Genomic DNA, 57671 nt, shown 5'->3' on the forward strand with positions numbered 1-57671 from the left:
CATCCGCATACCGCGGACACGGGAATCCTGTTCCACCTCCCGGATTTTCAAAAAGACCTCGCCTTTTCCTTCCTGAATCCGGAGCAGCCCGGGATGGAAAAAACCCTGATCCGCCATGGAAAGCTGTGCTTCTTCTTTCCCTGATTTGTAGATAGAAAAGGCGAATTCGTACTCCCCGTCCGGAAGCTGGAAGCAGAGCCGGTCTCCCGGAATTTCAGTAACAGATTTCAGGGAAGCAAAGAAAATGGAAAGACGGTGCCGGGAATACAGTTTTTTTCGGGTGTCCGTCGAAAGCGCACAGACAGTCCGTCTGGCTTCCGCTTCTAACAGGTCACCCTGCAGAAAAATCTCCGACTGTAACCATTCTTTCATCTGGTCAACTTCCTGCCGGAGAGCACGGGCTGTCTTTTCGCCGTCAGGGGATAACATTGTTTTCCCAGGTTCCGCCACGTAGCCCATCTCAAAAAAGGCACCCAATGTCCGGCTGAACGTGGATTTGGCAACACCGCAGGCTTTTGCAGCCGCAGTTACGGACAGGGGATGAGTTTTCCTGTCATATAAAAACAGCAGATATTTGATTTTCTCTTCTGTAAGATTTTTGGCCATGCCGTCTCACCTCATTTGGTTAGCAATATCTAACCAAAACAGTAGCATTGAAACAACCGGATGTCAATTCTTTTTTGCCCGAAAGCAACATACTGTGGACTATGACATCATTACAAGCCGGGCCACAGCAATCGGATCATCCTCAGAGAAGCCCTGAGCACAGTATAAAATCGTGTGGACATAGTCTGCCTCCAAAGACAGTGCAAGTGCGATCTCTTCTACAGATTTTCCTTCTCCATAGACAGAAAGAACCTGTTGAACATCAGAAATGGTTCTGGCAAGCGCCGGATCCTGAGTCTCATCTGAACTAGCGGATGGAATTTCGTCTTCAGGGAGCATGAAATCTTCCAGTTTCAGCTCTTTATTCTCCTCGTTTTCCTTGTAATATTCTTCGGACAGCTCCCAGTCCGTCATATCAAATGAATTTTCTTTGTCAGCCATGGAAAAACCTCCTTTAAAAATAGGTGACTTTATTGTAATATGAACAACAGAAGAGTGCAAGGAAAAGAGGCGATACGATGAGGTATTACATTGCGGACTGCCACTTTTTCCATCGGGGACTGAATGAAAAGATGGACAAGAGAGGCTTTGCGGATGCGGAAGAGATGAATGAATATATGATCCAGAAATGGAACAAGAAAGTACGGCCGAAAGATGAAGTTGTCATTCTGGGAGATTTCTCCATGGAAAAAGGAGAACGGACTAATGAGATTCTGCGGAGACTTCACGGAAGGCTGTATCTGATCGAAGGAAATCACGATTATTATCTGAAGGATTCCGACTTTGAACGAGAACGTTTCGTATGGATCCGGCCTTACGCGGAGATGAAAGACAACAAACGGAAAGTTGTTCTCTGCCATTATCCGGTTTTCTGCTATCACGGACAGTACCGGAAAGATCAGGAAGGAAACGCGCGTACCTACATGATGTACGGCCATGTCCATGACAGCTTTGATGAAGTACTGGTATCCCGATTTGTCCGGGAAACTGGGGAGACAAAAAGGGTCAATATGTACACAAAAGAGGAGGAGACGATTCCGTGCAACATGCTGAACTGCTTCTGCATGTATTCCGACTACGAACCTCTCTCTCTGGACGAATGGATAGAACATAACAGAAACAGGAGGGCAAAACAGGGAGGCAGCGAGGAAACCGCACAAGGGGATGGCGCGCCGGAAAAAAGAATGGTATAGTAAATGAGGAAGACAACGAAAATCAAGCGATCAGAAAGCAGCAGACGGAGGAAAAAAACGATGCGCAAAGAAGCAGCTTTAAAGATGTGGTGGGAACTGTACGAAGCAGCCTGCCGGATAGAAGAATTGAAACCATGGGAGTACCTGACAAAGGATCAGTATGTCGTTATTCAGTTAAAAGATGAGAAAGAACCGATCTTTCTCCGTATCCTTGGAAACGGACAGGGAGAGGAAAAAGAGATCCAGATTTATCCTGGCTTCAAAGGATGGCAGGATCTGACCATGATTGCGGAATTGGGAACCGGACTGGAAGAATATCTTTCCGAAGATTATGCCATGTCGGACCGCCGCACTTTGATCTGCAGATATGGAAAGAAGTCAGACATGATGTATTCACAGCAGGAGATTTCAAAAGCACTGAATCTTCCGATGGCAAAAGAAGAGATGTGGCCGAATTTTATTTCCTACCGTTCCAGATACATTCCGTTTTCACCGGATCAGGACGAGGTGCTTATGATGACAGAAGCCATCCGAAACCTGTTCATGTGCATCCGGGCGCTGGAAGAAAAGAAGCTTCCAATGAAGTGGGAAGAAAATGAACGGCTCTGCCGGATTTTTAATGCCGAGACCGGACTCTGGAACATGTTCCCGGCAAAGATTCCGAAACAGACCCGGCCATACATGGGAATGCAGATTCAGAAAGAAGAATTAAAAGAAGAACTGAAAAATACTCCGGAAAAAGAGCAGAATGTTCAGATTGATTTTTACTATACTCATATCGCAGAAAGCGACGAAGAGGCGGGAAGACCGAGAAATCCATTTCTGTTCGTTGCGGCGGACGAAAAGACCGGAAAAATCATAACCCGGTATTTCCTCAAACCGGAGGAGACAGAGCTGTCTGTGGTATCCAATTTCCTCTTAAGCCATCTGAAACAGCAGGGAAGAATGAGAAAGATCACTTCCGGAAATCCGTGGATCATCAAGGCGCTGGAACAGATCTGCCAGGAGCTGGGGATTGAGACGGAATTAGGAAGAACGGAAGTGCTTGAGGAACTGATGAAGAAGATTGAAAACCGGATGTAGGAGATACAGATGAAAACATTTCAGATAAAATTGGCGGAAAAGAAAACAAAACCACCGGTATGGAAGCGGTGTATTGTGCCGGGAGGCATTACCTTTTCACAGCTTGCCGTGATTCTGGAGGCAATAGCGGAGACAGAAGTTTCAGAACAGTATGAATTTGAATTTTACCAGGCCGGAATTCAGTTAAGAGAGTGGAGAGAGGGCGAACAGGCAGTCAGAAGATATAATTTTGATTACTGGTGTTCTTCTGATACTTATATTGACGATCTCATGGGGAGGGAACCATGGTTTACATTCCGGACAGGAAAAGAAAAGGAATATCGTGTTACGATTGAAAAATGTGTCACGGACGAGAAACCATATCCATATATTCTAAAACAAAAAGAAAGTCCGGACAGCAGGACATGGATGGACGTGGAGAAAGCGAATCAGGAGCTTCGCGGACAGTTTCAGGTGACTTATGGAGATCCGGATTACCGGACATTTGACGAGTTGAAACAAGAGATGAAAACGGGTAGTTTCGGACTCAGGGGAGCAGAAAAACCTGTGAGCCGTACAGAACGCAATGAGAAATCCTCAGAGACAAAGCTGCGGGAGTTTGCGGATCTTTTGCAGAAGCATCTTGCAGAAAACAGGAATGCGCAGGAACGATATACACGAAATCCTGAGATGGCAGAAATTATGTCCTCCTGGACGAAAGAAGAACTTAAAAGTCTGGCAGAAGACCTGGAATTAAAAGGATATCATTCTTTAAAAAAGGATATTCTGGTCGGCAAAATCAAGGAAGAACTTTTGAAGCCGTCTGTGATGGAGAGACAGATGATGATGTTCAGTGATGAGGAAATTGCTGCATTTGAAAGCGTACTGAAAACAACGGGATATTACCCGGTCAGAAAAGATCTGGAATTGCTGGAGGGATTTTATAATCTGGCCTATGTGGGAATTTATAATGACAATTTCGCCGCAGTTCCGGATGAGGTAAAGAAAATATACAAAAAGGTTAATACACCAAAATTCCGGAAAAAGAGGAAGACAGAAATGCTGCGGGAAAAGTAAGAAGGGATAAAGAAGAGAAATAGAGGCGTATTGTACAGGTGGCACACCGAAGTCAATACGCCTTTTCTGCTTTATTTGATGACAAATGCGGCTGGAAACATCAGCACTTTTCTCAGGGTCATGCTATGTTCTTCTTTCTTATAAGAATAAGACACCGGAAACCAGACAGGTGTAGACATTCTACACAAATTTAGCGAAAAGAATGGAATAAGTCAGAAGGCTATTATATAATTTACCTTTAGGGAAAATGCTTTGGGATTGTGTCAGAAAATAACTCAGAAAAGGGGATTGTCATGAAAGTATTAGTGATACCAGATGTTCACCTGAAACCATATTTGTTTACTCAGGCGTCATCCATTCTGGAGAGCGGTGCTGCCGACCAGGCGGTCTGCCTGATGGATATTCCGGACGACTGGGGACAGGAACATCATATTGAACGATATGTAGAAACGTATGATGCTGCGATCGCATTTGCAAAGAAGTATCCGGACACACTCTGGGCCTATGGAAATCACGATCTGTGTTATATGTGGAACGAACGGGAAAGTGGATACAGTGTAGCGGCTGCCTGGACAGTAAGAGAAAAGCTGATGGAGCTAAGACGTGCACTGCCGGAAGGAAACGAGATCCGGTACATTCAGAAGATTGACCAGGTGCTGTTCTGCCATGGCGGCGTCCGGGACGAATTTGTAAAGGGAACGGTAGAAGCGGAAAAGTATGATGACGTGGACGAAGTGGTGCGCACGATCAATGAGTTTCACCACGACCTGATGTGGAATGATATCTCTCCGATCTGGTACAGACCGCAGTATTCCAGCTGGAAAATGTACGGGGAGGATCAGGTGCTTCAGGTGGTTGGGCACACTCCGGTAGAAGCGATCTACAGAAGAGGAAATGTGATATCGTGTGATGTCTTTTCCACATACCGGGACGGAAGCCCGATCGGATCCCGGGAATTTCCAATTATCGATACAAAGACATGGGAATTTCATGGAGTAAAACATTGACTGCACGCAGCGTGCAGGACTAATGTAGGAGCAGGACGAAAGTGTACCAGGTGTCTGGAAGTTCTGAACTCCCTGAACGGGCGGGGAAACAAAGGATAAAGGAGAGAGAAAAAGTGACAAATCTTATGAGAAAGATGAACGCAAAAAAAGTAACGGCAGTCATCGTACTGCTCGTAGTCATGATTTTGTCTATGACAGTCGTTTCAAAAGTGGCAGGTGATCCGGAAAATCATAGGAAGACGATCGAATCATTGGATGAAAAGAAGGAAGATGTTCTGAAACTGACAGCAACATCCGCAGCGGCATCGACAGCTCTCGCCGCCATTCCTGGTGATGCGACAACACCGGTGGCAAATAAGCTGGCGGATCTGACATCGTATTTTCTGATTATTTTGATGGTAGTCTTTCTGGAAAAATATCTGGTTACCCTGACCGGCTATGCCGCATTTACCATTTTGATTCCGATTGCATGCGTATTGCTTGCTGCCGGAATCTGTGCAAATAAGGCGGTGCTGAAAATGCTGGCAGCAAAAATCGCACTGTTTGCTGCCGTGATCTTTCTTGTGATTCCATTCAGCATGAAGGTCTCTTCTATTATAGAAGAGACGTATGAGGTGTCTATGGAAGCAACGGTGAAAGAGGCAGAAGATCTCACAGATGAAATCAATGAGAATACGGATTCCGAAGGAAATATCATCGAGAAAGCACTGTCAAAGATCAAGGATGGAGTAACCGGCCTGCTGGATAAAGGGGAACAACTCCTGAATCAGTTTATTGAGACGATTGCCGTCATGCTGGTAACATCCTGCCTGATTCCGATTCTCGTACTTGTCTTTATGCTCTGGTTCATAAAGATGCTGTTCGGAATCCAGATCAATGTGCCAAAAGATATGCCAAAACGGATCGCGTCAAAAGTCCCGGGACAGAAAAAAGTGGCTGCAAAACTGCAGGATAAAGCCGGTGTTCCAGAAGAGACAGACGGAAGGACGGATGTATAGTTATGAGGGAAGAGAAAAATTCGTTAATTACAGCAGAATATTATCCTAGAATAAGACGAGATGACATTATAAAAGACTGTAAGTATACATTGTCTTTAAGGAATTCGGAATCATATGGGACTGGATTTGCAATAGCAGCGGCATCAATTATAAAGGAAGTAACCGGGCCCCAAAACCAAGAAGGATTATATAGATGTGTATTCCCGGAAGGGGTTTCAGGAAATCTGGCAGCATTTAAAGACGGATCTGGCTTTTTGGGGACGATCATGGATGATCATGGTATTACAGGACAGGCAAGATGGATACCTGCAGAAGGACAATCCATTCAGTTCGCAATGGATCCAGTGACGATAGCGGTTGCGGTAGCAATAGCCGGGATTAATAAAAAATTAGATTCGATTCAGAAAGTACAAGAAGAAATTCTTCAGTTTCTACATCAGGACAAAGAATCTGAATTAGAAGGAGCGGTAAACTCCTTGTCCGATATTTTAGAGCAATACAAGTATAATAGTGCAAATGAATTATGGAAAGGCAGTCAATTGACGGTTGTTTCTGCAATTAAGGGAAAAGCAGAACATAATATCATTTTTTACAGAAAAGAGATTACCAAAGTATTGGAAAATCAGAAGCAGTTCTCTGGTGACCGGCAGATTGATAAGATTCAAAAAAAGCTAAATCACAATTTTAAATATTATCAGTTGGGGACTTATCTTTATGCATATGCGTCATTTCTGGAAGTCATGCTTGGAGGAAATTTTGAAAAAGAATTTCTCGAACATACGGAACAGAAGATGAAAGAGTATTCCTTACAGTACAGGTTTGATTACTCGGAGTGTTATGAACGGCTTGAAAGTGTTTCCAGATCATCTATACAAACAAAAATATTCGGAGGGATTGGAACAGCAGGTAGGACTGCCGGAGAAATGATATCTAAAATTCCCGTACTAAGCAAAGGACCTGTAGACGAGGCTTTGGTTGCGGCAGGAAGAAATTTGAAAAAAATCAGCGACAGTCATACAGATAAAGTAATGCAGGAATTTCGGAATAATCGGGAAGTTGGAATACAGCTGTTTATAGAAAGTCTGGATCGCATTAATACTCTGAGCAATCAGTCAGTAGAAATACTCTTCGATCAAAACGAATTGTTTATCTGTCAAAAATAGAATAAGGAAAAGCAAACGGACGTGTTGAGTGAAATCAATACGTCCATTTTTTTGGAAAAAGTTGCCTCACCGTAGTCAGTATGGTGGTTTGGTCCTAATCGCCACCTTGCGGAAAATGCATTCGCGAAAAAAACACGGCCTGTTTTGAGGAAGTGTTTTGCTGTCGATTTGCCATGTGAAAAGAAATGTTGACGGCACGCAACGTGCAATTTTAAGCTATAAAGGAGAGGTGGAACGATGAAAGAAATGACATTGAGGGAAGTGTGTGAAAGTGCAAATGTCTCAAGACGCGCTGTTCAGGGATACGAGAAAGCAGGACTGGTTTCCGCGTCAGGCAAGAATACATACGGATATCTTTTATATGATACAGATTCACAGGAACGGATCAAACGCATTAAACTGTATCAGGATTTGGGACTGAAAATAAAGGAGATCAAGGAAATCATTGATGCCCCGAATCCGGTACTGAAAAAGATTTTGGAAGAACGGATCGTAAAAATGGAGGAAGAAAAAGAGCGGATTGATGATCTGGTCGATAAAGTAAAACAATTGATTGCAACACTTTCGTAAACAAAACAGTTTTGACAGCAGATCCACTTCCCGTGGTGTTGAAATCTGAAATGATAAAGAGGGAAAAGGGAAAATTTAATGTGTTATCTGACGGCGGGTACAAGGATAATCGTGGAAATCCGGATTACGAAACCGTAGAATTTGATGACGATTCACAAATACCTTTAGGAGGTTTGGAATATGAAGGAGAAAGTAAAGATATTTACCATTTTTGCTATTATACTTAGCATGACAGGATGCCTTGCCGGATGTGGCAGCGGCGAAACAGCCAATAATCCCGGCAGCAGAGCCATAAAGAAGAAGATTAATATAAAGGATATTGCCTGGAATGTTGATGAAGGTATCGTTGGAGGTGAGCGCTATGTCCTTCTTAGCTACACGAACGATACGCAATGTACAATAACGAACTTTGAAATTATATTTAATGAAAAGGATGGTATCACCGAAGAAGAAAAATCAGACTTCTATTCAGATATTCAAAAGAAGTTTGAACTAAGCGATGAAGATATGGATGATCTCAAAAGCAGATCGATTTCAATGCACGCAGAAACAGACAGGGTTGTGAAACCAGGCGAATCCATTTCAAATGTAAATTGTTATTATTACGGCGGTTCTTTTTATCTGAAAGATATAAACCACTATAACTTGGTTGAGCCTGATATTGCTACCATTAAGTACTTGGAGGAGGATAAAATTTTTACGGTATATTATGATTACGGTTCAAAGAAATATTCTACCGAAGAAAAAACAGAGATAGCATATCAATGGTCACAAACAGATCTTGGCAGCAAAATTCCGAAACCGGATGTGAAAGTGGTAAAAAGCAGCATAGATGATGAAACGAGCTTTATGTTTGATGCATACGGCTTGACGTTAGAGCAATTTAATGCGTATGTCGACGAATGTAAAGAACTTGGATATACAGATGAGTCGAATAACTATGAAGGATCCTATACTGCTGATAATGCAGAAGGTTATAATGTCCATTTATATTACGATGAAAGGGATCATTCGATGAGTGTCACTATCAGTGCACCCAAAACAGAAAGCGAATAGTCTAAAATAAGTGAATCTATGAAATCGGGGCGGTGATGCGAAGTTATCATCGCCCTGATTAATTAAGTTATTTTATAAATATTATCTTGTTATAATTCTTAGCGGGGAGAGACAGATGATAAATTCTGGAAGCAAATTTTTAGAGAAATATTCAATGAAGGTTTGAAGATGGTTGATGCAAAACATGATATAATGAGTAAAACTGGTATTTGTGTCAAAAATATTCAATGAAATGGGGCGATAAAGGGAAATTAGGAGAGACGGCTATTTAGAGGCTCTAATTAACCGAATGCATAATCATCTGATTGAACTTGTGACAGGAATCAGAAGATCGGGGAAATCTTAGAAGTGTTATATTTTGCCGTATGAGGTTCGCCTTTTAAGTAAATTCGATATAATAAAATGTGAAATCACAAGTAGTTTCCGGAAGAGAAATCTCAGGTGATCATATTATTCGATATGCAAACAAAGAAACACAAAATAAATACATTATGTATTTATTTCGCACATAATCTGTGCTATATTAAACTCGAACAGGAGGAATCTGAGATGAAAGATATATATTTGACCCGTTATTCTGTTAAGGGAATTAAAACACTGGATCAGCTGATTTCATTGTCGTTTTACAAAAAAACGATTTCAAAGAATCCGAATACACAGGAATATAATATTAAGGGAATATATGGTATGAACGGTTCCGGCAAGTCCGGTATTATAACTTCTGTTGAGATATTAAGAAATCTGCTCATTGATCCTGGATATCTGAATAACCCAATTGCACAGAAAAATTTGGATGCAATTATTAATAAGGGAACAGAAGAGCTGTTTATAGAGGCTGAATATATGGTAAATTTGAAAGAGAGCCCCCTGCTTTTCCGATATAGCGTGACACTTACAAGAGATACCTCTGGAAAATATGCAGTCACTCACGAATGTTTATTCGGCAAAAAAGCAACTTCAAGAAATGATTCTATGGATATTGTTTATGAAGTGTCCGGCGGTGAAATTGTGTTTATTTCCGGAATAAATGAGCATAGTAAATTTTCAGCTGATATTCAGAGCAAAACTATGAATTTGCTGGAAACGGCTACTATGTGCGCTTTGTTTTATGAGAAATTTTTACTTTCGGCGATAAAAAATCAAGAGCACCATCAGGGCAATCTTTGGATTGGATTATGCCTGTTGTATTTCTTTGGCAAGGAATTACATGTATATTTAGATCAGTCTGATGATCATAGGAATTATGTTGCTCAGATTTCTTTGGAACATTATGATGACAGTGAAAAATATAAAAATGAAATCGATACAGTGTTGAGCCGTTTCCTTAAAATGAATAATGATTATCTCAATGTGCTTTCGGCTTCGGGCAACATCGTATCCAAACAAATGTATATTAATTTTGAAAAAGATGTCCATAAATTGTATGATTTTCTGCATATATTCAAATCAGACCTGCAGGGAATCGAGATTGACAAAAAGGAAAATCACAATCTCTGGGTTTGTGATTTAATTATGGAGTATTCGTCGTACAGGATTCATGCAGAATACGAAAGCACCGGTATAAAAAAACTGATTCGATTATTTGCTTATATAAAAGAAATGGTGGAAGGAGGAATCGTTTTTATTGACGAATTTGATTCCAACCTTCATGATGTTTATTTATGTGCGCTTCTGGAATATCTGATGGAATACGGGGAAGGGCAGCTATGTTTTACGACTCACAATGTAGGTCCGATGGATATTCTGAAACAGCGGAAAAAATCGATAGACTTTTTGTCTGAGAACCACCAGATTTATTCATGGAAAACAAATGGAAATTATTCGCCATCCAGGCTATATCGAAATGGAATGATCGAAGGTTCTCCATTTAATGTAGATTCCATTGACTTTATAGGTGTATTTGGTTCAGGTGGGGAGGACGAATAATGGGGCTTCAGCTGATTTTTGTTGTTGAAACAAACAAGAAATGTAATTCGGACTGGATATATATTAAGGACACGGTAGAACATTTTTATGAATAGATCGTACACAGGTGAAGTTTAGTCCTGTGTATATGGATGGGAAAGGAAAGTATAAAAGTCCGAAAAATCCAGAGTATGAGTTCATGGTTCAATGGTCGGAAAATACAAGAGCAGATCAACGGACAATTGAGGAGATTAATCGGTAGCTGAACCGGTATTATGGTTACATAGGTTTTAGATAACAGGATAAAAGAGGAGAATGAACAATGATTGCACCGAGAAAAATACGTTTTGAAGCAGGAAAAAGAAGAAATGAAAACTTTGCATTTCGTACTTATTTGAAATGCAATGCGGAGGAAGACAAATTGGATGAGCAATTTCAAAAATTGCATCAGGAGTTATTCAGAAATTATGACTGTAGCAGGTGCAGAAATTGCTGTAAGATGTATCGTGGCAGTATACCGAAAGAAGACCTGGAGCAGGACGCAGGAGTACTTGGGCTTACAAAGGAAGAACTCATAGAAAAATATCTGGAGAAAAGTGAAACGGAAGATGGATATGAAACAAAACATGTACCTTGTGATTTTCTGGATCAGAATGGGGACTGCAGATTAGGGAGTTGTAAACCGCAGAGTTGTAAAACTTTTCCCTATACAGATCAGCCGGAACGGCTTTACAGTTTGCTCAGCGTGTTAGACGTGATTGAAGTTTGCCCGGTGGCATTTGAGATTTTTGAAAGGTTGAAAAAAGAATATGGGTGGAAGTATCAGAGGTAGAAGTTTGCAGGAAAAGGGAAGAGTGGAATAGTATATGAGACTGTTTATAGCGATTCAATTATCAGAGGACATGAAAAGGGCTCTGACAGCCTGCATGAATGATTTGAAAAAACAGGGAGTGACCGGCAATTATGTACCGGCGCAGAACCTGCATCTGACATTGGCATTTATTGGAGAATATGATAAGCCGGAGCGGATAAAGGATGCTATAAACAGTATTCCGCTGCCCCGGCTTCGTCTGAAACTTTCCGAGAAAGGAAAGTTTGGAGATCTTCTGTGGGCGGGAATTCAGGAAAACCAGAAATTGAATACATATGTGAAGGACCTGCGGGCAGCCTTGAAAGAAGCAGGAATTCCTTATGCGCACGGCAAGTTTATCCCGCACATCACTCTGATCCGAAAGTCCGCATCGAAGAAGCCATATCAGGTGAATTTGCGAAAAGCGGAGATGAGCGTAGAGAGGGTATCGCTTATGAAGTCGGAAAGAAAGAATGGGAAGATGGTTTACCAGGAGATATAGGAGCGGTTTTGATCATAATACAAGAATGAAGTAGATGGCAAAAGAGTTTGTGGGTTGAGTTAATGCTGGCAAGTCCTTATGAATGATTACCTAAAAAATAGTATATGAATATTATATTGCCTTGCAGAAATGATAAAATAATGATAAGATTAAGATAATAAAAGATGGAAATTGCGATAAGAAAGGAGAGGTTACTATGATACAGATCAGACCTGTTTCGGATTTGCGAAATAAATTTCCTGAGATTGAAATGCTCGTCAATGAGGGGCAGCCGGTATATTTGACAAAAAATGGATATGGGGCAATGGTTGTGCTTAGTTTGGAGGAATATGCAAGTCTTGTAGACAATGTGGAGATGAAACTGGATGAGGCGGACAAAATGGCAGAAACTAAGGAAGAAAGACTAAGCCATGAGGATGTGTTCAGAAACGTTAGAGGTGCAATCCATGGCAAATAAAAAATACAGACTCCAATATCTTCCTTTATTTGAGCAGGATTTGGTGCAGACGGTGAGTTACATTACAAATGTGCTAAAAAATCCCGATGCAGCGGAAAAACTTGCGAATGATGTAGAAGCGGCAATATTGGAACGTTTGGATCATCCATTGATGTTTGAACCTTATCCCTCTGCAAAAAAGAGAAAATATCCATATTATCGGATTTATGTGCGGAATTATGTGATTTATTATGTGGTTATTGGAGATGTAATGGAAGTTCGGAGATTCCTTTATGGAGCCAGAGATACGGACAGATATTTGTAGAAATAACGAGGAAGTCTCTTTTATCCGAATGTATGAATGATGACGATTTTCTCTGCATACATTGTAAAAATAGTGAGTGTAGAGGAAATCTATGAAGGAATATATCGAGGAGAGGGCGGTAGAGATCGCACATTACATCATTGATCATAATGCAACAGTGAGGCAGACGGCAAAAGAGTTCGGAGTGAGTAAAAGTACCATACATAAAGATGTCACCGAGCGTCTGCGGCAGATCAATCCCCAGCTTGCCGGTGAAGCGAGAAAGGTACTGGATTTAAACAAATCTGAGCGCCATATCCGGGGAGGCATGGCAACGCGCGAAAAATATAAAGGAAAGCATATGTATTAAAAGAGAGCTGATGTTTTTGGCTAAATAGGGTCAAAGGCATTGGCTCTTTTATTTTTGCAAATAGACTTGTGGTGATGGACAAGAAGCCGGATGATAAGAGATGGAAGTTTTAGCGAGGTGAGAAAAAGTTACAATAAAGATAAAAGAATGGAATAGAAATGGTTTCGTAATTATCAATTTTATAATTTATAAGTAAATATATGAGAAAATTTCTCATATATTGTTTGCAAAAATGCAAAATGGAATATAATAGATGGTGAAAAGAAATATGAAATGGAGGAGGTAACTGTTATGCTATGCCAATTTACAGTCAAAAATTACAAGAGTATTCGAGATGAAGTAACATTCGACATGCAGGCTGCGGCTATTTCTGAACATGAAGATAGAATAATAAGAGATAAAGATGGAGAAATATTTTTGCCTGTTTTTGCAATATATGGCCCAAATGGCGGAGGAAAATCCAATGTATTGGAAGCGCTGCATACATTAGCAGTAAAAGTGCTTCGTCCTTTATATGCAACTGGAGACAATGAAGAACGTATTTTTCTTCAGAAAAAAATGATAATAGAACCATTTGCCTTTTCAGAGGAAACTAAAAGCGAGCCCACGGAATTTGAAATCTTTTTTCGCACAGAATTAGCAGAATATAGATATATACTGCATGTGAAAAGAGAGGTGGTTGTCTATGAAAGACTTGATCGGGTAAAAATGGATACAGGTAGACGGTCCGCTCTTTTTGAACGTGGCGAAGAAATTATGTTAAAAGGTGCGTTTGCGAAGTTAAAGATCAGTGATGAGCTGTCTGAAACACTTCCATTATTATCTTATCTTGGAATTACTTATAAAAAGAATGAGGTAGTAAAAGACGTTTTGGAATGGTTTGAATATGGAATCGATTTCTTGAACTATGGGAATCCAATGGAAGAACTTCGTATGGCAGTATCCAGTTCGGAAGCTGTAAAACACTTGATGTTGCAGATGATCCAGGAGATGGATTTAGATATTGTAGATTTTCGTGTAGTCAAGGATGAAAATGATAGAATTGATGTATATACAAAACATATGGTAGGAGACCGTGAAACGGAATTAAATTTGCTGGAAGAGTCCAGTGGAACAAAGAAATTATTCGGTTTGATGCCTTTTATTGCAGATAGTTTATTGTCAGGAACTACCTTGGTAATTGACGAATTAGATGCCAAGATACATCCGGTATTGTTACGCTATATTATTATGATGTTCAGTAATATGAGCATTAATAAAAAGAAGGCACAATTAATCTTTACCTCTCATGATTTATCCACAATGAATAGTGAGGTATTTCGCCGGGATGAAATATGGTTTGTGGCAAAAGGAAATTCTCAGAATTCCCAATTGTACTCCTTGGTAGAGTTTAAAAATGAAAAAGGTGAATCTGTCCGTAAAGACGCAAAATTTGATAAGCAGTATCTGGAAGGTAAATATGGTGCAGATCCGTATCTTAAGCGAATCATAGATTGGGGGAAGGTTAATGCCTAAAAAAGCCAGAACGGAATCTTGGAGAAAAAAGCGTCGCCAGGAGCACTTGGAAATGAAAATTTGTAAAAATACGAAAGGAGAAATGCAAGGTGTATGATATCTCTATTATAGGTGCTGCGATTATTGATATTCTTGCTGCACCGGTAAGTGAAACAGTATTTTCCACCGGCTCTTGTCCGATGGACACGATTCAGATGTCTTTTGGAGGGGATGCGCTGAATGAGGCGGTGATCCTCAGCAGACTGGGAAAAAAGGTACAGCTGATCACAAAGGTTGGTGAAGACGAAGCCGGAAAGCGGGTACTGAATTTTATGGAAGAGAACCGGCTTTCTGTGGAGAGTGTGAAAATACAGAAAGACCTGGCAACGGGTATCAATATCGTTCTGATCAACGAAAAAGGGGAACGGCATTTCCTGACGAATCCGCATGGAAGCTTAAGAAAGCTGGCATTTGAAGATATCAACGGCTGTCTCGATGATGCGGCTCCGATTGTAAGTTTTGCGGGGATGTTCGTTTCTCCGCTGCTGAACATCGCAAAAATGAAACAGTTATTTGCCAGAATCAAGGGGAAAGATCGATTTTTGGCGGTGGACATGACAAAGGCGAAAAACGGAGAAACGCTGGAGGATATTGAAGAACTTCTTCCTTATATAGACTGTATCTTTCCGAATGAAGAAGAAATCGCTTTATTGACGGGCGAGCGGGATCCTTTTAAAAACGCAAAGCGTCTGGTATCATGCGGAGTAAAGACAGCGGTTGTCAAATGCGGGGCCGACGGATGTGTTGTAGCGGACAGGCAGGGCGTCCGGGCAATCCCGGCGGTTCCTGTGAAGGTATGTCTGGATACGACCGGAGCGGGCGATTCGTTTGCGGCAGGCTTCCTTTGGGGAATTGCGAACGGATGGCAGATTGACGAGTGTGCGAGGTTTGCCTGCGCGGCCGCTTCCTGTACCGTGGAAGCCTACGGGGCAGCAGGAGGAATTCATTCGCTGGAAGATGTGAGGAGAAGAATGAGATAGAAAGTAACGCTCCGCGAGATGCGCACTCGCGCAAAGCAGAAATTTGTCGCTAAAGCGACCGCGCTCGGCGCGAGAGTTCCGCAAACGGAACTCTTTGTTATTTACCGGAACACCCACAGATCTTTGATCTGTCCGCTGATCTGATCGTAATCCCACAGCTTTTTGGAATTTTTCTGGCTGTTTGGATCATTGACCTTGATCTGTCCGTTTTGATACCCGGTCAGAACGATGAAATGTCCGGTCGTTGTGAAGTCTCCAGGGCCTACGACAGCGACAATCGGATTTCCTACTTCCAGGTTATCGATGATCCGTTGCTCATCCAGCGGGATCTCTGTGACATCAAATCCAAGGGATGCTCCGCCCTCGGAGAAGAGGGTCCAGTAGGAGCCGCTTCCGTCGGAGGCATAGCCGTGGGAGGAGGCAAAATCCGCCATCCAGGCAGGATTCATATTCGTATTTCCGGTGAGGTAAATGGCCACCATGGAAAGACAGGTTGGGCCGCAGCCGCTTAAACCGAAGAGATCTCCGGCGTACTGCTTATAACCCCAGCGCTGATCCCACTGCATGAGAAGCGGGACGGAAGACGTATTCAACGTGCTCAGATCGATGGCAGGTGTTTCATCCTTTTTCGCCGGATATTCAAAGACAAAGTCTTTGGTTTCTTTATTCCGGTCATACAGATCGATCAGTGACTGCGGATAGTCGCTGATGTCGTAGCCGTTGGCAGAAGCATACCGGCTGATTTCTTCCTCGGCGGAGCCGCCAAGGAGGGAAAGGATCCCGGACACCAGTCCGGAGTCTGCGCCGGCAGAACGGTTCAGTATATAGGAGGCGCAGGCACAAAGAGCCAGAATCATGCAGAGCATAGGAAGGACAAAGTGCAGCAGGTGCCTCCGGTGTTTCCTGCGATAACGGATTGGTTTTCTTGTTCTTGTATTCATGAGAGATCATTCCTTTCTGGTAAAGTACCCAAAGTTCACATGGAAAAAGCGTGTCGGAAAATCGGAAGCGGTTTCCCTGGCACGCTTTTACTATATCAGAATGGTCGATTTGATTTTCTCGGATTCATAGACGGAAATCTGTATTTTATCCCACGAAATTCTAACGATTTCCTGACGAATATGGAAGGTCGACCCGGAAGATCACACGGTTGTCGTGACTTTCGGCAAAAATCTGGCCGCCGTGCAGTTCTACAATCTCTTTTGCAATGGCAAGACCGAGGCCTGCTCCGCCGCTTCCGGAGCCTCTGGAAGAGTCCAGACGGAAGAACTGTTCAAAAATCCGCTCCAGTTTTTCCGGCGGAATGGTGCGGCCCTCGTTTTCTACGGTGAAAGTCAGAACGCCCATGTCGACGGAAAGCCGGACATCAATGACCGTGTCCGAAAAACTGTAGTTGACCGCATTTCGCAGCAGATTGTCAAAGACACGCTGCAGTTTGTCAGGATCACAGAGGAACTCCAGATTCTGTGGAGCGTGGAAAGAATATTCCAGGTTCTTTTCGGCAAACATCGGGGCAAACTCATAAAGGGTCTGCTCCAGCATCCGTGTCAGATTGATCCGGCTCAGATCCAGCGTCAGATGGGTCAGATTAAACCGGGTAATGTCGAAGAACTCATTGATCAGGTCCTCCAGCCGCTCCGCCTTTTCAAGAGCAACGCCCAGATATTTCTCCTGAAGTGCAGGGGAAATTTCCCTTTCATCATGAAGAAGCGTCAGATATCCGATCACGGAGGTGAGCGGCGTCTTCAGGTCATGAGCCAAATAGACGACCAGGTCGTTTTTTCGCTGTTCAGCCTCGTTGGCGGCCTTCCTGCTTTCGATGATATCAAGCCGTACCTCATTCATATGAAGGGCGGCTTCCCGCAGGTCATCGGACATAACGACAGGTTCCTCCTGATTTTTCCAGAGGCTGTCGGAGGCTGTCAGAAGCTCATCCAGATAGGCACAGGATTTAGAGAGATAACGGTATCCGAAAATAAGAGCGCCGATGAGCAGATATAAAATCATAAAGAGTTCGTGGAAACGCTCCAATGTGGATATCACGATATAAAAAGTCTCATACCCGTACCATATTCTCGTGTGATAATACCAGTATATAAGAAGGAACAGAAACCCGCCGATTCCTGCATAGAGCAGGCAGGAAAAAATAAAGCGGTATAAAAGTCTGCGGCGGAGCTGTTCGGAAAGTTGATTCGTTGTCTGTTTATTCAATTTGATACCCCACTCCCCATACAGTTTTAATGTATTTCGGCTTCCGGCCGGAGTCTTTCATCTTCTCACGGAGCCGGCCGATGTGAGCCATGACCGTATTGTTATTATCAAGAAATTTTTCTCCCCAGACCTGCTCGAAGAGTTCCTCAGAGGAAACGACACGACCTTTGTTTTCGCACAGATACCATAGGATGGAAAATTCGATCGGTGTCAGAGACAGCGGGCTGCCGTTTAAGGAACATTTGTGAGAATCCTTATCAATGCTTAATCCCCGGATGTCGATACAGGAATCGGCGGCTGCATCCAAGGAAGAATCCGCCGGCGCGGCTTTTGGATTGTAGCGCTCAAAGCGGCGGAGCTGGGTCTTGACCCTTGCCACCAGTTCCAGAGGATTGAACGGTTTTGTAATATAATCATCGGCTCCAATGGTGAGACCGAGAATCTTGTCAGTATCCTCTGTTCTTGCGGTCAGCATGATGACAGGATAAAAATGCTCCTTCCGGATCTCCTGACAGAGTTTGTAGCCGTCAATGTCGGGAAGCATGACATCCAGAATCGCAAGAGACAGTTCTTCTTTCCGGATACAGTCAAGCGCATCTTTTCCATTGTAACATTTCAGGACTTCCATCCCCTCATTGGAAAGATAGACTTCCACCAGATCGGCAATGGCCTGTTCGTCGTCCACAATCAGTATTTTCCTTTTCATAACATTCCATCTCCTGTTTTTTATACTGATAAAATCCTTGCACAGAAATAGAAAACTGTCAAGAAGAGAGAGAAAAAGAGGTGAGGAATATAGAAAAAGTAGACAAAAACCATGGTACGAAATTGTGAAAAGTTACGTAAATGAACAAAAAGGGACTCGAGTCCTTTTTTATATGTTAAATTCCGGTTAAGATGCAAGTAAAGACGAACGAAATGAGGACAAGCCGGTATTTTTTTTGTGTAAAAATGAGAACGGATGTCCATATTACAGGTAAGGGAAAGCGAGGTATGATTATGAATTATTCAGAAAACCCGAATAAACAATATCACATTCAGGTAGGAAAAGGAGATGTCGGACGTTATGTGATTCTTCCGGGGGATCCAAAACGGTGTGCAAAGATCGCAAAATATTTTGATGCTCCGGTTTTGATGGCAGACAACAGAGAATATGTGACTTATACCGGATATCTGGACGGTGTGAAGGTAAGCGTGACCTCTACAGGAATCGGCGGTCCGTCCGCATCGATCGCCATGGAAGAGCTGGTTATGTCCGGGGCGGATACCTTTATCCGGATCGGAACATGCGGAGGAATGCAGCTGGATGTAAAGAGCGGGGACGTGGTAATCGCAAACGGGGCGATCCGTATGGAAGGGACGACACGGGAATACGCACCGATCGAGTTTCCGGCTGTGGCGGACATCCATCTTACCAACGCACTGATGGAATCAGCAAGGGAAATGGGAGCGCCGTACCATGTCGGCATCGTTCAGTGTAAAGATTCCTTCTATGGACAACACTCTCCGGAGCGGATGCCGGTCAGCTATGAGCTTCTGAATAAATGGGAAGCATGGAAGCGGCTTGGTTGCCTGGCTTCCGAGATGGAATCGGCGGCCCTCTTTGTTGTAGCAAGCCACTTAAGAGTGCGGGCAGGATCCTGCTTCCTCGTTGTGGCAAACCAGGAACGGGAAAAGGAAGGACTGGAAAATCCGGTAGTCCATGATACCGATATGGCAGTCCGGGTAGCAGTGGGAGCAATCCGGAAACTGATTGAAGCGGACAAAAAGGCAGGAAAATAAAGGAGGGTGCACAGATGAGTGAAACACAGATTAAGGAACTGATTGAAACAGCCATTGCTCAACTTGCCTTCTCCTACACACCGTATTCCCATTTCAAAGTCGGGGCGGCTCTGCTTGCAAAAAACGGACAGATCTACACAGGATGCAATATAGAGAATGCTGCGTACACGCCGACGAACTGTGCCGAGCGGACAGCCGTTTTCAAGGCAGTCAGCGAAGGGATCCGGGAATTTGAAGCAATCTGTATTGTAGGCGGACCGGACGGAGAACTTTTGGATTATACACCACCTTGCGGAGTGTGCAGGCAGGTCATGATGGAATTCTGTCATCCGGACGAATTTCAGATTATCCTGGCAAAGGGAAAAGATGATTATCGGATTTATAAACTGAAAGATCTGATGCCTCAGGGATTTGGACTGGGCAATCTGGAAGAAAGGTAGGAGGAATATGAAACAGGCAAAACGGGTATTTGTAATTGTGATCGATTCTCTGGGAATCGGCGTCATGCCGGACGGGGAAAAGTTTGGAGATGTAGGAGTCAACACGCTCGGACACATTTCCGAATCAGTGGAGACCTTCCGGATTCCGGCGCTGCAAAAGCTTGGAATCGCAAATCTGACACAGCTTCGCCAGGTGCCGGCAGTAGAAAATCCACTTGGATACCAGGCGGCACTCCGGGAAAGAAGTAACGGAAAGGATACGATGACCGGACACTGGGAGATCATGGGAGTGGAGACGAAAAAGCCGTTCAAGACATTTACAGAACACGGATTTCCGAAGGAACTGATCGACGAACTGGAAAAACGGACCGGACACAAAGTGATTGGAAACAAGAGTGCCAGTGGAACGGAGATTATAGAGGAACTTGGAGAAGAAGAAATCGCAACCGGACATATGATTGTGTATACTTCAGCGGACTCGGTGCTTCAGATCTGTGGAAATGAAGAGACCTTTGATTTACAGGAACTGTACCGTTGCTGCGAAATTGCAAGAGAACTGACGATGAAAGAAGAGTGGAGAGTCGGAAGAGTCATTGCAAGACCGTATGTCGGAAAGAAACGGGGCGAGTTTGAACGGACGAGCAACCGTCATGACTATGCGTTGAAGCCTCCGGTAAAGACGGCGCTGAATGTACTTCAGGACAATGGTTTCGATGTGGTTTCCGTTGGAAAGATCAAGGACATTTTCGACGGAGAAGGCATTACGGAAGCATACAAATCCAAATCCTCCGTACACGGAATGGAGCAGACCATCGAGCTTGCAGACAAAGATTTCCGCGGACTCTGCTTTGTCAATCTGGTAGATTTCGACGCAAAGTGGGGACACAGAAGAGACCCGGAAGGGTATGCGAAAGAGCTGGAGATGTTTGATGAAAAATTAGCGGTTTTGCTGGAAAAGCTAAGAGAGGACGATCTTTTAATCATCACGGCGGACCATGGAAATGACCCGACTTACACAGGAACCGACCACACTCGGGAGAAAGTACCGTTCCTTGCGTATTCCAGATCCATGGAAGGAAACGGAATGCTGCCGGAACAGGATACCTTTGCGGTGATCGGCGCGACGATCCTGGACAATTTCGGGCTGTCCATGCCGGAGGAGACAATCGGAACTTCCCTGCTTTCCTGTTTAAAATAAACACCATTCTACAAAAAAAGGAGGAAAAGAAGACATGAAAAGAATGAAAAAGCTTGCCGCGTTGTTTCTGGTAATCTGCATGGCGGTTTCCGTGATCGGATGCGGACCTTCCAAGTCCAGCCAGGGTACCGGGAATTCTGATTACCGTGTGGCCATGATCACGGACAGCGGCGACATAACAGACCAGTCTTTTAACCAGACAACTTACGAAGCATGTCTTGAGTACTGTACGGATAACAACATTGACTTTACCTACAAAAAGCCGGACGGAGATACGGATTATGCCCGGATTGCCATGATTGATGTGGCGGTAGCGGAAGGCTACAACATCATCGTCATGCCGGGATACATTTTTGCTCCGGCGCTGGTAGAAGTTACTTACAAATATCCTGATGTCAAATTTATTGCGCTGGATATGACGGCAGGAGATATCATTGCGGCAGCAGTCGGAAGCAAATACTATGACAATCCGGACGCATATGAAGCAGCCGATTATTACAACACTGAAAACACATACTGCGCGGTGTATCAGGAAGAAATCCCTGGATATATGGCAGGGTACGCGGCTGTGAAGCTTGGTTACCGGAAACTCGGTTTCCTCGGCGGTCAGGCGGTACCGGCAGTTATGAGATACGGATTCGGTTATGTACAGGGAATCAATGATGCGGCAAAAGAACTTGGAATTACCGATCAGATTGAAGTTGAGTATGCGTACGGCGGACAGTTCTATGGTTCCACAGAGGTAACAGCGGCGATGGATACCTGGTACAGCCAGGGAACGGAGATCGTCTTTGCATGCGGCGGCGGTATCTTTACCTCTGCGGCAGAAGCTGCTTCAAAAGTGGGCGGAAAGATGATCGGCGTGGACAGCGACCAGTCCCCGATTATTGATGCGTACGGAGAAGGAATGACGGTAACATCCGCAATGAAAGGGCTGGGAGCAACCGTAAAGGCGATGCTGGATTCCATCATTGTGACAAATACCTGGGAAGAACATGTCGGAAAGATCGAAAATCTTGGACTTGTGTCAGGAACGGATATGGATGTCAATTACGTAGGGCTTCCGGAAGATACGACACAGTGGAACGAAAACTTTACCGTGGACGATTACCATGAACTGGTACGGAAAATCTATGACGGGGAAATTACTATTGATAATTCCACCGAAAAGATGCCGGAAGTATCTGTCAAGGTAAACGAAAGACAAGGATCGATCATGTAAAAGATACCGGAAGGAGGAAGCAAAAATGGGAGAATATGCAGTGGAAATGCTTCACATCACCAAGAGATTTCCTGGGATTGTGGCAAACGATGACATTACGCTTCAGTTGAAAAAAGGCGAGATCCACGCGCTCCTCGGGGAAAACGGAGCGGGGAAATCCACGTTGATGAGCGTGTTATTCGGACTGTATCAGGCGGAAGAAGGAGAAATCCGCAAAGACGGGAAAAAAGTAGAAATCAAAAATCCGAACGACGCCAACGCACTTGGAATCGGAATGGTGCACCAGCACTTCAAACTGGTGGAATGTTTTTCTGTGCTGGATAATATCATTCTCGGCGCAGAGCCGGTACAGGGCGGATTTCTGAAAAAGGATGACGCAAGGAAAAAGGTAATGGAACTGTCAAACCGGTATCATCTGCAGATTGATCCGGACGCCAAAGTGGAGAATATCACGGTCGGAATGCAGCAGAGAACGGAAATTTTAAAAATGCTGTACCGGGACAATGAGATTCTGATTTTTGATGAACCGACGGCAGTGCTGACCGTGCAGGAGATCGAGGAACTGATGCAGATCATGAAGGGACTTGCAAAGGAAGGAAAGAGTATCCTTTTCATTTCCCACAAGCTCAACGAGATCATGGAAGTTTCTGACCGCTGTACGGTTTTAAGAAAAGGAAAATACGTCGGAACTGTCGAAACAAAAGACACGACGCCGGAGAAGCTTTCCGCCATGATGGTAGGAAGAAATGTCTCCTTTAAAGTAGAGAAAAAACCGGCCGAGCCTGGCGACGTGGTGCTGGATGTGAAGGACATGACCGTTGCCGGACAGAATAAAAAGGATGCGGTGCAGGATGTCAGCTTCCAGGTACGTAAAGGCGAGATCGTCTGCATTACCGGAATCGACGGAAACGGCCAGACAGAACTTGTTTACGGACTTTCCGGTCTGGAGCCGTTAAAGAGCGGAAGCATCCATATGAACGGAAAAGATATTACAAAAGCATCTGTCAGGGAACGCTCCACTTCCGGAATGAGTCACATTCCGGAAGACCGGCATAAGCACGGACTGGTTCTGGATTATTCTCTGGAGGACAATCTGGTGCTGCAGCGCTACTTTGAACCGCAGTTTACAAGCAAGGCCGGACTGATGAAGCGAAAAGAAATCCGGGAATACTCGGACCGCCTGATCGAAGAGTACGATATCCGTTCCGGACAGGGATCCTCTACTATCGTACGTTCCATGTCGGGAGGAAATCAGCAGAAGGCGATCATTGCAAGAGAGATCGACAAGAATCCGGATCTTCTGATTGCAGTGCAGCCGACACGGGGAGTCGACATCGGAGCAATTGAATCGATTCACAGGCAGCTGATCGAGCAGCGGGATGCCGGAAAGGCAGTCCTTCTGGTCAGCCTGGAACTGGATGAAGTCATGGATGTGCCGGACCGGATTCTCGTCATGTATGAAGGAAGACTTGTCGGGGAATTCAAACCGGATGAAGTGACGGTGGAAGAACTTGGTCTTTATATGACCGGCGCCAAGAAACAGGAGGTGTAGCATATGAATACAAAAAATGAAAAGAAACGGTTCCTGGAGATCGGCGGCGTACAGACGGTCATAGCGTCTCTGATCTGTATTATCCTTGGCCTTCTGGTAGGTTATATTGTGCTGCTGTGCATCAATCCGGCCGGAGCCTGGGATGCGATGACATCTATTTTAAAGAACTTCCTGTATTTCCCGAGACCGGAAGTTGCACTGGAATATTTCGGAAGCACCCTTGCCAAAACGGCGCCGCTTCTGATGTGTACCCTGTCCATCCTTTTTGCCTACAAGGTAGGGCTCTTTAACATTGGAGCTTCCGGACAGTACGCGGTAGGAGCAGGACTTGCCCTTTACCTGGCGCTTGCGTATCAGATGCCTTGGTATGTCTGCATGATCGCAGCCATGATCGGCGGAGGACTGCTCGGAGGAATCGCCGGAATCTTAAAGGCATACTTAAATGTAAACGAAGTTATCGCCGGAATCATGCTCAACTGGATCAGCCTTTACAGCGTCAACATGCTTCTGACGAACGTCAAGGAATCCAGTACGACCTATACGATGGCGCTTAAGACAAACAGCCCGGACGCCCTGATTCCGAGTCTTGGCCTGGACAAGCTGTTTTCTGACAACCGGTATGTGACGATTGCCATTCCGCTTGCAGTCATCATCGCCATTCTCGTATGGGTAGTCATGAGCAAGACAAAACTTGGATACGAATTAAAAGCAACCGGACTGAATAAAAATGCTGCAAAATATGCAGGTATGAAAGAAAAGAGAAACATGATCCTTACCATGGTGATCGCAGGATGCCTCGCAGGTCTTGGAGCTGCATTCCTTTACTTAAGCGGAATCGAGCAGTGGTCCTGTGCACAGACGGCAGTCCCGGCTATGGGATTCAACGGAATCGCGGCAGCCTTCCTCGGAGGCCTGAACCCGATCGGAAGTATTTTCTCAGCATTTTTCATCCAGCACATTACAAGCGGCGGATCCTATGTGGACAAGATGGTATACTGTGCGCAGATCTCCGATCTGATCTCGGCAATCATCATTTACTTCTGCGGTTTTGTATTATTCTTTAAATACTGCATGAACAGAAAAGCAAAGAAATAGGGAAGGAGGAAGAACATATGGCACTCTTATTACAATATACATTGATCTATGCATCAGTACTGATGCTTGTGGCCCTTGGCGGATGCTTTTCTGAACGAAGCGGTGTGATCAACCTGGGGCTGGAAGGGACCATGGTCATCGGTGCCCTCGGCGGCGCCCTGGTGATGAAGTATATGGGAGATCTTCCGGCAGCGCTGATGATTCTGGCGGTTGTCCTTGGAAGTGTGATCTTTGGTATGATCTACTCCCTTCTGCTTGCAGTATCGGCCATCAACTTTAAGGCGGACCAGACACTGGTCGGAACAGCCATGAACCTTCTTGGAACAGCGGCGGCCACTGTCATTGTGAAGGCAATCAACATGGGAGAAAATGTAAACAATGTTTCCTCTTCCATTCAGTATATCGATCAGAGGAAAGCATTCTCGGCATTTAAAATCGGAAACTTTGAAGTAAGCTGGTTTATGATCCTGGCTGTCATCCTTCTGATCGTTGCGCACGTGGTTCTCTATAAAACCCGGTTTGGACTGAGACTGCGGGCGTGCGGCGAGCATCCGCAGGCAGCGGATTCCGTCGGAATCAACGTATACAAAATGCGTTATGCGGGCGTCCTGATTTCCGGATTCTTCGGAGGTCTGGGAGGAATCGTCTACATCACAGCAGGTGTCAGCGAATGGAAATTTGAAAACGGTGTGGCAGGATTCGGATTCCTTGCCCTTGCGGTTATGATCTTCGGACAGTGGGAGCCGAAGCTGATCGGACTGGCAGCGCTTCTGTTCGGTCTGTTCCGTGCACTGTCCAACGTGTACTCCGGATTCGACATTCTGGAAGCACTCAATATCCCAAGCGCCGTTTACAACATGCTTCCATACATTATTTCCCTTGTGGTGCTGGCCCTGTTCTCAAGGAACTCCAGAGCACCAAAAGCGGAAGGAATCCCTTACGATAAGGGACAACGATAACAGACGGAAATTCAGAGCAAGGAGAGCACAACATGGAACGATTTGCGATCAGAGGACAGATCTGCTATAGTGAAAATCAAAAGACAATCCGCACCATCGAGCATGGTTACGTTGTGTGCGAAGACGGAAAAAGCATCGGAGTATTTGAAACGCTTCCGGAAAAATGGAGCGGGATTCCCTGCCACGATTACGGCGACCGGCTGATCATTCCGGGACTGATTGACCTGCATGTCCATGCACCCCAGTACCCTTTCCGGGGACTGGGGATGGACCAGGAACTGATCGACTGGCTGAATACCCATACCTTCCCGGAAGAGGAAAAGTATCAGGATCCGGAATACGCAAAAAAGGCGTATACCATCTTTCTGGATGATCTGCTTCACAGCGCGACAACGAGGGCCTGCGTTTTTGGCACCTGCCATCCGGACGCTACACTCTGGCTCATGGAACAGATGGAGGTGGCAGGACTTGCGGGCTATGTAGGAAAGGTCAATATGGACCGGAACAGCCCGGAAGGTCTGTGTGAGGAAAGCGCCAAAGCATCCGCGGAAGCGACAGAGAACTGGATTCTGGCCGCAAAGAATCTTTCCAATGTCAGACCAATCCTGACGCCAAGATTTATTCCAACCTGTTCCGATGAATTGATGGAACTGCTCTCCGGGCTTCAGAAACAATACGATCTGCCGATGCAGTCCCATCTCTCGGAAAATTTAAGCGAAATCGACTGGGTCAAAGAACTGCAGCCAAAGGCGTCCTGCTACGGGGATGCCTACCGGATCCACGGTCTGTTTGGCGGAGACTGCCCGACCATCATGGCACACTGCGTGTACAGTGGGGAAGAGGAAATCCGGATGATGAAAGAGCAGGGCGTCTTCATCGCCCACTGTCCGGAATCCAATGCAAACCTCTCCTCCGGAATCGCACCGGCGAGGAAATACATGGAACTGGGGATGCAGATGGGACTTGGCACCGATGTGGCGGCCGGCTCCTCGATCTCTTTGTTCCGGGCGATGGCCATGGCCATCCAGTGTTCGAAGCTTCGATGGAGACTCATCGATCAAAGTCTGGCGCATCTGACTGTGGAAGAAGTCTTTTACCTGGCGACCAAAGGCGGCGGTGCTTTCTTTGGAAAGGCTGGAAGCCTGGAAGAAGGGTACGAGTTTGACGCGGTTGTGATCGACGACCGCAAGATCCGGCACGCCCGTCCGCTTTCCGTCCGGGAAAGGCTGGAGAGACTGATCTATCTGGACGGGGATGCCAGGGTGGAAGCAAAATATATCAAAGGGAAACAGGTAATCTGACAAAGCGGGCTTTTCGTGTGCCGCTGTACCAAAAGAGAACGGTAGGTGGGAAGGAATGGAAAACAAATATCTGGCAAAGATTCTGCCGTTTTTAAATGAAATTGAAGAGGACAGAAGAAAACAGTTTGAAGAGTATTTCCGGACAGTGCCCATGTGGCTGATGGACACCTTTGTGGTGGAAGAGCTGGAAAAAGGGACGGTTTTCGTACAGGAGGGAGAGCCTGCAGACATGATTTTCTTTATCGGGAAAGGTCTGATCAAAGCCACTGATTATCGGATTTACGGAATCAACTATGATTTTACTATGTTTGACAAGGTCTATGCATTCGGCGGAATGGAGGTCATCATCAATCTGGACAAGTACCAGACAACCCTCCAGACGGTGACAGAGTGTACCGTACTGAAAATACCGAAAGAAGGGTTCAAGAAATGGCTGGATTCGGATATAGTCGCTCTGCAGCAGGAGAGCCGGCTGATGGGCGAATATCTTCTGGAACAGGCCAGAGACAGCCGGATGCTTCTGTTTTTACAGGGAGCGGACCGGGTAGCCTTCCTTCTGATGAAACGGTACCGCAAATATGCCCAGGGCGGCGTCCTGAGGATGAAGGGCGACCGGCAGGAACTGTCGGATTTCACGGGACTCTGTGTGAAGACAATCAGCCGTTCCATCAAGAAATTCAAGGAAAACGGGATGATTACGACACAGGGAAGCAATATCATGATTAACTATGAACAATACCGCAGAATGGAGGAGATGATCTCCGGAATTCTGGCGGAGGACTTATAAAGGAGTGGATCAAAGATGGAAAAGAAATTACAGACCTGTCTTGCAAGTATTCGCGAAAAGACAGATTTCAAACCGGAAGTGGCATTGATTCTCGGAAGCGGACTGGGAGATTATGCAGACGGAATTCAGATTGAAACGACCGTGGATTACACCGAAATCGAGGGATTCCCGGTATCCACAGTAACAGGACATAAAGGACGCTTCGTCTTTGGATATGTAGGAGATGTGCCGGTTGTCATCATGCAGGGCCGGGTTCACTATTACGAAGGTTACCCGATGTCCGACGTGGTTCTTCCTACCCGCCTGATGGGCCTTCTGGGGGCGAAAAAGCTGCTCCTTACCAATGCGGCCGGCGGAATCAACGAAAACTTCCGCCCGGGCGATTTCATGATGCTGACCGACCACATTGCCACAGGCGTGCCAAGTCCGCTGATTGGACCGAATCTGGACGAACTGGGACCTCGATTCCCGGATATGAGCGAAGTATACAGCCACAGGATCCGGGACGTAATCCGGAATGCCGCATCCGAGTGCGGAATTGACCTGAAAGAGGGCGTGTACGTTCAGCTTACCGGACCAAATTATGAGACGCCGGCCGAAGTACGGATGTGCAAAATCTGGGGCGGAGACGCTGTCGGCATGAGCACGGCCTGCGAGGCAATGGCCGCACGCCATATGGGCATGGAGATCGGAGGAATCTCCTGCATCACCAACCTGGCAGCCGGTATCAGTAAGGAAAAACTGGATCACAAAGAAGTGCAGGAGACTGCAGACCGCGTTTCCAAAGACTTCAAACGACTGGTAACAAAGATTATCGAAACGATATAAAACGAATTTCGAGAAACGGAAGAAAGGTGTAACGATATGGATATCAAAACAATTCCAAAACTGGATCTGCACTGTCATCTGGACGGCTCTCTGACAAAAGCCATGATGGAACGGCATCTTGGGAAAACGATCCCGGAAGATGCCCTGACGGTCTCAGAAGACTGCACAAGCCTGACAGAATATCTGGAAAAATTTGATCTTCCGGTACAGTGCCTGCAGGACGAGGCAGGACTGGAGGACGGTGCGTATACCTTTGTAGAAGAGATCGCAAAGGAACATGTAGAATATATTGAAGTCCGGTTTGCTCCGATGCTTTCGGTTCACGAAAACTTAAGCTGCGCAAAGGTAATTGAGTCCGTGCGGAAAGGAATGGAGCGGGCGAAGGCCGATTTTCAGGTACAGTACGGGATCATCGTCTGTGCCATGAGAAATCACAGCCAGGAGCAGAACCTGTCCATGCTGAAATGTGCAAGAGAATATCTGGAACACGGTGTCTGTGCCCTGGATCTGGCAGGGGATGAATCCGCATTCCCGACCTCAGAGTTCCGTGACATCTTTGTGGAAGCCAAACGTCTGGGCATGCCGTTTACCATCCATTCCGGGGAAACCGGAAATCTGGAAAATGTCCGGGAAGCCTACGAACTGGGGGCCAGACGGATCGGACATGGCATCGCGCTTCGCAAGGATCCGGAGCTGATGAAAGCCTACGCAAAGGCCGGTATCGGTGTGGAGATGTGTCCGACCAGCAACTTTCAGACGAAGGCAGCAGCAGGATGGGAAGACTATCCGCTTCGCCAGTTTGTAGATGCAGGAATCAAGGTCAGCATCAACACAGACAACCGGACGGTCAGCGGAACAACCATGACAAAAGAGCTGACAAGAGTTTATGAGCAGTACGGTCAGGATGACGAACTGATTCTCACCCTGCTTCGCAATGCCACAGAGACGGCATTTGACCCGGAAATCAAAGAGACACTGGAAACGAAATGGAAAGGGATTTAAGATGGAAAAGAAAGAAATTTTGAAATATGTAGACCATACCCTGCTGACTCAGGGAGCAACCTGGGAGGAGATCCGCCAGATTCTGGATGACGCCATGAAATATGAGACGGCGTCCGCCTGCATCCCGGCGTCCTATGTAAAACAGGCAGCGGATTATGTGGAAGGGAAACTTCCGATCTGCACCGTGATCGGATTCCCGAACGGGTACAGCACAACGGCAGTCAAAGTATTTGAAACAAAAGATGCTATCGCAAACGGAGCTTCCGAGATCGACATGGTCATCAACATCGGCTGGCTAAAAGACAAAAAATACGAGGCGCTGGAAGACGAGATCCGCCAGATCCACGAGGCATGCGGTGGACGTATTCTGAAGGTAATCATCGAAACCTGTCTTCTGACCGAAGAAGAAAAGATCAAGATGTGCGAGATTGTCACAAAAGCAGGCGCAGAATACATCAAGACATCTACCGGATTTTCCACCGCAGGCGCAACATTTGCGGATGTGGAACTGATGCGGAAGCATGTTGGAGCAGACGTTAAAGTCAAAGCGGCAGGAGGCATTTCCTCTTTCGATGACGCGGACGAATTTATCCGCCTCGGAGCGGAGCGTCTTGGAACAAGCAGACTGGTGAAAATCATGAAAAACAGCCCGGACGCAGGAGCCGGATACTAGAAGGAGGAGACCGCGTGGATACCCATATGATTGTGGAGCTCATCGGGTATTTCGGCTCCGCCCTTGTACTGCTGTCCTTTCTAATGACCTCGGTGGTCAAGCTTAGGATCATCAACATGGCCGGCGGAGTGATCTGTACGATCTACTCTCTCGTGATCCATGCATACCCGACGGCAATCATGAATACCTGTCTCGTTTTGATCAATTTTTACTACCTGATGCGGATCTCGAAAACGGAGAGAGCCTACGATGTAATCGAAGGGAATCCGGAAGAATCCATGCTGCGTTATTTTGTGAAACGATATGCGGCGGACATTCAGAAATACTTTCCGGATTTTAACGCATCGTCCAAGACAATGGGAGGCTGCAACGCCGCCTACATCGTCTGCCATGACGACGCACCGGCAGGAATTCTGATCGGAAACCGGAGGCCGGACGGAGAGCTGGACGTAATTCTGGACTATTCCACCCCGGCATACCGGGACTGTTCGGTGGGGAAATATCTGTATTCCCGCCTGAAGGAGCAGGGAATCCGGAAACTGAATTTTGCAGGAACTCCGGGGCCTCACGAATACTACTTGCAGACGATGGGATTTGTAAAAGAAGACGGAACATATGTCAAGGAACTGGATCAGAATGAGAATTAAAAGCAGAGTATAGAAAAGGGAGTTAGAATAAAACAATTTATTTAGCAGGAAAGCAAAAGAACAGGTGCGGAAAGAGCGGCGAGGGAGCTGGACTTTTCGTGCCTGTTTTGGTTCCTGGGAAAGCGGATTTACTTCCGGACAAGGATTGGCTATAATGAAGAGAGGAAAAGAAAAGGAAAAGTAGGTGAGTACCAATGTCTTTTGAACTGGTAAAGCAATATTTTGAAGAGGATGGAATGGGAGAACGGGTCATGGATCTTGCACAGTCCAGCGCTACCGTGGAAGAGGCGGCGCAGGCGATCGGCTGTGAACCATGTCAGATCGCAAAGACCATGTCCTTTTTCGTGGACGATGCCCCGATTCTTATTGTCCTGGCCGGCGACACAAAAATCGATAATAAGAAGTACAAAGCCCAGTTCCACCAGAAAGCCAAAATGATTCCCTGGGATCAGGTGGAAGAGGCTGTAGGCCATCAGCCGGGCGGTGTCTGCCCGTTTGTAACCAAACCAGGCATCCCGGTTTATCTGGACGAATCTCTGAAACGCTTCGAGCGGGTATATCCGGCGGCAGGAAGCGGACATAGCGCCGTGGATCTGACGGTGGAGGAACTGGAAAAGTATTCGGGGTGTGAAAAATGGATTGATGTGGGGAAAAGGAGCGGGGAGTGAGAGAAAATAGAGTAAACTTCCCATTTCGCCCATTTTCGGAAAATTCACTTGTAAATCAGAGGGTGCTATTCTATAATAGAAGAACCACAAAGGAAAAGAAGGAGGGTAACCCGTGAAAAACGAATTAGTAATTGTGCTTGACTTCGGCGGACAGTACAACCAGCTGGTGGCAAGACGTGTTCGTGAATGTAATGTATATTGCGAGATCTATTCCTACCGTATTGATATTGAAAAGATCAAGGCAATGAATCCAAAGGGAATCATCCTGACCGGCGGCCCGAACAGCTGCTATGAGGCAGATTCTCCGACATATACAAAAGAGTTATTTGAACTCGGTATTCCGGTTCTTGGACTCTGCTACGGAGCACAGCTGATGATGCATGTGCTTGGCGGAAAGGTAACAAAAGCAGAAGTCAGAGAGTACGGAAAGACCGAGGTTTTGATTGATAAGAAAGATTCCAAAGTGTTTGAAGGTGTAGAAGATGCTACGACCTGCTGGATGAGTCATTTTGATTATATCGCACAGGTTGCGCCGGGATTTGAGATCACAGCGCACACAGCAGACTGCCCGGTTGCAGCAGCTGAAAATGCAGAGAAAAAGCTGTACGCAATTCAGTTCCATCCGGAAGTACTTCATACAGTTCGTGGAAAAGAGATGCTGTACAATTTCGTACGCGGTGTCTGCGAATGTTCAGGCGATTGGAAGATGGATGCGTTTGTTGAAAATGCAGTTGCAGATATCAGAAATAAAGTGGGAGACGGCATAGTTCTGCTGGCACTGTCCGGAGGTGTTGACTCTTCCGTAGCAGCAGGACTGCTTTCCAGAGCGATCGGAAAACAGCTGACATGCGTGTTTGTAGACCATGGACTTCTTCGTAAAAACGAAGGAGATGAAGTAGAAGCAGTATTCGGACCGGAAGGAAACTTTGCTCTGAACTTCATCCGTGTCAACGCACAGGAAAGATATTACAACAAACTTGCAGGTGTGACAGAACCGGAACAGAAGCGTAAAATTATCGGTGAAGAATTCATCCGTGTATTTGAGGAAGAGGCAAAGAAAATCGGTGCCGTAGATTTCCTCGCACAGGGAACGATTTATCCGGACGTTGTAGAGAGTGGGCTTGGCGGAGAATCCGCAGTGATCAAATCCCACCACAACGTAGGAGGACTTCCGGACTTTGTTGATTTCAAAGAAATCATCGAGCCGCTCCGCGATCTTTTCAAAGACGAAGTCCGTAAAGTAGGACTGGAGCTCGGCATTCCGGAAGATCTGGTATTCCGTCAGCCATTCCCGGGACCGGGACTTGGAATCCGTATCATCGGAGAAGTTACAGCTGAGAAAGTACGGATCGTGCAGGATGCAGACGCAATCTACAGAGAAGAGATTGCAAACGCAGGACTGGCAAGAGAAGTCAATCAGTACTTTGCAGCGCTCACAAATATGCGTTCTGTTGGAGTTATGGGAGATGAAAGAACCTATGACTATGCAGTAGCACTTAGAGCAGTAAAAACGATCGACTTCATGACAGCTGAAGCAGCGGATATCCCGTTTGAGGTACTGCAGAAAGTCATGAGCAGAATCATCAACGAGGTAAAAGGTGTCAATCGAGTATTCTACGATTTAACAAGCAAACCACCAGGAACGATTGAGTTTGAATAGACACCACATCTCTGGGAAGCCTTATTTTGCAGGCTTTCCAGAGATTTTTCTCTTTTAGTGGCTACAAATTGGCTACACCTGCCATTTGGCTACCATTTGGAACTGTCGTTCCGTTCATCACATTTTCAAGCTGAGCAGCTACTTCTGCCTGCTTATTCGGATACAGATGACTGTAAGTATTTAAGGTCGTCTGTATTTTTTCATGTCCGAGCCGGTCTGCGATCAGAAGAGGCTGGCATCCCATTTCGATCAGAAGACTTGCATGGGAGTGGCGGAGATCGTGTACCCGGATTTTTTTAACTCCTGACTTCTTACATCCACGGAGCATTTCATGGTTCAGAAAACTTTTGGTGTAAGGAAACAGTCTGTCATCCGGCTGGATCTCATAGCACTTATCCATATACTCTTTCAGACAGTTGGCAAGGGTCTGTGGAATGGTAACAACCCGGTTGCTTTTTGGCGTCTTTGGAGGCCAGATCACATCCCTGCCGTTGATACGCTGAAATGTCTTATTAATCGTGATCGTATGGCCTTCCAGATCCACATCTGCAGGCGTTAATGCACATAACTCTCCTACACGCATTCCGGTATAATACAGAGTCATAAATGCGGTATAGGAGGCTGGTTTGTCCTGTACTGCCACAATAAACTGCTCAAACTCTGCTTTTGTCCAGAAGTTCATTTCTTCCGCATGACTTTTTCCCATACTTCCGGCTTTGGTACATGGATTCTCATGCAGGTCATAATACTTCACTGCATAATTGAACATAGCCGTCAGCTGGTTGTTGATCGCTTTTAAATAAGTCTGGGAGTAAGGTTTTCCATTTTCATCCCGATAGGCAGTTAAGCTGTTCTGCCATTTGCGGATATCTTTCGGCGTAATCTCATTGATAGGGATTTTTCCGAATACCGGAAGAATCTTTTTGTCCACCATATAATGCTTACTGATGATGGTAGACTCTTTCAGCCGGTGGCTCATATCTTCAAAATACAGTTCTACGAAATCCTGAAACAGCATTCCCATATCGGCTGTCGCTTTGTTCAGAAAATCCCGTTCCCATTCTAAAGCTTCTTTTTTGGTTGTAAACCCACGTTTCTTTTTATGGATGACTTTTCCGGTGTAATCCTTGACACGGATCTGTGACATCCATTTTCCTGAAGTATCCTTTGTTACTGACAAATCTGATCATTCCTTTCTTAGAGTTATGAAAACCCTATGTTGGGAGATTATTCGCCAGAAAGCAGAGCAGCTCTTCTTTTTATACGCTCGTCTTCATCAAGATCTTCAAATTCAGACATTTCTACACCCTGTGAAGCATAATAAGCCAGTGTCTTATCTTTCCACGCCTCATAGGCAGATTTTGACATGCCGTATTCTTTGAAAGATTCTCGATTGTTTTCCCACTCTTCCAGGAAAAGACATATATCCGCATTCAGATCAGCTGCTTTATCTTTTCCGTCAAAGGTAATGGAACACTGCCAACCGTCATGGTGAGGCGGTCTTTTTGTCTCAATAGAAAAATGAAGTCCTGTTATTTTCTCAATCTGAAACAGACATTCCATTACGTCTGAAAGGCTATCAAATTTAAAATCGACGGTCTGATGCCCCAGAAGATAGGTGGAAGTAGTATCCAGCACTTTGGCAAGTTCATTGACCATAGCAATAGATACTTCAATTTCTCCGCTTTCGTATTTCTGAATGGTGCGGAGTGACTTTCCTAAAAGATCTGCTAACTCTTTCTGGTTATAGCCTCGTTTTTTTCGGAGAGTTTTAATACGTTCTCCAATCGTTGAAATTTCCATATCGTTCATTATTTATTCACCTCATGCACAGTATAACACAGAAAAATATGCATTGCAAGTGCGTAAAATTTAAAAATACTATTTACAAATATGAAAAACAGACGTATAATAAAAACACGAATTAAGAGTGCACATTATATGGCGCGTAATAATTCAAACAAATAAAAAGCGTATGTAAAATACACTTTTTGTAGTTTGTCAGAGAAAGGAGGGAAGAAAATGCAGGTTAAAGTTTCTTATATAACAGCCAATGACATTATGGAGGTACTGGGTGTCGGCAGGAGCAAAGCATATGGCATTGTGCGGGAACTGAACCAGGAACTGGAAGAATCCGGGTATAACGTGATCAGAGGTAAAGTCCCGATCCGGTATTTCCAGAAAAAGTTCTATGGCTGCGAATCGGAGTAAGGGATGAATATTTTTCAGTTGGTAAAGAAATCCGTTACCGCAAGGCAGGCTGCCGAACGGTACGGATTGAAGGTAAACAGAAATGGGATGGCGTGCTGTCCTTTTCATCAGGACCGTCATCCCAGTATGAAAGTGGATCAGGGATTTTACTGCTTTGCCTGCGGGGCAAAGGGAGATGTAATCACGTTTACGGGCAAATTATTTGGAATGTCTCCTTATAAGGCGGCAAAAAAGCTGATCACTGATTTTAATCTTCCAATTCCATTGAAGGAGCAAAAGTCTGTTCAGAACAAATTCCGGGACAGAGAAGGTAAAAAGGTACAAAGTCGGTATCATTTCTCGGTAAAAAGTAAGGTTAAAACCTGGAAAAATCATGCCGTAAAGGTTTTGACGGACTATCTGTCGTGGATTCGATTCTGGAAACAGTTTTACGGATGCGGACCGGAGCCTTTTGAGCAGGAATGCTTTCTGGAGGCACTGGATAATGAGAGGAAGATTAATGATTATCTGGATATCCTTTTGACTGGTGATGGAGAGGAAATAGCGGAATTTTTCATTTATAAACGGAAGGAGGTGGAGAAGATTGAGCAGCGAATGGAAGAATATCAGCCAGGAGTCCTGGAAGAAATTAGAGAATATTGTAGAGCAGGAAATGCTGACACCGGAAGAAATCCGGGACAATCTGGAAGTAACGGAGAAAGGCCGGATACGACAGTCTATCCAGAATTGCAAACACGTGTTGGAGCATGATCCATGTCTGCGGGGAGCTGTCTGCAGGAATGAGATGACCTGCCAGATTGATATTAAGAAAAAAGTGCCCTGGAAGAGACGGGGCGTACAGATGACGGATACGGATATGAACAACCTGTCTCTCTATCTGGAAAAAAATTACGGACTGACCAGTGATCGGGTGATTACAAAAGCGATAGATATTGTAGCCAACGACAACAGTTTCCATCCGATCATCGATCTGCTGGAAAGTCTGAAGTGGGACGGCAGACCCCGTATTGCGGGGATGCTGACTCATTTCTTCGGGGCGGAAAATCCGGAATATTCAGGAGAGGTTATGAAGATGCACATGCTGGCAGCCATAAGCCGCCTGTATGAACCCGGAAAGAAGTACGATATCATGCTTTGTCTGGTTGGTGGTCAGGGGACAGGAAAATCTACTTTTTTCAAATATCTGGCAATTCAGGATGAATGGTTCACAGATGATGTGAAACGGCTGGATGACAAGAAAGTTTACGAATATCTGCAGGGGCACTGGATTGTGGAAATGTCAGAAATGAACGCAGTAGCGAATGCCAAAAGCATTGAGGAGACCAAATCTTTTCTGAGCAGACAGAAGGACACTTACCGGATTCCCTACGAAAGAAGAGCGGAAGACAGATATCGTCAATGCGTGTTCTGTGGCACTTCCAATGACCTTGCTTTCCTGCCTTTTGACCGGACGGGTAATCGGCGGTTCGGACCGGTAAAGGTATGTCCGGAAAAAGCAGAGACTATGATATATCGGGATGAAAAAGGCTCCAGAGAATATATCATACAGGCGTGGGCAGAGGCAATGGAAATCTACCGAAGCGGGGAATTTCTCCTGACCTTCTCTCCGGATATGGAAGACTATGTGAAATCTCTGCAGAAGGACTTTATGCCGGAAGATACACAGACAGGGATGCTCCAGGCTTTCCTGGACAACTACGAAGAGGATTATGTCTGCTCTACTATCATCTATCAGGAAGTGTTTCATCAGGAAGGTATTGTCCCTAAATGGCAGTCCAAAGAGATCGGAGATCTGATGGACAATGAGATCACCGGATGGGAAAAACATGGAAATCACCGGTTCTCCGGGGGACTGGGAACTCAGCGTTCATGGAAACGGATCCGTCCGAAAAAGGATCCGGATGGATTCGTGAAAGTGGATGAAAATGAGGAGTTACCTTTTGAGTAAAAGTTAACTTTAAAAATGTTTTGAGCATTGTTCACAAAAGTTTGTTCACAAGTCTGTGAACAGAGAAGTGTGAACAGGGAGAAAAAAACTTTGAAAGTTAAAAAGACAGGAATGAAATAAGGCCCGGATACGGGCAGAAAGAAAAAGGCGGATACGCCAGAAACTAAGCCCTCGGCGATTGAGAGCGAAATACACCCCTCGCACAAATCTTCGATTTGTACTCTGGGTATTTCGCCCTTGCAGGGGGCTAAGTGATAACGCCGACACTTCCGTTTACAGCGTTATCACGAGAAAACTGCCGCCGCAGCTTTCTCCGCTGTCCGTCTGCTTACGCCGCCGAAACAGCGGCAACCGATTTCTCGGTTGCAAAAAGAGTATGCCCGTCACGGGAGGAAGGAGTATATGGCAAGACATTCATTTATACAGATGTCGAAGCTACCCAATGTCAAGGGAAGAATATCCTATATCACAAGCCACGCAAGGCAGGAAAATCTCTATGCCTCCTACCGCACCGCCGACAATGAATTTTGGAATAATCTTGCAAGGGAAAGCCAGCAGGAATTTAAGCGAAGCGGCACAGAGGGCAAATGTATCGAAGCAAGGGAATTGATTATCGCCCTGCCCGAAGTCTACACAAGATACGAGCCGCAGGAAGTCCTTGAAGATTTTACGGAGGAGTTCCGCAGGCGGTATGGTGTGGAGTGCGTGTCAGCCATCCACCACAACAAACGCAAGACAAACTATCATATCCATCTTATCTTCAGCGAAAGAAAACTGCTCCCCGAGCCTGACATCAAGAGAGCCACACGCAGCGTGTTATATGATGAAACGGGCAAAAGGGTACGCACCAAGAAAGAAATCACAGGGGAGGACGGACAGATACGAAAAGGCTGTACCGTCATAAAAAAGGGCGAGGTTTACGAAAGCCACCTTTTTACCGTGAAAGACGATAAATTCAAAAGCGAGCCTTTTCTTCGGGAGGTAAAAGAGATTTACACCGACCTTATCAATCGGCATATCTCCGATCCCGAACAGCAGTTAAAGGTGTTTGATAAGAACAGCGTTTATCTTCCCACCAAGAAAATCGGTAAGAACAATCCCAAAGCCGCCGAGATTGAAGCGGACAACGCCGCAAGGCAGGAATGGAACAGGACAGCGGATATGGCGTTGTTATCAGGTATTTCCGAAGCAAAGATTTTAGAAGTCAAGCAGACCGAGATACACGAAAAAGCAAGCCAGTCTATCAAAAGCAAAGGCTGGCTGCCTAATCTATTCCGCAGGATTGTGGCAAAGGCAAAAGATTTTCTGCAAAACCTTATTCGGGAAAAAGATATGCCGCCCAAGCCTACGCTTGATATTGATATGGCAGAGTTCCGTTATATGCGAAACCTGATGATAAAGGTGCAGGATAAGGCAAGGGAAATCAAAACCTTGCAGGACAAAGTTCTGCCGCAGTTGAAACAGCAGCTTGCCGATACAAAGGGGCTTTTCAAAGGCAAAGAGCGAAAAGCGTTAGAGGTAAAAATCAAAGAAACCGAAACAGAGATTGCCGACAGGTTGGATAAAATCCCCGATACGCTCAAAGAGGACGGTTATCCCGATGTGCAGGTGTTTATGCGTACTTTCCGAGAAATGGAAAGCGTTGTGGAACAGTACAACCGTGACCTTGCCGAGTGGGAATATCAAGTCAGCAGGAAGCCGACAGCTGCCGCCAATGAGAAGCGCAGACCGCCCGAAAAGCAAAGCGTGCTAAAACATCTGCGTGGGATACAGGAACGCAACAAGCAGAAACCGCCGCAAAGACGGCGTAAGAAATCCATTGACAGAGATAGCCGATAGGCATTGAAAAACCGCCGTTATGGCGTTACCCATAGCGGCGGCATACATAATCATTTACTGACTGCAAGCGTGATTTTCATATCCTGCACATTGATGATTGTTTCCTTTTTGCACTTCGGACAGTAGAGAGGGAAGTTTCTTAATTCTGTATCTTCCCGTATCATTGTACGAGTTTTATTGCCGCAGATAGGGCAAAGTATCCATTCTGCTTTAATTTGTTTCATAACACTTAACCTTTTTATTTTCAAGAATTAGCAAACTACAGAAAATTATCTCTGTGATAAGCATAAATACCGCCACAAAAAATGTCGGAGCATATATCCCAAGCAACAATACAATAATCGGTATCAAAATAGAAAAAACATAATATGTTTTTGATTGATATAGCCAACCATATGGCAAAAGGTGGGCTCCAAAAATTATAGCATAAACCATCAGCATTTTTTCTGGCATAACTGCATATACCCACATAGCAATCAATATATAGAGCATTTGATTAAGTGAAATAAGTAACCCCAATCCTGAAAGTGGATTTTCTTTATTTTGAAAATCAATTTTCAAAATTTTCGAGAGTAAAAAAGCCAACGGAACTAATGGTGTTGAACAGCAAAAGGTGAATAAGTTTTTTGACAAAATCGGCAATGAGGATATATGGATACCTAAGACTGCTACCCAAATGAAAACAGAAGCAACAATAAAATGCAATCCTCTTTTTTGTTTTCTTATATTATCTTCTCTCAGTTCTTGCAATGATGATACTAACTCTTTTCTATTTCCCATTTACATTTCTCCTTTGTTGTTGATATTTTATCAAAGCTTGCGTATAAATTTCTCCTTGCTTATTGCTATACATCTGGTATATTGCAATACAAATGAAATAAAGAACACATATAATTCCGATAAAAACTAACCACTGAATAAATGTCCCTATACCGCTAAAAAATCCCATCCAATAGAAGTTTAGACACTCGTATAAGCTAAGCAACACCATAAAGCAGGTTAATCTTTTTGTGAAAGTCCAATTTTTAATAAAAACCTTTGTAAAAAGAATATTAAAAATCAGCACGCCACCAATCACAAAAAACAGTAGTTTAGTTAACATACTTACTGAAATTTGTTGCTGATTGGAAATATGACAATATGCTATCCAGATGATAAGAAGCCACGTCGTGCAAAAAGCAATTCCATTTCTCATCCAAACGAAAAATTTTATGATATCATTTTTGTTGTTTTTCATTGCCATCCTCCTATATTGATAATAATTTCCGCACAAACGGGACATATTTTCTGGAAATATATAATAACTCTCCATTACACAACGTTACTAAAATGGTACGATTTAACTCTGGTTTTAGGGAACGGATTTTATTTATGTTTACAATAAGTGACTTTGAAATTCGGACAAAGTCTTTATCGGATAAAATTTCCTCCAGTTCATATAATCTTTGTTTGATTTCCATAACATCTTCCTGCGTGTATAAAAATGTATGATTATCTACAGATTCAAAGTATAATACTTCTGATAAATTTACCCAAAATTGTGTACCGTCTTTTTGGGCATACAATTTATTGTCAAATGATTCGATATGCGATTTTAATCTCATTACTTCATCATCAATTTTATTGCACTGAATAACTACGCTTAATGTTTCTTTTATGTGCTCAATAATCTGAATATCCATACCGCACCTCCTTCAATTATTATAATATAATCATTCATATTTTTTTCTCAACGGGTTTGTTGTAAGAGGTACAAAATCTGGCATTAAAATGCCATTAACTGAGCAAACGGAGTATACCCTACCCGCCGTCTATAACAAATGTTAAGTAATATAACGCTTTTCGGTGTCAAAAGCCTTGTTTAAGCGGCTCATAGAGCATAAAATAGGGCGGGTAAGTTATCCCTACTCGCCACGATTTTACAGTCAAATTCGTTACAATGCTTTAATTGTAGATGTTTTCCTCATTCACAACCTCCATAGCACACGCCCGTATGTTATTCATTCGACCAACCCACTCTAAGGTGTTTTCAACCTTTAACTGCTCCGTGATACCCTGTGCCTGTTTCATCTGCTCTGTGAGTATTTCAAAGCGTTCTTGTGCCTGTCTGTCAATGTCGGCAAGGTAAGTGTTCAGCCTGCCGCTTGTCAATAGCGTTGTGTATGTATTTCTGTGGTATTCTTTCAGATACCGCAAGTGCCGCTGTCCCCACAAACCGATAGGTTGTTCTTTTTCGGCTGGTAAGATAAAACAAGGAATATAATAATCTCCTTGCAGTTCATACCACATACCATTTTTATCATCGTAAATGTACTTGTCCATTGAAAAATCCTCCGTTATAATATATTCGCACATACATCACAGTTCTCCGATTGCCACACTCTGTTATATCTTGTTGTGAGATTTTCTTGCCCTTGTATTTGCCCTTATGAGCAAAGAGGGAAAGAATAAACTTGTGTGTAATCGTATAAAGAGATAAGGCGAACACATTGCGATAAATCCTTTATTTTCAAGGCTTTTGGAGGATTTTATTAAAACACTGTAACCTCTGTTGAGAGGTCATAATTTACTGATATTCAAATTCCAATTTGGATTTCAATGCAAATGCTATTCTAGCAGCATAGGAGTAAAAGCAGTACAAGAAGTTTCGAGTGGATCCATATATTACAATTGTGATAGAGCAATCGTTATAACCAATAATTATTTTACTCCAGCAGCAATTAATATGGCGAAACGAATAGGTGTCATATTGTGGGATCGCAATGAATTGGAAAATTTATTAAATACATTATTACATATTACTTTAGACAAAATTAATGATGATAAATCACTAAAACAAATAAAGGAAGAACAGGAACGAAAAGAGCAAGAAAAAACGTTAAAATTTCAACAGTTAATGAATCAGCAACTTAAACGGGAAGCGATTCAGCAGCAACAGGAACAAAAGAGAAAATTAATAGAAGTAGAAAAAAAGAAACAAGAAACAAGAAAAGTGTTGTTACGGTGTTGCGGTGTGCTAGGAATTGCGTTTTTAATGATTACGATATTTATTTTGTTAGAGGGAAAGATTCATGACAAGCAGTACAGAGAATGGTTATATGTTCAATTAAATGATTCAGCAGAGAAATTTGGATTTACAATATGTGATATAAAAATAGAAAAAGAAGAATGCTATGAGTGCAATATTGATTCCGATGATTTTGATAGTTTAAAACCAGAACAAATGTATTTGTTTTATGATGGGTTTATTCAAAAAGTAGAAAAATCTAATGATGAGGCATATATAAAAGCGATTACGTGTAATGGAAACATATATACATTTACAGATTCATTGGTAATGGAAGCGGATGAAATTATTTATGACCAAGATAAAATAGACATGGAAAAAAGAGTGGAAGAACTGAGAAGGGAGTATGGTGAGGAATATCCTTGTCTTGGAATGAGGGAAGAGGCTTTACCATATACAATATTGGGTGAGCCTGATAGAATCGCTAAGTGCAGAGATTTTGATATACTAGAACCAAGAGCCCAGAGTAAAGAATATGAATGGGGTGAACCACTTAAGCCAGGCTATTACAGTGTTACAGTAAGGTATAAAAAGCATTTAAGTAATAGAGTTGACGACTATGTAGAGTATCCATCTGATAATGGTTATGTTTTTAGCATATATTATTATGATGAATATGGAAATAGCCATAATATTGACATGCTGGATATAAAGAAAAACCAGTATTATAACTAAAGAATGAAGGCATGATTTCATCGTATAAATAATGTATATTAAAAAATATCATGAGTGAATAAAGATTGAAGATAAACAGATTGTATAAGATATCTTTTTTTGGGTGTTTGGGAAACGGGTGGAAAAAATTTCTTGTCCATTTAAACTATAAATACATAATCGTTTGCCAAAGATAGTGTGAGATATTATAATGGAATAAGCGAAAGAACATACGAAACGATTATTCAGATACACGTTATAATTTGAAAGTTTAATATAATGATGATTATCGCTTGCAACAGGATAAAATGTATATGTTTTCATAATGTGAGTATATGTATCTTTCGTAGAAAATATACGGAGGAAAATGTAGATGTCAAGAGTTTTTCTATCGCATAGTAGTGAAGATAAATTATGGTATGTAAATATTGTATATAATAAATTAGTAAAGGCACTAGGAGCAGATAGTGTTGTTATTGATAATGTGTCGTTTCAAGAAGGAAGAAAAACATTAGAAGAGATTTATTATCAATTAAATACAACAGATATGTTTGTGATTTTCTTATCCAATAAAGCTTTAGGATCACAATGGGTTCAGAATGAATTAAGAGGGGTTGAGGCTATAGTAGATGAGAAGAAGAAATATCAAATATGTCCAATAATTATTGATGATATTGTACAATATGATGATTCTAGAATTCCTGAATGGATGCAAAGAGAATATAATATTCAGAGGATATGTAGTCAAACAAAAGCGGCTAATGTTATAAAGCAGCGGATGATTGAGATTTCTTATGAAAAACATCCCAAATTAAAAGAAAGAAATATGTTGTTTGTGGGAAGAAATGAATTTTTGCAAAATTTCGAAGAACGGATGGATGATTTTGACAAGGAGTCTCCAGTAGTGGCTATTGCATCAGGACTTGAGGGGATTGGAAGAAGAACTTTTTTGAAACATAGCTTGTATAAGAGCAATATTTTAAAGGAAACTTATCCATTTGCATCTGTTGTATTAAGATCAGATGAAAGTATTGAAGATTGTATTTTAAAAATTTGTGATCTGGGGTTTTTTAATAGTGACACAGAAGTGACATTACAATATATTGCTAGTTTAGATATGACGTCAAAAATTAATATTTTAAAAGAGTTTGTCATTCAACTGCAAAAGGAAAGAATTGTATTATTTATTGTTGATAATGGCTGTATTATAAATCATGAAGGAGATATGGCAGAATGGTTTGAAAAAATCATAGAAGACGTAGATGTTGAAAGTAAAATCACATTATTATTGGTTTCAAAGTTTAGATTCTTTGACAGAAAATTAAAAAATGAAAGGATATATAATATTGCTTTACCAGAGTTAGATATTAAAGAGCGGAATGGCTTATTAAAAAGATACCTTCAATTGGAAAAGGTGGAATTGGATACAGACAAGATGAAAACAGTTAGTAATCTTTTGACAGGATTCCCAGAACAGGTTTTTTATGCTGTTGCAATGATTAAACAGGGCTGGAGATATTTTTATGACAATACAAATGATGTAGTAAATTTTAGCGACAGAAAAGCAGCGATTATGATGCAAGATATAAAAGATGATCAAGAAGTAATGGAATTTTTAGCTCTTTTAGCATCTTTTGACTATGTGGGCATTAGTTATCTTATGTCCATAGTATCTGATTATTCTAAGTATATGGGGTATATTGAAGATCTATATTCGCGGGGAATATGTGAATATGTTGGTGTATTACAAGAATATATTAGAGTAAACGATACAATTAAGAACTATATTCTACGGAGCGAGTATAAAATTTCGGAAGCGCATAAAAATATTCTTAAAGAAAATGTACATGAGATAGTGAATAATATAGATGATAAAGATTATGATATTCCTCAATTATTACACGGTTTAAAGACTGCATTAATTAACGGGGTAGAAATTGATAATAAATATATTATTCCTTCAATTTATTTAAAAACAATGAATGATTTATACAACTCTGGAAAATATAAAGAGGTTGTACAATTTGCTGATAGAGCAATACAGAGTTCTTCCTTTATGGATTATAGAATTATCTTTGAGATACGCTATTTGCTATGTTTAGCTCTGGCAAAACTTAGAAATAAACGATTTAAAGATGAAGTTATGAATATCGACGGTGCTGACCATCAATTTTTATTTGGATTTTATTATAGACAGATTGGAAGGTTTGATAAGGCTTTAGAGAAAATAAACAAAAGCTTAGAATTAAGAGAGAATTTTTCAAAGGCAAAACGTGAAAAAGTTCAAATATATATTGGAATGCAGGATTATGAATCTGCATTAGAATTGGCAAGATTAAATTATGAAAACTATAAAGATAATCCATACCATATTCAAGCATATTTTACTTGTGTAATAAAATCCGATAATGTTGAAAATAAAAAACAAATATTGCAAGAATTGATTGAAAATATGGAAACTATTGGAAGTAATATAGCGAGAGAGTTAACCCTTAGATTTAAGGCACAGTATGCTGCCTTCATTGATAATGACTATGAGCTTTCTCTAGAATATATCAATAAAGCTATAAAAATGAATGAAAACATTCAGTATGCAAGATTAGTTAAGTTTGATATAGCGGAGAGATTTAATGATTTTGAAATGATGCAAGAGATTGTTGATTATTTTAGAAAGCCTGAGTTAAAACAAAGATTTGTTGACAATATTGTATGCATGGATTCTTTGATTAAAGCAAAAAGAGGAGATTGCGTTGGTGCTATTGAATATTTTAAAATGAATATTAAGAACTATACAGATGAGGCAAAAGAGCGTTTTATCATTAGACTTAATAAATATAGTGTATAGCTATCAAGTCGGAATTTTTAATCAAAAACATTATGTCAAAAGTATAAAGATATCAAAAGTCTCATCACTAAAATAGAGAATGAGGCGAATAAAAAATGGCTACATTTTGGCTACAAAAATATTATAGACGAAATGGATAGTGCATATAAAATAATAAAAATCAAACAAAAAGCGAACTACTAATACATATTATTTGTAAGTGTACAAATATAAAAGTGGAGTTTGAATAATTAGTAAATCCCAAGAATCCTTGTAAAATGGGCGTTCTTGGGATTTCTTTTTTGCTGTGATGTTAGGGTGATGTTAATGGTGCTTCAGCTAAAAGGCATTTATTTACTTTTGGTCGAAGCGTCTCTGGTAAAGTACAGCTGAAACCAACGGAAAAGGGCTTACTAAATTGAGTGAAACCATTTTGGCAAGCTCTTTTTTGTTGCTTTGAGGTTGCAGTTTACTCGGCTTTTCGTTACTCACGCAGAATGTTCGGTAATTTTGAAAAAAGTTTTTGTAATGAGAAAATTACGTAGATCAATATTACTTGAAATCAGATTCTAACTCGTCATTTTCAAATCAATCTCGTCAAAACAAAGAAAATGACGAGATTGAAATTGATTATGACGATGATTTGTGATAAGATGTAAATAGGTTAAGTTTGAGGTTTTGTGAGGAGATTATATGAGAACTTTTGATTATAAGAAGAGATATGAAAGGTTATTACAACCGGATCTTGTTGCCTTGCTCGCACAGATTCATGAATATAAAGGGGAACAAGCATTATTTGTGGAAGCAAAAGCAGACACACTTACTCAGTTGTTAGAAGTTGCGAAAATCCAGAGTACGGAGGCTTCCAATAAAATCGAAGGTATCTATACTTCGGATGAGCGTTTAAAAAAAATTGTCCGCGATAAGACAATGCCGAAAACAAGAAGTGAGAAAGAAATTGCGGGTTATCGGGATGTGTTAAATACGATTCATCAAAATTATGATTATATACCCATAAAACCATCCATCTTCCTCCAGCTCCATCGGGATTTATATAAATTCACAGGAAATGCGGGTGGTAGTTTTAAGTCATCAGATAATGTGATTGCACAGGAGGATGAACAGGGAAACAAATCTATACGGTTTCAGCCGGTTCCGGCATGGGAAACGCCGGCGTATATTGATGCAATCTGTGATGCATTTCAGGATGCCTGTAAGGATTCTCAGTGTGATCCATTGATTTTGATTCCTATGTTTATATTGGATTTTTTGTGCATCCATCCGTTTAATGATGGAAATGGGCGTATGAGTCGTTTGCTGACGCTGCTTTTGTTATACCGGGCAGGATATATTGTGGGAATGTATATCAGTATTGAAAAGCTGATTGAACAGACAAAAGAAACTTATTATGAAACCCTGCAAGAGAGTTCTTATAACTGGCATGAAGAGGAAAATGATGATGCACCATTTGTCCGGTATATGCTGGGAGTGATCGTTGCAGCTTATCGTGATTTTTCTTCCAGAGTACAGCTTTTAGCCACTAGCGAGATGTCGAAACCGGAGCGCGTCCGTGAGATTGTCCGCGGCTCCATAGGAAAGATGACAAGGGCGCAGATTATGGAGAAATGCCCGGATATCAGCCGTGTAACGGTAGAACGTGCTTTGACAGACATGGTGAAAAAGGGTGAAATATTAAAAATCGGAGGCGGTCGTTATACTGCCTATATATGGAACAGGGAGAATGAATCGTATGATAACAGGTGAATTAAAAAATAAAATTGATGGCTTATGGGAAATATTCTGGACCGGAGGACTTACCAACCCGCTAGATGTGATTGAACAGATGACATATCTGATGTTTATCCGTGATCTGGACGATGCAGATAATCTTCATATCAAAGAAAGCGCAATGCTTGGTCTTCCATATGAGAGCATTTTTGCAGAAGAAGTCCTGATCGGGGATCGCCGGATTGCCGGCAATCAGTTGAAATGGAGCGTATTCCATGATTTCCCGGCTCAGAAAATGTACAGTACCATGCAGGAATGGGTGTTCCCATTTATTAAAAATCTTCATGGAAATAAAGAAAGTGCGTATGCCAAATATATGGGTGACGCAATCTTTAAAATACCGACACCACTGATGCTGGATAAAATTGTGACTGCCATGGATGAAATATACGATCAGATGGCACAATTGAAAAACGCAGATACAAGAGGAGACGTCTATGAGTACCTCTTGTCGAAATTGGCGACAGCAGGAGTAAATGGGCAGTTCCGAACCCCAAGACATATCATTAAAATGATGGTGGAACTGATGGCTCCGAAACCGGATGAAATCATCTGCGATCCTGCCTGCGGAACGTCTGGTTTTCTGGTGGCTGCCAGTGAATACCTGAAAGAAAATAAAAAAGAAGAAGTATTTTTTGACCAAAAAAATAAAGAGCATTATATGAATCATATGTTCCACGGATTTGATATGGACCGGACCATGCTGCGTATCGGAGCCATGAATATGATGACTCATGGAGTGGACAATCCGTATATTGAATACAGGGACAGTCTTTCTGATCAGAATACGGACAGGGATATGTATAGTCTGATTCTGGCAAATCCGCCGTTTAAGGGAAGTCTTGATTACGATATCGTATCCCAGGATCTGCTGAAAGTTGCGAAGACGAAGAAAACGGAACTTCTGTTTTTAGTACTGTTTTTGAAAATGCTGAAACCAGGAGGAAGATGTGCCTGCATTGTACCGGATGGAGTTCTGTTTGGTTCTTCCAAAGCTCATAAGGCGATCCGCAAAGAACTGGTGGAAGGAAATTGTCTGGAAGCGGTTATCTCTATGCCTTCCGGTGTGTTTAAACCTTATGCAGGAGTCTCCACTGCTATCCTGATCTTTACGAAAACAGGACATGGCGGCACGGATAAAGTATGGTTCTATGACATGAAGGCAGATGGATTCAGCCTGGATGATAAACGTAATCCAATCAATGAAAATGATATACCGGATATCATAGAGAGATTCCGAAATCGAGAGCAGGAGACACAGAGAAAACGGACGGAACAGTCTTTCTTTGTGGAAAAACAGGATATCGTTGACAATGAGTATGACCTTTCCATTAACAAGTATAAAGAAGTGGAATATGTACCGATAGAGTATCCATCTACGCAGGAGATTATGGCGAATCTACATGAGCTGGAAATGGAGATTACAAAGAATCTGGCAGAGCTGGATGAGATGTTAGAGAAAGATAAGGAAGAATAAATTCGGATTTGTAGGGATGATTAGATGAAAAAGATGTTATTGGAAGACTGTTGTGAAATACTTGATTCTATGCGTGTACCAATCACAGCAGCGAATAGACAAGAAGGACCATATCCTTATTATGGAGCGAATGGAATTCAAGATTATGTTGTAGATTATATTTTCGACGATGATCTTGTATTATTGGCGGAAGATGGTGGTAATTTTGGTTCTAAAACAAAACCGATTGCTTACCGAGTTTCAGGAAAATGTTGGGTAAATAATCATGCTCATGTCTTAAAGCCAAAAGAAGGAATGAATGTTGATTTTTTATGTTATTCATTGATGTTTTACAACACAGATGGACTTGTTAACGGGGCAACAAGACAGAAGTTAACACAAACGGTTATGAGAAAGATGTTGATTCCTGATATGCCTATAGATAAACAGATGGAAATTGTCAATCAACTTAATAAAGTAATTGCAATAAGAAATATTCGCCAGCAGGAACTTGAAAAATTAGACGAGCTTATTAAAGCCCGATTTGTCGAGATGTTTGGAACACTGGATAGTCCAACTCAAGAATTTAGAAAAGCAACATTGAAAGAGTTATGCAATAAGATTACGGATGGTAAACATGGCGGTTGTAAGTCAGAAGCTGGAACTGAGCGATATTTTGTTGGAGCTCGAGAAATATATGATGATGAAGTGCATTATGATACAGCGGCAGAAATAAATACTGAAGAGTTTGAAAAAGATTACAAGCGTTGCAATCTTGAAATTGGAGATTTCCTTATAGTTAATACAGGAGCAACAATTGGTAAATCTGCGATTGCCTCTGACGAAAGAACGGAGCATACATTATTACAGAAAAGCGTGGCTTTATTAAAAGTTAAGCAAGAAGTGTTAAATCCTATATTTTTAAAGTGGTGTTATAGAGTTAACAAACAAATGTATATGGTTGAAAGTGCATCTGCACAGCCAAACTTATTGCTTTCTAAAATAAATGCTACAGAAATATATGTTCCTAGTATTGAACTTCAAAACCAGTTTGCAGATTTCGTTAAACAGGTCGACAAATCAAGAGTTGCTGTGCAAAAAGCATTAGACGAGACACAGTTATTATTTGATAGTTTAATGCAGAAATATTTTGGATAAAGGAGAGTAAGTAATGGATTCATATTTTAACAATATGATGTTTAATCAGAAGTATGTAAATGCTGATTATTATAATCAGATACGACAGTTTGAATATAACCAAAATCAAGATAAAAAGGTGAGAGATGCTATGAAGGCAATGCATGATTTATGTGATGCAGTAAAAGATATGGATCAGACCCATCAGCAACAGGCATTTTGGGGTTGTCTTGGGGTAATGGCAGAGGAGTTTCATTGGAAGTAAGGTAGAAGATAAAGCGGAACGGGGTGATTTTTATGACCAACTTTGATTTCCTTAGGAAAGAACCACAATTTGATTCTTTCGCAAATGTGGCCATTTCGGCTGAGAAAATATTACATATTGATATGGAAGCCAGCGTGATCAATTGCCGCCGGGCCATGGAGTTTGCCATCAAATGGATGTATTCCATGGATGGTTCGCTTGTCATGCCGTATCAGGATACGTTGGTCAGCTTGATGAGCACAGAAGAATTCCGGGATATTGTAGATCCGGATCTTTGGAGAAGACTGGATTTTATCCGTAGAGTGGGAAACAATGCGGCTCATAATGGCAAGAAGATTACCCTGGATCAAGCAAAATTATGTCTGGAAAATCTGTATATTTTTCTGGATTTTGTGGCGTATTGTTATGCCAAAGATTATACGGAAGGAGAGTTTCATGCAGAACTGCTTGAAGAACAGAAACAGTCTGTTTTAGAAGAAGTACCGCCAATTTCGGAAATTGATCTGAAAGCTCTCATGGCAGAAAACCAGGCATTGAAGGAGCAACTGACTGCAAGACGTGAAGAGCAGCAACAGACTTATGTACCGAAACCGCTTGATTTGTCCGAGTATAAGACTAGAAAGATTTACATCGATACCATGTTGATGGATGCCGGATGGATAGAAGGGAAAAACTGGATCAATGAAGTGGAGCTTCCAGGAATGCCAAATAAATCAGAGGTGGGCTATGCAGACTATGTGCTGTATGATGATGCGCATAGACCACTTGCGGTAATTGAGGCAAAACGAACCTGCGTGGATGTGGCAAAAGGACGCCAGCAGGCAAAGCTATATGCAGATATTCTGGAAAAACAGTACGGCAGAAGACCGGTTATTTTCCTGACCAATGGATTTGATACGAGGATTGATGACGGGCAGTATCCGGAACGAAAAGTATCTATGATCTATTCTAAACGGGATCTGGAAAAGTGGTTCAATCTGCAGACTATGAAGACAAGTCTCAAGAATATTACTGTAGATAAGAATATTGCGGGACGGTATTACCAAGAAGGTGCGGTTAAGGCAGTCTGTGACAGCTTTGGAAACAAGAATCGCAGGAAAGCATTGCTTGTCATGGCGACGGGTTCCGGGAAAACAAGAACTGTTATTTCCCTGTGCGATGTGTTGCTGCAGCATGGATGGGTAAAGAATATCCTGTTCCTGGCAGATCGAAATTCTCTGGTCACACAGGCAAAACGAAGCTTTGTGAATCTTCTTCCGGATTTATCTGTGACAAATCTGTGCGAGGAAAAGGATAATTATCAGGCTCATTGTGTTTTCTCTACTTATCAGACCATGATGAATTGCATCGATTCTGTAAAGGATGAGGAGGGAAAACTGTTTACCTGCGGACATTTCGATCTGGTAATCTGTGATGAAGCCCATCGTTCTATTTATAATAAATACAAAGATATTTTTACCTATTTCGATGCGCCCCTGGTTGGCTTGACAGCTACGCCAAAGGACGAAATTGATAAGAATACCTACAATATTTTTGAACTAGAAAATGGTGTGCCTACATATGGGTATGAACTGGCACAGGCCGTCAAAGACGGTTATCTGGTAGATTTCCTTTCCGTAGAATCTTCTTTGAAATTTATTGAAGAGGGAATTGTGTATGATGAATTATCAGAAGAAGACAAGGAAGCCTATGAAGCTACGTTTGAAGACGAGAACGGAGAACTTCCTGAAAAAATTAGTTCTTCTGCATTGAATTCCTGGCTGTTTAATGAGGATACCATAAAGAAGGTTCTGCATATTCTTATGACCAAAGGGATTCGTATCAATTATGGAGAAACTTTAGGGAAGACGATAATCTTTGCCAAGAATCACGATCATGCAGAAAAGATTCTGGAGATTTTCGGGAAAGAATATCCGAATCTTCCGGGATATGCGAAAGTCATTGATAATTATATGACTTATGCCCAGAGTGCTATTGATGAATTTTCAGAGCCAAATAAACTTCCTCAGATTGCAATTTCCGTAGATATGCTGGACACAGGAATCGATGTGCCGGAAGTATTGAATCTTGTCTTTTTCAAGAAAGTCATGAGTAAAGCAAAATTCTGGCAGATGATTGGTCGAGGAACCCGTCTGTGTCCCGGATTGCTGGACGGAGAGGACAAGCAAAAATTTTATATTTTCGATTTTTGTGGCAATTTTGAGTTTTTCCGCATGAACAAAGGAAAGGCAACCGCTAATATGATGGCACTGCAGGGAGCAATTTTTAATCTGGAATTTCAGATCACTTACAAACTGCAGGATATGGAATATCAGACAGAACGATTGATTGCCTACCGGAATGCATTGATACAGCATATGAGTGAAAAAGTACAGGAACTGAATCGGGAAAACTTTGCAGTCCGTCAGCACTTAAAATATGTGGATCTGTATTCCGATCAGTCCAACTATCAGACTCTGAGTTATGAGGATACGCTGCTTGTAAGGGAAGAACTGGCTCCTCTGATCCTACCGGATGGAGATGAGGCAAGTGCAGTTCGGTTTGATGCACTGATGTACGGCATAGAGCTAGCATATCTGATCGGAAAGAAATATGGAAAAGCCAGGAGTGATCTGTTGAAAAAAGTCAGTGCGATTTCTACGGTAGCAAATATACCGGAAATTATGGTGCAGGCAGAGCTGATTAATCAGATTCTCCATACGGATTATCTGGATCGTGCCAGAATCAATGAATTTGAACATATTCGGGAAAGTCTTCGTGATCTGATGAAGTATCTTCCTAAAAAGAAAGTACGTTATGACACGAATTTCGAGGATGATATTCTGTCCATTGAATGGAAAGAGTCAGAACTGGAGAACGATGATCTGAAGAACTATAAGGCAAAGGCAGAATATTATGTCCGCCAGCACCAGGATGATCTTGTCATCGCAAAACTGAAAAAGAATAAGCCAATGACTCAGGATGATATTAAAACATTGGAAAAAATTCTGTGGAGCGATCTGGGAACGAAGGATGAATATGAAGCAGAATATGGGAACAAGCCTCTGGGAGAATTTGTCCGTGAAATCGTGGGCCTGGATATGAATGTTGCAAAAGAAGCATTTTCTGAATACCTGAATGAGGCTAATATGGACAGCAGGCAGATTTACTTTGTGAATCAGATTGTGGAATATATCGTACATAATGGTTTGATAAAGGATTTTTCTGTGTTGCAGGAACCGCCATTCACAGATCAGGGAAGTGTTGTGGATATCTTTACTGATTTGAATGTATGGATGGGGATAAGAAAGGTTATCGAAGGGATCAATGATAATGCGAAGGTGGCGTAGAAAGATTCATTATATAATAAAATTAAAAGTGCTAAGGAGAAAAGGAAAATGAGAGAAAGTAAAGAGATGAGGAAACTTGCCTCATATGTTACATATAGGCAATTATATAACGATGGCAAAAATGATGTATACACAATAATTTCAAAATTTGCAGAAAATATTATTATTACACAAAGTTTATATTCATTTGGGTTGACTGAAATGTCTGAAAAAATCAATGATCAGTTTGGCTTTTGCATTCCAGATTATGTTATACAATCTTCATTGAAAAGACTGAAATATGTGATGCGTTCAGAGCATAGATACACAGTAGATACATCAGAAATTAAAATGAATGCAGATATTGTTTCTAATTCAATGGCAAACTCTTCTAACATTAATCAGGAAATGGTTAATAGTTTAGTTCAGTATGTTCAAGATAAGACTACTGTGTTATCAGAACGGGAAAGAGAAAAGTTAATACAATGTTTTTGCAAATTTTTATTAGATGATACAATAGCAAATGGTTATTCCGAACTGATTAGTTCCTTTGTCATAGAAAATTCTGATAATCCAGATTTTAAATCTAATATTACGGAGATTAAAGAAGGAGCTGTTTTGTTTGCAGGATTAAACTATAATAGTAATATTTCTGATAATTCGGTATGGAAAGACGAGCTAGTATTATATGTAGAAAATGAAATTTTGTTTCATTTGGCTGGATATAATGGAGATGTTTTTCAAAAGTTAACAGAAGAACTATTTTCATTAATAAGTGAAATGAATACCAAGAGTAAAACGAAGGTAATTAAAGTACGATATTTTGAAGAAGTATCAAATGAGATCGATGTATTTTTTGCTAAAGCCTGTGATATTGTTTCAGGGAAAGAATATGTTTCAGCAGAAAATTATGCAATGAGCGAAATTATAAATGGGTGTCAAAATGAAGCAGATGTTATAGAGAAAAAAACAAAATTTTATAGAATGCTAAAAAATAAAAATATTTTTCAAGAAAAAGATCGAAATTATTATTTAGATAAGGAGCACAAGTATAATTTAATAAGCCAAGAAGATATTCTAAAATATGGAATAGAAGAAGATAAAATGAGATATATTACGCATTTAAATTATGTTAATGTTTTGAGAAAGGGGGAAAATATAAAAGATTTAAAAAAAGCAAAATATATAGTTTTAACTGAAACTGGAAAAATTTTAAAAATGGCATCTGAATTTTGCGAGAATTCTGGATTTGTACCTTTGGCGATAAATATGGGTGTTCTTACAAATAGATTATGGTTTGATTTAAATAAAGGGTTTGGCGCAAGTGAATTTCCTTCGACATTTGATATATTAGTAAAAGCTAAAATTGTGCTTTCAAAAATACTTACGGAAAGTGTAGCTGATAAATTTGAACAAGCAAAGAAGAGGTATTTAGACCAAGAAATAACAGAAGAACAATTATCTGATAATATTTTAATGCTTAGAGAGGAAATAAAAAAGCCAGAGGATATTAATAAGAATGTTTTAGAAAATGTACTTTCATTTTTGTCGGAAGAAAATTTAGCTATTCATCAATCTGAAAAAGAATTACTTTCCATTAAGTTGCAAAAAGCAAATGAAAAGAATGATTCGTTGATGAAGAGCATGAAAAAAAACGAAGAGGGCAAAAATAAATTAATTGAAGAATCAATTCAAAAAAATGCAGATTTGCAAAGAAAGAATGTAGAACTGCTTTGCAGAAATAAAGAAAATTTAGAACAGCAAATAGAAGAAATAGAAAAAAGGAAAAAAAATGCTGATAAAAAAATACAAAAGAAAATATCAAATATTAAGCCTGTTACTATAGGGAGTATAATATTTTATTGTTTATTTTTGTTATTTGTATTTCTAAAAAGCAATGAGGACATTCAAGTCGTTATCACCATTGTATTGGCTATAATTCCACCAGCGATAATTACTATTATATCATTAATTGTTGATAAAAAAGTAGATTTTTTTAACTTATACGAGTTATTTATAAAGTGGATTGAAAAAAGAATTGAAAAAAAGACATATAGCAGTTACTTTGTTGACAAAGATAAACTGCGCAAATTAAAGGAAGAATTAGCAGAAGTGGAAGCTGGATTAAAAGCGATAAAGTATAGTAATGAAGCATAAATTTAAAGTATAAGAAGAAATAATGGATAAATAAGATTGGAATAGAAATAATTGGGATTATAAAAAAATGAACTTATTTTTTCCAAGATAAATTTAGTTTGTAACATAAAAGATGTTACAATAAAAATATTTCATTTTTGTGAATAACAATGGTGAGAGAATATTATCTAAAAAGAGCCTACTAAATATATTTATGAAAAATGGAACATCAGAAGTTGCAGAATTGACAATGATAGAGGTTAATTTATATCTCTATATATATGCGACTTAAGTATGAAACCAGGGGGAAAGGAATCGATTAGGAAAGACCTACTTTGTGATGAAATACCAGGCTGTGCGGTTCGGAAAATAGGATATTATATTCTTTTTATCAGGATAATATGATTGATTGTCTGTCTATTTACTTGTTGTTAAAGGATGTGGCTGATCCTAGAGTGGAAACGGCGTTAGAGAATATAATGTAGGAGAGCGCATTGTAAATAGAAGATAATAGGAATTTTTTGATAAATTTCAAATAAAATCTTCGCTTTTTATCCCTTCTCTGATATAATACATACATGGCAACGCGACGGCAACTGAGGATCAGCAAGTCAGCGCATAATATGAAAATGAGATAAATGAAATCGGAAAGCTCATAAAACTTAAACAAATTTGTTTAAGTTTTGGAGAAAAGAACCGAGTTTGAATAGCGGACGAAAATGCGAAAAAGCCCGTAAATAAAGGCTTTGCGGGACTTCTGAATTGCCCGGTGGAGTGCAAATGGAGTTAAAATTTATTTTTTTCTCTTGCTTTTATTCCGGACAATGACGAGATTTTCGCAAAATCATCCAAATTCAGAAAGATATAATTAGTGGAAATTAAAGAACAGTTTGTTTTAATGGAAGTATTTTCCGTTGGAGCAAACTGTTTTTTTATACTCTTTTTCAATGAGCTCCTGATACCAGATACATTATGGAAGCAACCGTAAAAAAAATAATTTTTGCAAAAATCCGAAATAGGATGTCCTGTTTTGCACCTGTCAGTACAGAGTATATGAAAAGATAAATATTCAAAATACAGGATGTAAATAACGGTGAATTAGTACCATCTGCACGGTCTAACTGTACCACCTTGCCGAAACAAGAGTACCGCCTTGCCGGTTGGCTGTACCGGTCGGCAACTGCACTTTGCCAACGATGCGAACCACTTTTCCGGTGAAGTGAACCATCCTTCCGGATGGTTGATCCACTCGATATTCGATTACTTTGCCTAAAGACGGTATCTGGCGAGAATGGAGCTTGCAATGGCTGTTATCGCCTCGCTGACGCAACTACGACATTGACAAGTGCCATCCTGCCAGATGAATGACAGCTGAACAAA

The 57671-nt window shown here is 42.0% G+C and carries 55 protein-coding genes (1 of these 55 only partly in view); 43 read left to right on the forward strand and 12 right to left on the reverse strand.

Annotated features, from left to right (window positions below):
• Positions 1-606 carry the 5' portion of a hypothetical protein gene (locus tag B5E64_RS01980; protein ID WP_087166833.1) on the reverse strand. 219 nt of this gene lie to the left of the window's left edge, so the window shows 606 of its 825 coding nt (coding positions 1-606); its start codon is at positions 604-606; its stop codon lies off the left edge, out of view.
• Positions 607-705: 99 nt separating this feature from the next.
• Positions 706-1047: a hypothetical protein gene (locus B5E64_RS01985; protein ID WP_087166834.1), complete on the reverse strand. Its 342-nt coding sequence runs from the start codon at positions 1045-1047 to the stop codon at positions 706-708.
• A gap of 77 nt (positions 1048-1124) precedes the next feature.
• On the opposite strand from B5E64_RS01985, the gene B5E64_RS01990 reads away from it, so the two are divergent.
• The 16 genes from B5E64_RS01990 (at position 1125) to B5E64_RS02065 (ending at position 15633) form a co-directional block, all read left to right on the forward strand.
• Positions 1125-1799, forward strand: coding sequence for a metallophosphoesterase (locus B5E64_RS01990; protein ID WP_087166835.1), 675 nt, complete (start codon positions 1125-1127; stop codon positions 1797-1799).
• Between the two features lie 60 nt (positions 1800-1859).
• Entirely contained in the window at positions 1860-2882 is a 1023-nt protein-coding gene (locus B5E64_RS01995) for a hypothetical protein (protein ID WP_087166836.1), read from the forward strand.
• A 9-nt stretch (positions 2883-2891) separates the two neighbouring features.
• Positions 2892-3938, forward strand: coding sequence for a hypothetical protein (locus B5E64_RS02000; protein WP_087166837.1), 1047 nt, complete (start codon positions 2892-2894; stop codon positions 3936-3938).
• A 293-nt stretch (positions 3939-4231) separates the two neighbouring features.
• Positions 4232-4945 carry a metallophosphoesterase gene (locus B5E64_RS02005; RefSeq protein ID WP_087166838.1) on the forward strand — a complete coding sequence of 238 codons (714 nt, stop codon included), beginning with the start codon at positions 4232-4234 and terminating at the stop codon, positions 4943-4945.
• A 134-nt stretch (positions 4946-5079) separates the two neighbouring features.
• Complete coding sequence (locus tag B5E64_RS02010) at positions 5080-5943, forward strand: hypothetical protein (RefSeq protein WP_242960057.1); 864 nt, start codon at positions 5080-5082, stop codon at positions 5941-5943.
• A gap of 2 nt (positions 5944-5945) precedes the next feature.
• A complete protein-coding gene (locus B5E64_RS02015; protein ID WP_087166839.1) occupies positions 5946-7106 on the forward strand; it encodes a hypothetical protein in 1161 nt (386 codons plus the stop codon).
• A gap of 237 nt (positions 7107-7343) precedes the next feature.
• Positions 7344-7676: a MerR family transcriptional regulator gene (locus B5E64_RS02020; protein WP_087166840.1), complete on the forward strand. Its 333-nt coding sequence runs from the start codon at positions 7344-7346 to the stop codon at positions 7674-7676.
• A 180-nt stretch (positions 7677-7856) separates the two neighbouring features.
• Positions 7857-8732, forward strand: a complete 876-nt coding sequence (locus tag B5E64_RS17940) for a DUF6591 domain-containing protein (protein ID WP_087166841.1) — start codon at positions 7857-7859, stop codon at positions 8730-8732.
• A gap of 549 nt (positions 8733-9281) precedes the next feature.
• Complete coding sequence (locus B5E64_RS02030; RefSeq protein WP_162610115.1) at positions 9282-10658, forward strand: AAA family ATPase; 1377 nt, start codon at positions 9282-9284, stop codon at positions 10656-10658.
• Positions 10659-10959: 301 nt separating this feature from the next.
• The gene (locus B5E64_RS02035; protein ID WP_087166843.1) at positions 10960-11469 is read left to right on the forward strand and encodes a YkgJ family cysteine cluster protein; all 510 of its coding nucleotides are present in this window, start codon (positions 10960-10962) and stop codon (positions 11467-11469) included.
• A 34-nt stretch (positions 11470-11503) separates the two neighbouring features.
• A complete protein-coding gene (gene thpR / locus B5E64_RS02040; protein ID WP_087166844.1) occupies positions 11504-11989 on the forward strand; it encodes an RNA 2',3'-cyclic phosphodiesterase in 486 nt (161 codons plus the stop codon).
• A 196-nt stretch (positions 11990-12185) separates the two neighbouring features.
• Positions 12186-12446, forward strand: coding sequence for a type II toxin-antitoxin system prevent-host-death family antitoxin (locus tag B5E64_RS02045; protein WP_087166845.1), 261 nt, complete (start codon positions 12186-12188; stop codon positions 12444-12446).
• On the forward strand, positions 12436-12750 hold the full coding sequence (locus tag B5E64_RS02050; RefSeq protein ID WP_087166846.1) for a type II toxin-antitoxin system RelE/ParE family toxin: 315 nt from the start codon (positions 12436-12438) through the stop codon (positions 12748-12750). The genes B5E64_RS02045 and B5E64_RS02050 overlap by 11 nt, the downstream gene beginning before the upstream one ends.
• A gap of 91 nt (positions 12751-12841) precedes the next feature.
• Positions 12842-13099, forward strand: coding sequence for a sporulation transcriptional regulator SpoIIID (gene spoIIID / locus B5E64_RS02055; RefSeq protein ID WP_087166847.1), 258 nt, complete (start codon positions 12842-12844; stop codon positions 13097-13099).
• 291 nt (positions 13100-13390) lie between these two features.
• Entirely contained in the window at positions 13391-14614 is a 1224-nt protein-coding gene (locus B5E64_RS02060; RefSeq protein WP_087166848.1) for an ATP-binding protein, read from the forward strand.
• 89 nt (positions 14615-14703) lie between these two features.
• Positions 14704-15633: a carbohydrate kinase family protein gene (locus B5E64_RS02065; protein ID WP_158099202.1), complete on the forward strand. Its 930-nt coding sequence runs from the start codon at positions 14704-14706 to the stop codon at positions 15631-15633.
• Positions 15634-15734: 101 nt separating this feature from the next.
• Here B5E64_RS02065 and B5E64_RS02070 read toward each other — a convergent pair whose 3' ends face one another.
• The 3 genes from B5E64_RS02070 to vanR form a co-directional block, all read right to left on the reverse strand.
• Positions 15735-16574, reverse strand: coding sequence for a C39 family peptidase (locus B5E64_RS02070; protein ID WP_087166850.1), 840 nt, complete (start codon positions 16572-16574; stop codon positions 15735-15737).
• A gap of 160 nt (positions 16575-16734) precedes the next feature.
• Entirely contained in the window at positions 16735-17844 is a 1110-nt protein-coding gene (locus tag B5E64_RS18715) for a HAMP domain-containing sensor histidine kinase (RefSeq protein WP_087166851.1), read from the reverse strand.
• On the reverse strand, positions 17837-18550 hold the full coding sequence (vanR, locus tag B5E64_RS02080; protein ID WP_087166852.1) for a VanR-ABDEGLN family response regulator transcription factor: 714 nt from the start codon (positions 18548-18550) through the stop codon (positions 17837-17839). Before vanR ends, B5E64_RS18715 begins: the two co-directional genes overlap by 8 nt.
• Positions 18551-18840: 290 nt before the next feature.
• Here vanR and udp point away from each other — a divergent pair, with 290 nt between their 5' ends.
• The 15 genes from udp to guaA all read left to right on the forward strand — a co-directional run bounded on the left by udp (position 18841) and on the right by guaA (position 33658).
• The gene (gene udp, locus B5E64_RS02085) at positions 18841-19626 is read left to right on the forward strand and encodes a uridine phosphorylase (RefSeq protein WP_087166937.1); all 786 of its coding nucleotides are present in this window, start codon (positions 18841-18843) and stop codon (positions 19624-19626) included.
• A gap of 14 nt (positions 19627-19640) precedes the next feature.
• Positions 19641-20066 (forward strand): cytidine deaminase, encoded by a 426-nt coding sequence (locus B5E64_RS02090; RefSeq protein WP_087166853.1) that lies wholly within the window; start codon positions 19641-19643, stop codon positions 20064-20066.
• Between the two features lie 7 nt (positions 20067-20073).
• The gene (locus B5E64_RS02095; RefSeq protein WP_087166854.1) at positions 20074-21264 is read left to right on the forward strand and encodes a phosphopentomutase; all 1191 of its coding nucleotides are present in this window, start codon (positions 20074-20076) and stop codon (positions 21262-21264) included.
• A gap of 34 nt (positions 21265-21298) precedes the next feature.
• A complete protein-coding gene (locus tag B5E64_RS02100) occupies positions 21299-22486 on the forward strand; it encodes a BMP family ABC transporter substrate-binding protein (protein ID WP_330680112.1) in 1188 nt (395 codons plus the stop codon).
• A gap of 25 nt (positions 22487-22511) precedes the next feature.
• Positions 22512-24038, forward strand: coding sequence for an ABC transporter ATP-binding protein (locus B5E64_RS02105; RefSeq protein ID WP_087166855.1), 1527 nt, complete (start codon positions 22512-22514; stop codon positions 24036-24038).
• Between the two features lie 3 nt (positions 24039-24041).
• The gene (locus B5E64_RS02110; protein ID WP_087166856.1) at positions 24042-25133 is read left to right on the forward strand and encodes an ABC transporter permease; all 1092 of its coding nucleotides are present in this window, start codon (positions 24042-24044) and stop codon (positions 25131-25133) included.
• 17 nt (positions 25134-25150) lie between these two features.
• Positions 25151-26092, forward strand: a complete 942-nt coding sequence (locus B5E64_RS02115) for an ABC transporter permease (RefSeq protein ID WP_087166857.1) — start codon at positions 25151-25153, stop codon at positions 26090-26092.
• A gap of 32 nt (positions 26093-26124) precedes the next feature.
• On the forward strand, positions 26125-27393 hold the full coding sequence (locus B5E64_RS02120; RefSeq protein WP_087166858.1) for an amidohydrolase family protein: 1269 nt from the start codon (positions 26125-26127) through the stop codon (positions 27391-27393).
• Between the two features lie 55 nt (positions 27394-27448).
• Positions 27449-28180: a Crp/Fnr family transcriptional regulator gene (locus B5E64_RS02125; protein WP_087166859.1), complete on the forward strand. Its 732-nt coding sequence runs from the start codon at positions 27449-27451 to the stop codon at positions 28178-28180.
• Positions 28181-28195: 15 nt separating this feature from the next.
• Entirely contained in the window at positions 28196-29008 is an 813-nt protein-coding gene (locus B5E64_RS02130) for a purine-nucleoside phosphorylase (protein ID WP_087166860.1), read from the forward strand.
• Positions 29009-29044: 36 nt separating this feature from the next.
• Complete coding sequence (gene add, locus B5E64_RS02135; RefSeq protein ID WP_087166861.1) at positions 29045-30010, forward strand: adenosine deaminase; 966 nt, start codon at positions 29045-29047, stop codon at positions 30008-30010.
• 1 nt (position 30011) lies between these two features.
• Complete coding sequence (deoC, locus tag B5E64_RS02140; RefSeq protein WP_087166862.1) at positions 30012-30683, forward strand: deoxyribose-phosphate aldolase; 672 nt, start codon at positions 30012-30014, stop codon at positions 30681-30683.
• A 14-nt stretch (positions 30684-30697) separates the two neighbouring features.
• Entirely contained in the window at positions 30698-31330 is a 633-nt protein-coding gene (locus B5E64_RS02145; protein ID WP_087166863.1) for a hypothetical protein, read from the forward strand.
• A 194-nt stretch (positions 31331-31524) separates the two neighbouring features.
• A complete protein-coding gene (locus B5E64_RS02150) occupies positions 31525-31998 on the forward strand; it encodes a YbaK/EbsC family protein (RefSeq protein ID WP_087166864.1) in 474 nt (157 codons plus the stop codon).
• Positions 31999-32110: 112 nt separating this feature from the next.
• The gene (guaA, locus tag B5E64_RS02155; protein WP_087166865.1) at positions 32111-33658 is read left to right on the forward strand and encodes a glutamine-hydrolyzing GMP synthase; all 1548 of its coding nucleotides are present in this window, start codon (positions 32111-32113) and stop codon (positions 33656-33658) included.
• A gap of 61 nt (positions 33659-33719) precedes the next feature.
• Here the strand turns inward: guaA and B5E64_RS02160 are convergent, their stop codons facing one another.
• The gene (locus tag B5E64_RS02160; RefSeq protein ID WP_343284035.1) at positions 33720-34805 is read right to left on the reverse strand and encodes a site-specific integrase; all 1086 of its coding nucleotides are present in this window, start codon (positions 34803-34805) and stop codon (positions 33720-33722) included.
• Between the two features lie 80 nt (positions 34806-34885).
• Positions 34886-35470, reverse strand: coding sequence for a helix-turn-helix transcriptional regulator (locus B5E64_RS02165; RefSeq protein ID WP_087166867.1), 585 nt, complete (start codon positions 35468-35470; stop codon positions 34886-34888).
• A 210-nt stretch (positions 35471-35680) separates the two neighbouring features.
• Between B5E64_RS02165 and B5E64_RS02170 the strand changes: the two genes are divergently transcribed.
• The 4 genes from B5E64_RS02170 (at position 35681) to B5E64_RS02185 (ending at position 39656) form a co-directional block, all read left to right on the forward strand.
• Positions 35681-35869, forward strand: a complete 189-nt coding sequence (locus B5E64_RS02170; protein WP_087166868.1) for an ICEBs1 excisionase — start codon at positions 35681-35683, stop codon at positions 35867-35869.
• 3 nt (positions 35870-35872) lie between these two features.
• A complete protein-coding gene (locus B5E64_RS02175; protein WP_087166869.1) occupies positions 35873-36619 on the forward strand; it encodes a CHC2 zinc finger domain-containing protein in 747 nt (248 codons plus the stop codon).
• A complete protein-coding gene (locus B5E64_RS02180) occupies positions 36522-37817 on the forward strand; it encodes a virulence-associated E family protein (RefSeq protein ID WP_087166870.1) in 1296 nt (431 codons plus the stop codon). The genes B5E64_RS02175 and B5E64_RS02180 overlap by 98 nt, the downstream gene beginning before the upstream one ends.
• Before the next feature lie 402 nt (positions 37818-38219).
• The gene (locus B5E64_RS02185) at positions 38220-39656 is read left to right on the forward strand and encodes a MobA/MobL family protein (RefSeq protein WP_087166871.1); all 1437 of its coding nucleotides are present in this window, start codon (positions 38220-38222) and stop codon (positions 39654-39656) included.
• A 50-nt stretch (positions 39657-39706) separates the two neighbouring features.
• On the opposite strand, the gene B5E64_RS02190 is transcribed toward B5E64_RS02185, so the two are convergent.
• The 5 genes from B5E64_RS02190 to B5E64_RS02210 form a co-directional block, all read right to left on the reverse strand.
• On the reverse strand, positions 39707-39880 hold the full coding sequence (locus B5E64_RS02190) for a cysteine-rich KTR domain-containing protein (RefSeq protein WP_087166872.1): 174 nt from the start codon (positions 39878-39880) through the stop codon (positions 39707-39709).
• On the reverse strand, positions 39867-40436 hold the full coding sequence (locus B5E64_RS02195) for a hypothetical protein (protein ID WP_087166873.1): 570 nt from the start codon (positions 40434-40436) through the stop codon (positions 39867-39869). The genes B5E64_RS02190 and B5E64_RS02195 overlap by 14 nt, the downstream gene beginning before the upstream one ends.
• Positions 40426-40893: a hypothetical protein gene (locus tag B5E64_RS02200; RefSeq protein ID WP_087166874.1), complete on the reverse strand. Its 468-nt coding sequence runs from the start codon at positions 40891-40893 to the stop codon at positions 40426-40428. The genes B5E64_RS02195 and B5E64_RS02200 overlap by 11 nt, the downstream gene beginning before the upstream one ends.
• A gap of 10 nt (positions 40894-40903) precedes the next feature.
• On the reverse strand, positions 40904-41338 hold the full coding sequence (locus B5E64_RS02205; RefSeq protein WP_087166875.1) for a LytTR family DNA-binding domain-containing protein: 435 nt from the start codon (positions 41336-41338) through the stop codon (positions 40904-40906).
• A gap of 262 nt (positions 41339-41600) precedes the next feature.
• A complete protein-coding gene (locus B5E64_RS02210; protein WP_021949478.1) occupies positions 41601-41978 on the reverse strand; it encodes a TnpV protein in 378 nt (125 codons plus the stop codon).
• A gap of 229 nt (positions 41979-42207) precedes the next feature.
• On the opposite strand from B5E64_RS02210, the gene B5E64_RS02215 reads away from it, so the two are divergent.
• The 8 genes from B5E64_RS02215 (at position 42208) to B5E64_RS02250 (ending at position 56312) form a co-directional block, all read left to right on the forward strand.
• Positions 42208-43398: a restriction endonuclease gene (locus B5E64_RS02215; protein ID WP_162610116.1), complete on the forward strand. Its 1191-nt coding sequence runs from the start codon at positions 42208-42210 to the stop codon at positions 43396-43398.
• A gap of 352 nt (positions 43399-43750) precedes the next feature.
• Positions 43751-46222 (forward strand): toll/interleukin-1 receptor domain-containing protein, encoded by a 2472-nt coding sequence (locus B5E64_RS02220; protein ID WP_087166878.1) that lies wholly within the window; start codon positions 43751-43753, stop codon positions 46220-46222.
• Positions 46223-46894: 672 nt separating this feature from the next.
• Positions 46895-47965: a Fic family protein gene (locus B5E64_RS02225; RefSeq protein WP_087166879.1), complete on the forward strand. Its 1071-nt coding sequence runs from the start codon at positions 46895-46897 to the stop codon at positions 47963-47965.
• On the forward strand, positions 47952-49466 hold the full coding sequence (locus B5E64_RS02230; RefSeq protein WP_087166880.1) for a class I SAM-dependent DNA methyltransferase: 1515 nt from the start codon (positions 47952-47954) through the stop codon (positions 49464-49466). Before B5E64_RS02225 ends, B5E64_RS02230 begins: the two co-directional genes overlap by 14 nt.
• A 24-nt stretch (positions 49467-49490) precedes the next feature.
• Positions 49491-50603, forward strand: coding sequence for a restriction endonuclease subunit S (locus B5E64_RS02235; RefSeq protein WP_087166881.1), 1113 nt, complete (start codon positions 49491-49493; stop codon positions 50601-50603).
• Between the two features lie 13 nt (positions 50604-50616).
• A complete protein-coding gene (locus tag B5E64_RS02240) occupies positions 50617-50847 on the forward strand; it encodes a hypothetical protein (protein WP_087166882.1) in 231 nt (76 codons plus the stop codon).
• Between the two features lie 32 nt (positions 50848-50879).
• On the forward strand, positions 50880-54176 hold the full coding sequence (locus B5E64_RS02245) for a DEAD/DEAH box helicase family protein (protein ID WP_087166883.1): 3297 nt from the start codon (positions 50880-50882) through the stop codon (positions 54174-54176).
• A gap of 48 nt (positions 54177-54224) precedes the next feature.
• Entirely contained in the window at positions 54225-56312 is a 2088-nt protein-coding gene (locus B5E64_RS02250) for a hypothetical protein (protein WP_087166884.1), read from the forward strand.
• The last annotated feature ends 1359 nt before the right edge of the window (positions 56313-57671 follow it).

The sequence above is a fragment of the Drancourtella sp. An12 genome, assembly GCF_002160935.1.
In the GTDB taxonomy this organism is placed as follows: Bacteria; Bacillota; Clostridia; order Lachnospirales; family Lachnospiraceae; genus Sellimonas; species Sellimonas catena.

Coding starts and splice junctions, on each gene's coding strand:
- B5E64_RS02195 (WP_087166873.1), bottom strand. CDS start 40,436: ATGGGAAATAGAAAAGAGTTAGTATCATCATTGCAAGAACTGAGAGAA.
- B5E64_RS02105 (WP_087166855.1), top strand. CDS start 22,512: ATGGGAGAATATGCAGTGGAAATGCTTCACATCACCAAGAGATTTCCT.
- B5E64_RS01995 (WP_087166836.1), top strand. CDS start 1,860: ATGCGCAAAGAAGCAGCTTTAAAGATGTGGTGGGAACTGTACGAAGCA.
- B5E64_RS02130 (WP_087166860.1), top strand. CDS start 28,196: ATGGAAAAGAAATTACAGACCTGTCTTGCAAGTATTCGCGAAAAGACA.
- B5E64_RS02100 (WP_330680112.1), top strand. CDS start 21,299: ATGAAAAGAATGAAAAAGCTTGCCGCGTTGTTTCTGGTAATCTGCATG.
- B5E64_RS02185 (WP_087166871.1), top strand. CDS start 38,220: ATGGCAAGACATTCATTTATACAGATGTCGAAGCTACCCAATGTCAAG.
- B5E64_RS02095 (WP_087166854.1), top strand. CDS start 20,074: ATGAAACAGGCAAAACGGGTATTTGTAATTGTGATCGATTCTCTGGGA.
- B5E64_RS02030 (WP_162610115.1), top strand. CDS start 9,282: ATGAAAGATATATATTTGACCCGTTATTCTGTTAAGGGAATTAAAACA.
- vanR (WP_087166852.1), bottom strand. CDS start 18,550: ATGAAAAGGAAAATACTGATTGTGGACGACGAACAGGCCATTGCCGAT.
- B5E64_RS17940 (WP_087166841.1), top strand. CDS start 7,857: ATGAAGGAGAAAGTAAAGATATTTACCATTTTTGCTATTATACTTAGC.
- deoC (WP_087166862.1), top strand. CDS start 30,012: ATGGAAAAGAAAGAAATTTTGAAATATGTAGACCATACCCTGCTGACT.
- B5E64_RS02175 (WP_087166869.1), top strand. CDS start 35,873: ATGAATATTTTTCAGTTGGTAAAGAAATCCGTTACCGCAAGGCAGGCT.
- B5E64_RS02090 (WP_087166853.1), top strand. CDS start 19,641: ATGAGTGAAACACAGATTAAGGAACTGATTGAAACAGCCATTGCTCAA.
- B5E64_RS02060 (WP_087166848.1), top strand. CDS start 13,391: ATGCTATGCCAATTTACAGTCAAAAATTACAAGAGTATTCGAGATGAA.
- B5E64_RS02245 (WP_087166883.1), top strand. CDS start 50,880: ATGACCAACTTTGATTTCCTTAGGAAAGAACCACAATTTGATTCTTTC.
- B5E64_RS02180 (WP_087166870.1), top strand. CDS start 36,522: ATGCTGACACCGGAAGAAATCCGGGACAATCTGGAAGTAACGGAGAAA.
- B5E64_RS02150 (WP_087166864.1), top strand. CDS start 31,525: ATGTCTTTTGAACTGGTAAAGCAATATTTTGAAGAGGATGGAATGGGA.
- B5E64_RS02190 (WP_087166872.1), bottom strand. CDS start 39,880: ATGAAACAAATTAAAGCAGAATGGATACTTTGCCCTATCTGCGGCAAT.
- B5E64_RS02070 (WP_087166850.1), bottom strand. CDS start 16,574: ATGAATACAAGAACAAGAAAACCAATCCGTTATCGCAGGAAACACCGG.
- spoIIID (WP_087166847.1), top strand. CDS start 12,842: ATGAAGGAATATATCGAGGAGAGGGCGGTAGAGATCGCACATTACATC.
- B5E64_RS02120 (WP_087166858.1), top strand. CDS start 26,125: ATGGAACGATTTGCGATCAGAGGACAGATCTGCTATAGTGAAAATCAA.
- B5E64_RS02045 (WP_087166845.1), top strand. CDS start 12,186: ATGATACAGATCAGACCTGTTTCGGATTTGCGAAATAAATTTCCTGAG.
- B5E64_RS02250 (WP_087166884.1), top strand. CDS start 54,225: ATGAGAGAAAGTAAAGAGATGAGGAAACTTGCCTCATATGTTACATAT.
- B5E64_RS02035 (WP_087166843.1), top strand. CDS start 10,960: ATGATTGCACCGAGAAAAATACGTTTTGAAGCAGGAAAAAGAAGAAAT.
- B5E64_RS02020 (WP_087166840.1), top strand. CDS start 7,344: ATGAAAGAAATGACATTGAGGGAAGTGTGTGAAAGTGCAAATGTCTCA.
- B5E64_RS02010 (WP_242960057.1), top strand. CDS start 5,080: ATGAACGCAAAAAAAGTAACGGCAGTCATCGTACTGCTCGTAGTCATG.
- B5E64_RS02115 (WP_087166857.1), top strand. CDS start 25,151: ATGGCACTCTTATTACAATATACATTGATCTATGCATCAGTACTGATG.
- B5E64_RS02110 (WP_087166856.1), top strand. CDS start 24,042: ATGAATACAAAAAATGAAAAGAAACGGTTCCTGGAGATCGGCGGCGTA.
- B5E64_RS02050 (WP_087166846.1), top strand. CDS start 12,436: ATGGCAAATAAAAAATACAGACTCCAATATCTTCCTTTATTTGAGCAG.
- add (WP_087166861.1), top strand. CDS start 29,045: ATGGATATCAAAACAATTCCAAAACTGGATCTGCACTGTCATCTGGAC.
- B5E64_RS01985 (WP_087166834.1), bottom strand. CDS start 1,047: ATGGCTGACAAAGAAAATTCATTTGATATGACGGACTGGGAGCTGTCC.
- B5E64_RS02160 (WP_343284035.1), bottom strand. CDS start 34,805: ATGTCACAGATCCGTGTCAAGGATTACACCGGAAAAGTCATCCATAAA.
- B5E64_RS02200 (WP_087166874.1), bottom strand. CDS start 40,893: ATGAAAAACAACAAAAATGATATCATAAAATTTTTCGTTTGGATGAGA.
- B5E64_RS01990 (WP_087166835.1), top strand. CDS start 1,125: ATGAGGTATTACATTGCGGACTGCCACTTTTTCCATCGGGGACTGAAT.
- B5E64_RS02000 (WP_087166837.1), top strand. CDS start 2,892: ATGAAAACATTTCAGATAAAATTGGCGGAAAAGAAAACAAAACCACCG.
- B5E64_RS02235 (WP_087166881.1), top strand. CDS start 49,491: ATGAAAAAGATGTTATTGGAAGACTGTTGTGAAATACTTGATTCTATG.
- B5E64_RS02220 (WP_087166878.1), top strand. CDS start 43,751: ATGTCAAGAGTTTTTCTATCGCATAGTAGTGAAGATAAATTATGGTAT.
- B5E64_RS02015 (WP_087166839.1), top strand. CDS start 5,946: ATGAGGGAAGAGAAAAATTCGTTAATTACAGCAGAATATTATCCTAGA.
- B5E64_RS02165 (WP_087166867.1), bottom strand. CDS start 35,470: ATGAACGATATGGAAATTTCAACGATTGGAGAACGTATTAAAACTCTC.
- B5E64_RS02205 (WP_087166875.1), bottom strand. CDS start 41,338: ATGGATATTCAGATTATTGAGCACATAAAAGAAACATTAAGCGTAGTT.
- thpR (WP_087166844.1), top strand. CDS start 11,504: ATGAGACTGTTTATAGCGATTCAATTATCAGAGGACATGAAAAGGGCT.
- B5E64_RS02225 (WP_087166879.1), top strand. CDS start 46,895: ATGAGAACTTTTGATTATAAGAAGAGATATGAAAGGTTATTACAACCG.
- B5E64_RS02210 (WP_021949478.1), bottom strand. CDS start 41,978: ATGGACAAGTACATTTACGATGATAAAAATGGTATGTGGTATGAACTG.
- B5E64_RS02170 (WP_087166868.1), top strand. CDS start 35,681: ATGCAGGTTAAAGTTTCTTATATAACAGCCAATGACATTATGGAGGTA.
- B5E64_RS02125 (WP_087166859.1), top strand. CDS start 27,449: ATGGAAAACAAATATCTGGCAAAGATTCTGCCGTTTTTAAATGAAATT.
- B5E64_RS02230 (WP_087166880.1), top strand. CDS start 47,952: ATGATAACAGGTGAATTAAAAAATAAAATTGATGGCTTATGGGAAATA.
- B5E64_RS02005 (WP_087166838.1), top strand. CDS start 4,232: ATGAAAGTATTAGTGATACCAGATGTTCACCTGAAACCATATTTGTTT.
- B5E64_RS02240 (WP_087166882.1), top strand. CDS start 50,617: ATGGATTCATATTTTAACAATATGATGTTTAATCAGAAGTATGTAAAT.